The sequence below is a fragment of the Mesorhizobium sp. Cs1299R1N3 genome, from assembly GCF_037179625.1.
GTDB classification, from domain to species: domain Bacteria; phylum Pseudomonadota; class Alphaproteobacteria; order Rhizobiales; family Rhizobiaceae; genus Mesorhizobium; species Mesorhizobium salmacidum.
In genome coordinates, this window is the sequence record NZ_JAPYKQ010000015.1 from 1 (window position 1) to 57,671 (window position 57,671).

Annotated in this window: 52 protein-coding genes; 28 read left to right on the plus strand and 24 right to left on the minus strand. The window is 63.8% G+C overall.

What is annotated here, in order from left to right; translation table 11 throughout:
- Positions 1–267: 267 nt before the first annotated feature.
- The 9 genes from amaB to O7B34_RS24990 form a co-directional block, all read right to left on the minus strand.
- Positions 268–1,782, minus strand: a complete 1,515-nt coding sequence (amaB, locus tag O7B34_RS24950) for an L-piperidine-6-carboxylate dehydrogenase (RefSeq protein WP_337148543.1) — start codon at positions 1,780–1,782, stop codon at positions 268–270.
- Between the two features lie 200 nt (positions 1,783–1,982).
- Positions 1,983–3,257 (minus strand): RNA polymerase sigma factor, encoded by a 1,275-nt coding sequence (locus tag O7B34_RS24955; RefSeq protein ID WP_337148544.1) that lies wholly within the window; start codon positions 3,255–3,257, stop codon positions 1,983–1,985.
- Positions 3,254–3,628, minus strand: coding sequence for a YciI family protein (locus O7B34_RS24960; RefSeq protein ID WP_015315946.1), 375 nt, complete (start codon positions 3,626–3,628; stop codon positions 3,254–3,256). Before O7B34_RS24960 ends, O7B34_RS24955 begins: the two co-directional genes overlap by 4 nt.
- A gap of 82 nt (positions 3,629–3,710) precedes the next feature.
- Complete coding sequence (locus tag O7B34_RS24965; protein WP_337148545.1) at positions 3,711–4,826, minus strand: DNA topoisomerase IB; 1,116 nt, start codon at positions 4,824–4,826, stop codon at positions 3,711–3,713.
- A 147-nt stretch (positions 4,827–4,973) separates the two neighbouring features.
- Complete coding sequence (locus O7B34_RS24970; RefSeq protein WP_337148546.1) at positions 4,974–5,858, minus strand: transglutaminase family protein; 885 nt, start codon at positions 5,856–5,858, stop codon at positions 4,974–4,976.
- Positions 5,859–5,870: 12 nt separating this feature from the next.
- The gene (locus O7B34_RS24975; protein ID WP_337148548.1) at positions 5,871–8,282 is read right to left on the minus strand and encodes a circularly permuted type 2 ATP-grasp protein; all 2,412 of its coding nucleotides are present in this window, start codon (positions 8,280–8,282) and stop codon (positions 5,871–5,873) included.
- Between the two features lie 6 nt (positions 8,283–8,288).
- Positions 8,289–11,648, minus strand: coding sequence for a transglutaminase family protein (locus tag O7B34_RS24980; protein ID WP_337148549.1), 3,360 nt, complete (start codon positions 11,646–11,648; stop codon positions 8,289–8,291).
- Between the two features lie 176 nt (positions 11,649–11,824).
- Entirely contained in the window at positions 11,825–12,967 is a 1,143-nt protein-coding gene (locus tag O7B34_RS24985) for a hypothetical protein (RefSeq protein WP_337148550.1), read from the minus strand.
- Positions 12,968–13,062: 95 nt separating this feature from the next.
- Complete coding sequence (locus O7B34_RS24990; protein WP_337148551.1) at positions 13,063–14,259, minus strand: acyl-CoA dehydrogenase; 1,197 nt, start codon at positions 14,257–14,259, stop codon at positions 13,063–13,065.
- A 99-nt stretch (positions 14,260–14,358) separates the two neighbouring features.
- On the opposite strand from O7B34_RS24990, the gene O7B34_RS24995 reads away from it, so the two are divergent.
- Entirely contained in the window at positions 14,359–15,270 is a 912-nt protein-coding gene (locus tag O7B34_RS24995; RefSeq protein WP_140504094.1) for a LysR family transcriptional regulator, read from the plus strand.
- On the opposite strand, the gene O7B34_RS25000 is transcribed toward O7B34_RS24995, so the two are convergent.
- From O7B34_RS25000 to O7B34_RS25035, 8 genes are all read right to left on the minus strand, one after another.
- Positions 15,271–17,595: a Tex family protein gene (locus O7B34_RS25000; RefSeq protein WP_337148552.1), complete on the minus strand. Its 2,325-nt coding sequence runs from the start codon at positions 17,593–17,595 to the stop codon at positions 15,271–15,273.
- Positions 17,596–17,721: 126 nt separating this feature from the next.
- Positions 17,722–18,903 carry a serine hydrolase domain-containing protein gene (locus O7B34_RS25005; RefSeq protein WP_337148553.1) on the minus strand — a complete coding sequence of 394 codons (1,182 nt, stop codon included), beginning with the start codon at positions 18,901–18,903 and terminating at the stop codon, positions 17,722–17,724.
- A 32-nt stretch (positions 18,904–18,935) separates the two neighbouring features.
- The gene (locus tag O7B34_RS25010; protein ID WP_337148554.1) at positions 18,936–20,132 is read right to left on the minus strand and encodes a serine hydrolase domain-containing protein; all 1,197 of its coding nucleotides are present in this window, start codon (positions 20,130–20,132) and stop codon (positions 18,936–18,938) included.
- Between the two features lie 72 nt (positions 20,133–20,204).
- Positions 20,205–21,233 (minus strand): extracellular solute-binding protein, encoded by a 1,029-nt coding sequence (locus tag O7B34_RS25015; RefSeq protein WP_337148555.1) that lies wholly within the window; start codon positions 21,231–21,233, stop codon positions 20,205–20,207.
- A 40-nt stretch (positions 21,234–21,273) separates the two neighbouring features.
- Entirely contained in the window at positions 21,274–22,086 is an 813-nt protein-coding gene (locus O7B34_RS25020) for an ABC transporter permease (protein WP_337148556.1), read from the minus strand.
- Positions 22,079–23,008, minus strand: a complete 930-nt coding sequence (locus O7B34_RS25025) for an ABC transporter permease (RefSeq protein WP_337148557.1) — start codon at positions 23,006–23,008, stop codon at positions 22,079–22,081. The genes O7B34_RS25020 and O7B34_RS25025 overlap by 8 nt, the downstream gene beginning before the upstream one ends.
- A complete protein-coding gene (locus O7B34_RS25030; protein ID WP_337148625.1) occupies positions 23,008–24,102 on the minus strand; it encodes an ABC transporter ATP-binding protein in 1,095 nt (364 codons plus the stop codon). Before O7B34_RS25030 ends, O7B34_RS25025 begins: the two co-directional genes overlap by 1 nt.
- Positions 24,103–24,229: 127 nt before the next feature.
- Entirely contained in the window at positions 24,230–25,903 is a 1,674-nt protein-coding gene (locus O7B34_RS25035) for an amidohydrolase (protein WP_337148558.1), read from the minus strand.
- Between the two features lie 259 nt (positions 25,904–26,162).
- On the opposite strand from O7B34_RS25035, the gene O7B34_RS25040 reads away from it, so the two are divergent.
- Positions 26,163–26,816, plus strand: a complete 654-nt coding sequence (locus O7B34_RS25040; protein ID WP_337148559.1) for a TetR/AcrR family transcriptional regulator — start codon at positions 26,163–26,165, stop codon at positions 26,814–26,816.
- An 83-nt stretch (positions 26,817–26,899) separates the two neighbouring features.
- Complete coding sequence (locus O7B34_RS25045; protein ID WP_337138633.1) at positions 26,900–27,931, plus strand: histone deacetylase family protein; 1,032 nt, start codon at positions 26,900–26,902, stop codon at positions 27,929–27,931.
- Between the two features lie 68 nt (positions 27,932–27,999).
- Here O7B34_RS25045 and O7B34_RS25050 read toward each other — a convergent pair whose 3' ends face one another.
- The gene (locus O7B34_RS25050; protein ID WP_337148560.1) at positions 28,000–29,193 is read right to left on the minus strand and encodes a TMEM43 family protein; all 1,194 of its coding nucleotides are present in this window, start codon (positions 29,191–29,193) and stop codon (positions 28,000–28,002) included.
- Between the two features lie 505 nt (positions 29,194–29,698).
- Between O7B34_RS25050 and O7B34_RS25055 the strand changes: the two genes are divergently transcribed.
- Together O7B34_RS25055 and O7B34_RS25060 are read left to right on the plus strand one after the other, a co-directional pair.
- The gene (locus O7B34_RS25055) at positions 29,699–30,409 is read left to right on the plus strand and encodes a helix-turn-helix transcriptional regulator (RefSeq protein WP_027144736.1); all 711 of its coding nucleotides are present in this window, start codon (positions 29,699–29,701) and stop codon (positions 30,407–30,409) included.
- Complete coding sequence (locus O7B34_RS25060) at positions 30,406–31,176, plus strand: helix-turn-helix transcriptional regulator (RefSeq protein ID WP_337148561.1); 771 nt, start codon at positions 30,406–30,408, stop codon at positions 31,174–31,176. The genes O7B34_RS25055 and O7B34_RS25060 overlap by 4 nt, the downstream gene beginning before the upstream one ends.
- 24 nt (positions 31,177–31,200) lie before the next feature.
- On the opposite strand, the gene O7B34_RS25065 is transcribed toward O7B34_RS25060, so the two are convergent.
- From O7B34_RS25065 to motA, 6 genes are read right to left on the minus strand one after another with little or no spacing between them, the layout of a single operon-like run.
- Entirely contained in the window at positions 31,201–31,635 is a 435-nt protein-coding gene (locus tag O7B34_RS25065) for a hypothetical protein (protein ID WP_027144738.1), read from the minus strand.
- Positions 31,632–32,714, minus strand: a complete 1,083-nt coding sequence (flhB, locus tag O7B34_RS25070) for a flagellar biosynthesis protein FlhB (protein ID WP_337148562.1) — start codon at positions 32,712–32,714, stop codon at positions 31,632–31,634. Before flhB ends, O7B34_RS25065 begins: the two co-directional genes overlap by 4 nt.
- Positions 32,715–32,717: 3 nt before the next feature.
- Positions 32,718–33,731: a flagellar motor switch protein FliG gene (locus O7B34_RS25075; RefSeq protein ID WP_140712698.1), complete on the minus strand. Its 1,014-nt coding sequence runs from the start codon at positions 33,729–33,731 to the stop codon at positions 32,718–32,720.
- Positions 33,732–33,774: 43 nt separating this feature from the next.
- Positions 33,775–34,161, minus strand: coding sequence for a flagellar motor switch protein FliN (gene fliN, locus O7B34_RS25080; RefSeq protein WP_027144741.1), 387 nt, complete (start codon positions 34,159–34,161; stop codon positions 33,775–33,777).
- 17 nt (positions 34,162–34,178) lie between these two features.
- Positions 34,179–35,126 (minus strand): FliM/FliN family flagellar motor switch protein, encoded by a 948-nt coding sequence (locus O7B34_RS25085; RefSeq protein ID WP_337148563.1) that lies wholly within the window; start codon positions 35,124–35,126, stop codon positions 34,179–34,181.
- 32 nt (positions 35,127–35,158) lie between these two features.
- Positions 35,159–36,034: a flagellar motor stator protein MotA gene (motA, locus tag O7B34_RS25090; protein ID WP_140504127.1), complete on the minus strand. Its 876-nt coding sequence runs from the start codon at positions 36,032–36,034 to the stop codon at positions 35,159–35,161.
- A 157-nt stretch (positions 36,035–36,191) separates the two neighbouring features.
- On the opposite strand from motA, the gene O7B34_RS25095 reads away from it, so the two are divergent.
- The 23 genes from O7B34_RS25095 (at position 36,192) to O7B34_RS25205 (ending at position 57,596) form a co-directional block, all read left to right on the plus strand.
- A complete protein-coding gene (locus O7B34_RS25095) occupies positions 36,192–38,000 on the plus strand; it encodes a DUF1217 domain-containing protein (protein ID WP_337148564.1) in 1,809 nt (602 codons plus the stop codon).
- Positions 38,001–38,002: 2 nt separating this feature from the next.
- Positions 38,003–38,728: a flagellar basal-body rod protein FlgF gene (flgF, locus tag O7B34_RS25100; protein ID WP_337148565.1), complete on the plus strand. Its 726-nt coding sequence runs from the start codon at positions 38,003–38,005 to the stop codon at positions 38,726–38,728.
- 1 nt (position 38,729) lies between these two features.
- Complete coding sequence (gene fliI / locus O7B34_RS25105; RefSeq protein ID WP_337148566.1) at positions 38,730–40,145, plus strand: flagellar protein export ATPase FliI; 1,416 nt, start codon at positions 38,730–38,732, stop codon at positions 40,143–40,145.
- Positions 40,126–40,959 carry a hypothetical protein gene (locus O7B34_RS25110; protein ID WP_337148567.1) on the plus strand — a complete coding sequence of 278 codons (834 nt, stop codon included), beginning with the start codon at positions 40,126–40,128 and terminating at the stop codon, positions 40,957–40,959. Before fliI ends, O7B34_RS25110 begins: the two co-directional genes overlap by 20 nt.
- A 162-nt stretch (positions 40,960–41,121) precedes the next feature.
- Positions 41,122–41,502 carry a flagellar basal body rod protein FlgB gene (gene flgB, locus O7B34_RS25115; protein WP_027144748.1) on the plus strand — a complete coding sequence of 127 codons (381 nt, stop codon included), beginning with the start codon at positions 41,122–41,124 and terminating at the stop codon, positions 41,500–41,502.
- A gap of 2 nt (positions 41,503–41,504) precedes the next feature.
- Positions 41,505–41,921, plus strand: a complete 417-nt coding sequence (flgC, locus tag O7B34_RS25120) for a flagellar basal body rod protein FlgC (RefSeq protein ID WP_015315914.1) — start codon at positions 41,505–41,507, stop codon at positions 41,919–41,921.
- On the plus strand, positions 41,918–42,241 hold the full coding sequence (locus O7B34_RS25125) for a flagellar hook-basal body complex protein FliE (protein WP_027144750.1): 324 nt from the start codon (positions 41,918–41,920) through the stop codon (positions 42,239–42,241). Before flgC ends, O7B34_RS25125 begins: the two co-directional genes overlap by 4 nt.
- 10 nt (positions 42,242–42,251) lie before the next feature.
- Complete coding sequence (gene flgG, locus O7B34_RS25130) at positions 42,252–43,040, plus strand: flagellar basal-body rod protein FlgG (protein WP_337105995.1); 789 nt, start codon at positions 42,252–42,254, stop codon at positions 43,038–43,040.
- A gap of 6 nt (positions 43,041–43,046) precedes the next feature.
- Positions 43,047–43,583 (plus strand): flagellar basal body P-ring formation chaperone FlgA, encoded by a 537-nt coding sequence (gene flgA, locus O7B34_RS25135; protein ID WP_337148568.1) that lies wholly within the window; start codon positions 43,047–43,049, stop codon positions 43,581–43,583.
- Positions 43,580–44,821, plus strand: coding sequence for a flagellar basal body P-ring protein FlgI (locus tag O7B34_RS25140; RefSeq protein WP_337148569.1), 1,242 nt, complete (start codon positions 43,580–43,582; stop codon positions 44,819–44,821). Before flgA ends, O7B34_RS25140 begins: the two co-directional genes overlap by 4 nt.
- A gap of 3 nt (positions 44,822–44,824) precedes the next feature.
- Positions 44,825–45,406 (plus strand): MotE family protein, encoded by a 582-nt coding sequence (locus tag O7B34_RS25145; RefSeq protein WP_337148570.1) that lies wholly within the window; start codon positions 44,825–44,827, stop codon positions 45,404–45,406.
- Positions 45,403–46,107 carry a flagellar basal body L-ring protein FlgH gene (flgH, locus tag O7B34_RS25150; RefSeq protein ID WP_337148571.1) on the plus strand — a complete coding sequence of 235 codons (705 nt, stop codon included), beginning with the start codon at positions 45,403–45,405 and terminating at the stop codon, positions 46,105–46,107. Before O7B34_RS25145 ends, flgH begins: the two co-directional genes overlap by 4 nt.
- 35 nt (positions 46,108–46,142) lie before the next feature.
- Entirely contained in the window at positions 46,143–46,637 is a 495-nt protein-coding gene (locus O7B34_RS25155; RefSeq protein WP_027144756.1) for a flagellar basal body-associated FliL family protein, read from the plus strand.
- Entirely contained in the window at positions 46,634–47,365 is a 732-nt protein-coding gene (fliP, locus tag O7B34_RS25160; RefSeq protein ID WP_027144757.1) for a flagellar type III secretion system pore protein FliP, read from the plus strand. The genes O7B34_RS25155 and fliP overlap by 4 nt, the downstream gene beginning before the upstream one ends.
- Before the next feature lie 201 nt (positions 47,366–47,566).
- Positions 47,567–48,493: a flagellin N-terminal helical domain-containing protein gene (locus O7B34_RS25165; protein ID WP_337138662.1), complete on the plus strand. Its 927-nt coding sequence runs from the start codon at positions 47,567–47,569 to the stop codon at positions 48,491–48,493.
- Positions 48,494–48,710: 217 nt separating this feature from the next.
- Complete coding sequence (locus O7B34_RS25170) at positions 48,711–49,634, plus strand: flagellin N-terminal helical domain-containing protein (protein WP_337148572.1); 924 nt, start codon at positions 48,711–48,713, stop codon at positions 49,632–49,634.
- Between the two features lie 190 nt (positions 49,635–49,824).
- Entirely contained in the window at positions 49,825–51,474 is a 1,650-nt protein-coding gene (fliF, locus tag O7B34_RS25175) for a flagellar basal-body MS-ring/collar protein FliF (RefSeq protein WP_337138666.1), read from the plus strand.
- A 3-nt stretch (positions 51,475–51,477) separates the two neighbouring features.
- Complete coding sequence (locus O7B34_RS25180; RefSeq protein WP_337148573.1) at positions 51,478–52,095, plus strand: hypothetical protein; 618 nt, start codon at positions 51,478–51,480, stop codon at positions 52,093–52,095.
- Positions 52,092–53,453, plus strand: a complete 1,362-nt coding sequence (locus tag O7B34_RS25185) for a MotB family protein (protein ID WP_337148574.1) — start codon at positions 52,092–52,094, stop codon at positions 53,451–53,453. The genes O7B34_RS25180 and O7B34_RS25185 overlap by 4 nt, the downstream gene beginning before the upstream one ends.
- On the plus strand, positions 53,450–54,820 hold the full coding sequence (locus tag O7B34_RS25190; RefSeq protein WP_337148575.1) for a chemotaxis protein MotC: 1,371 nt from the start codon (positions 53,450–53,452) through the stop codon (positions 54,818–54,820). Before O7B34_RS25185 ends, O7B34_RS25190 begins: the two co-directional genes overlap by 4 nt.
- Complete coding sequence (gene fliK / locus O7B34_RS25195; protein WP_337148576.1) at positions 54,817–56,187, plus strand: flagellar hook-length control protein FliK; 1,371 nt, start codon at positions 54,817–54,819, stop codon at positions 56,185–56,187. Before O7B34_RS25190 ends, fliK begins: the two co-directional genes overlap by 4 nt.
- A complete protein-coding gene (locus O7B34_RS25200; protein ID WP_181166653.1) occupies positions 56,120–56,704 on the plus strand; it encodes a transglycosylase SLT domain-containing protein in 585 nt (194 codons plus the stop codon). The genes fliK and O7B34_RS25200 overlap by 68 nt, the downstream gene beginning before the upstream one ends.
- A 223-nt stretch (positions 56,705–56,927) precedes the next feature.
- Positions 56,928–57,596: a response regulator transcription factor gene (locus tag O7B34_RS25205; protein WP_015315897.1), complete on the plus strand. Its 669-nt coding sequence runs from the start codon at positions 56,928–56,930 to the stop codon at positions 57,594–57,596.
- The last annotated feature ends 75 nt before the right edge of the window (positions 57,597–57,671 follow it).

Genomic DNA, 57,671 nt, shown 5'->3' on the forward strand with positions numbered 1-57,671 from the left:
ACTGGATGGAGGCCAACCGATACATCAATATGGACGATCTGCGCGAGCACAAAAAACTCGCTCTACGCCAAGCCGCATGACCAGCACCATGGCCGCCCAATTTTGCAGAACTTGACGCACACAACCGGCTCGGCCAGCACCCAGTCACGAAAAGCCGACGCTGGACAGACGTCAGAGCCTGTCCAGCGTTACTGCCGTATGTACACCCTTCACCTGTGTCGATTGATGCTCGGCGAGCTTGAACGACACCGACTGCGGGCGGCGTTCTCAATCGATGTCGAACGAGACGCCTTGGGCGAGCGGCAGCGCCTTGGAATAGTTCACCGTGTTGGTGGCGCGTCGCATATAGGCCTTCCATGCATCGGAGCCGCTCTCGCGGCCGCCGCCGGTTTCTTTCTCACCGCCGAAGGCACCGCCGATCTCGGCGCCCGAGGTGCCGATATTGACATTGGCGATGCCGCAATCCGAACCATCGACACCGAGGAAGCGCTCGGATTCCTGCAGGTCGCGGGTGAAGATCGATGACGACAGGCCGGCGCCGACCGCATTGTGCTCGTCAAGCACGGTGTCGAAATCCGAATACTTCATCACATAGAGGATCGGCGCGAAGGTTTCTTCCGTTACTGGCGAAACCTGCTTTGGCATTTCGACCAGCGCCGGATGGACATAATAGGCATCCGGATGGCCATTCTCGACCCGTGTCCCGCCGGTCACCTTGCCGCCATGGGCGGTCGCTTCGCTCAGGGCCTTCTGCATGGCATCGAACGCTGCCTTGTCGATCAACGGCCCGACCAGCGACGAGGTCTGCAGCGGATTGCCGACCGAAACGCTCTGATAGGCCTTCTTCAACCGCGGCACCAAGGCGTCGTAGACGCTGTCATGGACGAACAGGCGGCGCAGCGTCGTGCAGCGCTGGCCGGCCGTGCCCATGGCCCCGAAGGCGATGGCGCGCAGCGCCATGTCGAGATCGGCCGTCGGGCACACGATGCCGGCATTGTTGCCGCCCAGTTCCAGCACCGCTCGCGCAAAACGCTTGGCCAGGCGCGGACCGACATCCCGGCCCATGCGGGTCGAGCCGGTGGCCGAAACCAGCGGCACCTTCGGATGATCGACCAGGATCTCGCCGACGGCGCGGTCGCCGATCAGCACCGGCGCCAGGCCTTGCGGTGCGTCCGCGCCGAAACGCTTGACCGCACGCTTGAAGATCGCTTCGCAGGCAAGCGCCGTCAGCGGCGTCTTCTCGGAAGGTTTCCATACCACGGCATCGCCGCAGACCAGTGCGAGCGCTGCGTTCCACGACCACACGGCGACCGGGAAGTTGAAAGCCGAGATGACACCGACGACGCCGAGCGGATGCCAGGTTTCCATCATACGGTGGCCGGGACGCTCGGTGGCGATGGTCAGACCGTACAATTGCCGGGACAGACCGACGGCGAAATCGCAGATGTCGATCATTTCCTGCACTTCACCGAGCCCTTCGGAGGGGATCTTGCCAACCTCGATCGACACCAGCCGGCCCAGCTCGGTCTTGTGCGCGCGCAGTTCTTCGCCCAGCAGCCGAACCAGTTCGCCACGCTTGGGACCCGGCACCAGTCGCCAGGACTGGAATGCCTGGTGGGCGTCATCAATGGTCTTTGCCGCGTCGGCCGGCGAGATCGTCTTCAGCGCCGCGATCTGCTCACCCGTCACCGGGCTGCGCACGATCAGGTCGCCGCCGACAAGCGCCTCCTTGGCCACGCCCAGTTTCGCCAGAAGCTCGGCCGTTTCCTTCGCTATCGTCATTTTTGTTCCTTTCAGATCCCGCCGCTCGTGTGGCGTGGGTCAACGTCTTGCGCCATGCCTTCCCGCGCCGTTGCGGCTGGAAGGGGCTATCATGGCGTGCCATTACCTGTTTCAGGCGAAAATCGCCACCCCGGCATGGTCCAAGCCCAGGCTGCACGATTGAGCCAGACGACCCTTGGAGCAGAACTGGCAGAGGGCGCTTAGTTTGCCTTTTTCGTCGGCCCGCGCACGGCGCCGTCCTTGATCAGACGGTCGATATGCATGCGGATATGGGCTGCTTCCGCCGCCGTGTTGGCAAGCGCAATGGCGCGGTCGAAGGCAATGCGTGCCTCCTCGCCCCGGTCGAGTTGCATCAAGAGCCCGCCCTTGAGGCCGAAGAAATGGAAATAGCCGGATAGTCTCTGCTCGAGCGGCTCGATCATCGCCAGCGCCGCTTCCGGTCCGCGCACCTTGGCCACCGCGACCGCACGGTTGAGTGTGATGACCGGCGACGGCTGCATCTGTTCGAGCAGGCCGTAGAGCAGGTCGATCTCCACCCAATCCGTGTCCTCGGCCTTCTCGGCCCGCGCGTGGAGCGCCGCGATCGCCGCCTGCACCTGGTAAGGGCCGGGCTTGCGGTGGCGCAGGGCCTTGTCGACCAGCGCCAGCCCTTCGTCGATCATCTTGCGGCTCCACAGGCTTCGATCCTGGTCCTCGAGCAGCACGATCTCGCCATCATCGTCGAAACGAGCCGGTGCGCGTGCGTGCTGCAGCAAAAGCAATGCCGTCAGCCCCATGATCTCCGGCTCGGCCTGGAACAATCTGAGCAGCAGCCGCGCCAGCCGGATCGCTTCCTCGCACAGAGGCGCGCGGGCCGGCGCCTCGCCGCTGTTGGTCGAATAGCCCTCGTTGAAGATCAGATAGACCATGGACGCGACCGCCGCGAGCCGCTCGGAGCGCTCGACCGCGCCTGGCGTCTCGAACGGCACGCCTGCGTCCGCGATGCGCGCCTTGGCGCGCGTGATGCGCTGCTCCATCGCGCTCTCGCCGACCAGGAAGGCGCGCGCGATCTGCTTGACGGTGAGGCCGGAGACGACGCGCAGCGCCACTGCGATCTGCTGTGTTGCGGGCAAATCAGGGTGACAGCAGATGAACAGCAGCCGCAGGATGTCGTCGCGGTAATGCGCGCCGTCCAGCCGCTCCGCGATGTCGCTCTCGGCGTCTTCCAGATCGGATATCTGGTCTTCCTCCGGCATCGGCGCTTGCTTGGCGCGCTTGCGCACCGCGTCGATGCCGCTGTTGCGGCCGACGAAGATCAGCCAGGCCGCCGGATCGCGTGGCGGCCCGTTCTGCGGCCAGTTCTTCAGCGCCTTGAGGCAAGCGTCCTGGAAAGCTTCCTCCGCCGTGTCGAGATCGCGGAAATAGCGCAGCAGTGCGCCCATCGCTTGTGGGCGGGCAGCGCTGATCGCGGAGCTTATCCAGGCAAGTTCGGTCATGCTGGAACCCTGGTTGGATGGAACACCGATACCGGCCGGATCTCATAGGAACCGCCGCTCGGGTTGACCTCGGAAAGCTCGCGGGCGAATTCGACGGCCTCGTCGAGGTCAGCGCAATCGAGCGTATAGAAGCCGAGGAACTGTTCCTTGGTTTCGGCGAACGGCCCGTCGATGACCAGCGATTCGCCTTTCACTTTCCGCAGCGTCGTTGCCGCGGTCGTCGGCAAAAGCCGCGCCACGGGCCCGAGCCGGCCGGCGTTGGCATACTTCTCCTGAACGCCGAGCAGGTCGGCCATGACCTTGTCGTCCTGTTCCTTGCTCCAGGAGCAGACGACATCTTCGGAGGCGTAGCAGAGGATGGCATAGAGCATGGAGGGTCCTTTCTGTAGCAAAGGACGAAACAGTAGGGCCGATCCCGACATGGCGTCGATAAAAAAATCGAGACGCCGCGATTCAGCGGCCGCTGATTGCCACCGATCGACTCTCCTGCGTCTTCAACCATCTCAGCACAAGCGCTTCCTCCTCATCGAGACCGTCTATGGATCGCTTGCGCTTGTTGGCTTCCGCCATTTCGGTAAGCAGCCGTCCTTCGCTCCAGGCCTCGAAGACCTGCGGGTGGATATAGCATTTGCGGCAGACCGCGCGCGTATTGCCCAGCCGTTCGGCCACTTTGTCGATGATGTTGTTCATCACCCGCTTTCGCTGTGCCTGGCTTTCAGGCAGTTCCGTCTGTGCAAACAGCGACGCGGCGTGGATGGTGCCGCCCCATGTGCGGAAATGCTTCGAGCTGAACGCGTCGCCGGCGGCGTCCCGGATGTAGCGGTTGACATCGTCGGAGCGGACCGGGCGTCTGTCGTCCCCCTCGTCGAGATACTGGAACAGTTTCTGGCCCGGCAGGTCCTGCGCGCCCCGAACGATCCCGGCGATGCGGCGGTCCACCAGCTTCAATCTCCATTCCTTGCCGGACTTTCCCTTGAAGGCGAAGCGCAGGCTCGACCCCTTGATGTCGACATGCCGATCGCGCAACGTCGTCAGGCCGAAGCTCTTGTTATCGCGTGCATAGGCCGCGTTGCCGACGCGGATCATCGTGTTGTCGAGCAGCCAGACCACCGCGGCGACGACGCGTTCGAGCGGCAGGCCGGGACGGCGCAAGTCGCTGTCGATTCTGCGCCGAAGGTCCGGCAGGCTTTCGGCGAAAGCGACGAGGCTCGAATATTTGACACCGTCGCGCTCCTCGGCCCATTGCGGGTGATAGCGATACTGCTTGCGCCCTCGCTGATCCCTCCCGGTCGCCTGGATATGCCCATTCGGATCGGGCGAAATCCAGACATCGGTCCAGGCCGGCGGAATGACGATGGCCGCGATCCGCGCCCTGTCGGCATCGGAGACCGCTCTCCGGTCCGGTCCCTTGTAGGCAAAGCCCTTGCCAGCCTTCAGCCGGCGGATGCCGGGCTCGGCATCGCTGACATAGGTGAGCGCGGTATCCCGGGCGGAAATCTGTGGTCGATTCTTGGGTACGCTATCACCGTCAGCCAATCGGCTACGCGACGATCCGGTTCTCTGCAGCATGACGGCTCCACGCAAAATGTCCGTAGATAAGTTGCGGGCAGACTGCTGGTTCCACACCCCGTCTGGAAAGCAGGATCCGGTGGCGTCGGCGAGGCAATGCGCTGCATCTGTGTCGGCGGAAAGGACAGCCGGCGGCGCGCGCCTTTTTTACGCCTTTTCGAGCACCACCGGGATGACGTCGACAGCCTGCTCCCCGACCTGTCCGCCGGTCGTCTTCAGCACGCCGACGATGGGCGCCACATCCGAATAGTCGCGCCCGTAACCGACGGTGATATGGTCGTTGGAAGCCCGCATGCCGTTGGTCGGATCGAACTCCTGCCAGCCGGCATCACGCCCGCACCAGACCTTGACCCAGGCATGCATGGCATCCGCACCTTCCAGCCGCGGCTTGCCCTTGGGCGGAATGGTGCGCAGGAAGCCGCTGACATAGCCGGCCGGAATGCCGAGTCCGCGCAGCCCGGCGATCATGATGTGCGAGAAATCCTGGCAGACGCCCCGCTTCAGCCGAAAGGCATCGCTGGCCAGGGTCCGCACCGTGGTCGCTTCGCCGTCATAGGTGAAATCATGGTGGATGCGCTTGCAGAGGCTCATCGCCGTGCCGGCGGTCGAGCCACCGATGCTGTCTTGCGCATAGGCGGTGATCGCCGCATCCATGCCGGCGTGACCGCTTGCCACCAGGAAGTGATGCGGCGACGCCGGCGCCAGCGACCGCACGGCCGCCAGCTCCTGCCTGAGTCGGCCGATATCGGGCGACACGTCGAGCCCAGGCTCGGGCCGCGACACCGAAACGCGCGCGCTCATCCTTATGTCGAGCGCTTCATGCGCGTCGCGAAACGCGATCGAGGTGACGTTGTTGCCGAAAAAATCGGTAAAGTCGGATCGTTCATTGGGTGCCGGTTCAAAGGACAGCGAAGCGGCGATGACGCGCTGCACGCCGCCAATGGTCGGCGGCAGCACCCGCACCTGATGCCGGCCGCCGCCGGCAGCGGCCGCGTAGTCGTAATGGAGCAGAAGCCGGATGTCGTACAGCATGGCCATTGCTTTCTAGCCGAAATAGGCTCTGGCGAGGCTGTTGTAGAGGCCGCCGATTTCGCTGGCGAGTTCGTTCAGCGCCTTCGTCGTCATGTCAGCCGGCTCCTTGATGGCGATGGCGGTATTGAGCTGCAGGATCTCCTTGGCCGCCGCCGACATGTGCCCCTCGCCTCCGGTCGCCGGCAGCAGCCCTATCTCGGCCTTAAGCCTTTCCAGCTGGAACAGGATGGAGCGTGGATTGAGCGGATCGAGCGCCAGGAGATCGATTACCGTGCGCCGGCCGGCTTGCACCGGATATTGCCGGCGATGGGTCATGACGCTGTCGCCGATCTCCAGCATCATGTCCAGCGCGCCATCCGGCGCCTCGCTGCCGGTCAGTCGGGCCAGCGTGCCGGCGATCTGGATGCCACGCTCCAGCCGCCGGCCGATCTCAAGGAAGCGCCAGCCGGCGAAACGGTACATGTTCTCGTGCAGCAGGCCGGAGAATCCGGCAAGCTTGCGCAGAATGACGGTCATGGCCCGCGTCGCGTCGTCGCCGGGCGCCACGGTGGTGGCGAACCGATGGATCGTCTTCGACAAATCCTTGAGCGCCAGCCAGCCATCCGGCGAGAAACGATCGCGGATCTGGCCGGCGCTGTAGACGGCGCTGTCGAGCATGCCGATCAATCCTGATGGGATCGCCGTTTCGACATCGATGCCGAACGGCTCGAGATAGTCCCTGATATCTGCCAGCAGAGGCATGTCGGGATCGGACGTTTCGGCGAGCCGCACATGATAGGCGCGCAGGATGCGCACGGTGTCTTCCGAGCGTTCGATGTAGCGACCGAGCCAGGTCAGGTTTTCCGCCGCGCGGCTGGGCAGGCTACCCGGCCTGGTGCGGTTGAAGCTGTCGCCCTCCTGCGGCAGCAGCGTCTCGCGCTCGACCGGTCTGTCGCTGACCACCCAGACGTCAGCCGCCTGGCCGCCGCGCTGCATGGCGATCGCCGTCGGGTCGAGCGACAGGCCGACGCGGGCGAAACCGCCCGGCATCACCGTCCACCCCTCGGGCGTGCGCGCCAGATAGACGCGCAAGCTCGCCGGCCGGGGTTCCAGCCAGCCGCCGACATAGACGGGTGTCGTCGAAAGCGTCACCGCTTCCTGGCCGACGAAGGCCTCGCCATCACGCTCGATGCGCGCCACCAGTTCCGCCCGTTCCCCGACCGACAGCGCCGAGCCGAGCTTTGTCTGTCCATCATCCTCGAAGGCAAGTCTTGTCGACAGCGCCGGACCGACCACCATGCGGTCGATATTGGCGAGGACATGGGCGCGCTCCGTCGCCTGCCCGCACCACCATGTCGCCACGCTGGGCAAAAGCAGCTCCTCGCCCCACAATTCGCGCGCGATCTTGGGCAGGAAGGCAAGCAGCGCACGCGTCTCCATCAGGCCCGATCCCAGCGCATTGACGGTGGACACCGTACCTTGCCGGATCGCTTCGACCAGGCCCGGCGTGCCGATCTGCGAATCCGGACGCAACTCGAGAGGATCGGCGAAGGCGGCATCGAGCCGCCGCCACAGTACGCTGATCGGCATCAGGCCCGACACGGTGCGCACCATGAGTCTGCCGCCGGAAACTGTCAGATCTTCGCCTTCGAGCAGCATGATGCCGAGGTAGCGGGCGATATAGGCGTGTTCATAGTAGGTTTCGTTGAGCGGCCCCGGCGTCAGGATGGCGACGCGGCCGTCGCTCTCCTTTGCCATTCCGATCAGCGCATCGCGGAAGCGACGAAAGAAGCCGGCGAGCCGGTGCACATGCATCTCGCCATAGATGTCGGACAAAGCGCGCGTGGTGGCGACACGATTCTCCAGCGCGAAGCCGGCGCCCGAAGGCGCCTGGGTGCGGTCGCCAAGCACCCACCAGCGGCCATCGGGCCCGCGGCCGAGCTCGAAGGCGCAGAAGTGCAGGAAATGCCCTCCGGCCGGCCTGGTGCCGACCACGGGCCGCAAATATTCAGGGCTCGCCGCGATCAGCCCTGCCGGCAGGATGCCTTTTTCGACCAGTCGGTTCTGTCCATGGATATCGGCGACTATTTCCTCGAGCAGGTCGGCGCGCTGCACCAGGCCGGCGCTGATCGCCTGCCACTCGCTGTCCTCGATGAGCACGGGAATATGCGCCAGCGGCCATTCGCGCTCGTTGGCGCCCGCCTTGTCATAGACGCGGTAGTAAACACCCGCATCGCGCAGATACTGGTCGGCGCGGGCGAAGCGCTGGCCGAGCTTTTCGGCCCCGAGTTCGTCCAGCGCTTCGACAAAATCCTTCCAGACCGGGCGGGGATTGCCCGACGCGTCGACCATCTCGTCGACGACGCCGTCAATCGGCTGGTAGTGCTCCAGCAGGCTATGGGCCTGCGGCTTGCCGCGTACCCTTTTGTGATTCCCCTTTGCCATGTCAGATCACAGTCTTGGCGGACGCCTGAGGTCAAGGGTCATCGGGAAATCTTCCCCCGGCTGTTCTTCACGCAACACATAGCCGGACGGGGTATGGCCGCGCGGTTCGAAGCGGGCGAGCCGCCGTGCCTCGGCCTCGTTGCCATTGACCGGGAAGGTGTCGTAGTTGCGCCCGCCGGGATGGGCGACATGGTAGACGCAGCCGCCGACCGCCCTGCCCGACCAGCGGTCGTAGATGTCGAACACCAGCGGCGTGTTGACCGGCAGTGCCGGATGCAGGCCCGAAGCCGGCTGCCAGGCCTTGAAGCGCACGCCCGCTACCGCGACCTCCCGGTTGTCGGTAGCCCTCATCGGCACGATGCGGCCGTTGCAGACGATCGCATGGCGCTCCGGATTGAGACCTTCGGTCTTGACCTGCAGCCGTTCGACCGAGGAATCGACGAAACGCACCGTGCCGCCGATCGCCCCCTGCTCGCCCATGACATGCCATGGCTCCAGCGCTTGCCTGAGCTCCAGCTTGATGCCCGCATGCTGGACTTCGCCGCAGAAAGGAAAGCGGAATTCGAGCTGGGCGTCGAACCATTCGGGCCGGAACTCGAAACCATTGAGCTTGAGGTCGTCGAGCACATCGAGAAAGTCCGCCCAGACATAGTGCGGCAGCATGAAGCGGTCATGCAGAGAAGTGCCCCAGCGCACGAAGCGTCCGTCGAGCGGGTTCTTCCAGGCGCGTGCGATGATGGCCCGCACCAGCAATTGCTGCGCCAGAGACATGCGCGCATTGGGTGGCATCTCGAATCCACGGAATTCGACAAGGCCAAGCCGACCGGTCGGTCCATCGGGCGAGAACAGCTTGTCGATGCAGATTTCCGAGCGATGCGTATTGCCGGTGACGTCGGTCAACAGATTGCGGAACAGGCGGTCAACCAGCCATGGCAAGGGTGCGGCCCCCTGGTCGGGATGCGGCACCTGCGCCATCGCGATCTCGAGCTCATAGAGCGAATCGTGCCGCGCCTCGTCGAAGCGCGGCGCCTGGCTGGTCGGGCCGATGAACAGGCCGGAGAACAGATAGGACAGCGAGGGACGCCGTTGCCATTGCAGCACCAGGCTCTTCAGCAGGTCGGGCCGGCGCAGGAACGGACTGTCGTTGGGTGTCGCGCCACCGACCACCACATGGTTGCCGCCGCCGGTACCGGTGTGGCGGCCATCGATCATGAACTTGTCGGCGCCAAGCCGTGTCTGCCGCGCCTCGTCATAGATCGCCGTCGTCGTCGCCACGCAATCCTGCCAATTCGAGGCGGGATGGATGTTGACCTCGATGACGCCGGGGTCGGGTGCCACGCGGATAACGTTGAGGCGCGGATCCTGCGGCGGGCCGTAGCCCTCGATGTGCACGGGAAGGCCAATCGCCTTTGCCGCGTTCTCGGCAGCCGCGACGAGTTCGAGATAATCCTCGAGCGCCTCGACCGGCGGCATGAAAACGCACAGCCTTCCGTCACGCGGTTCGACCGAAAGTGCCGTGCGCACCGCGCCGCCGATCTCGGTGATCTCCTGCTCGACCCGCTCCTGCTGGCCGGTTGCCGCGGTGAACGACGCCGCCTGCTGGCGGCGTGCCATTTCGTCGGCGCCTTCCAGTTCGGCCGGAGCCGTCGCAGGCAAGATTGCTTCCCGCACGGGCAGCGGGCCCCGCGGCAGCGACGGATCGACAGGCACGATGTAGGGGAACTGCCCCGGCGGCACATAGGGCAGCGTTCCCAGCGGCAAGCGGTAGCCGACCGGGGAATCGCCCGGCACCAGGAACAGCCGGCCGCGCCGCGTCTTCCATTTTTCCGAGCGCCAGCGCGGATCGGACGCCTGGCTGTTCCAGCGCTGCACCGGCAGCACATAGCCGGATGGCTTGGTCAGCCCGCGCTCGAAGACGCGCGCCATGCGGCTGCGTTCCTCCGGGTCTTCCAGCTTGGAGTTGGACGGGTCGACATTCTCGGGCAGCTTGCCTTCCTTGAGCAGCCATTCGGCCGGATCCTCATAGGCTTCACTGACCATGGACGTGTCGATGCCGAGCTCGCCGGCGATCGCCGTCAGCAGGCTTTCAGCCTGTTTCGGCCCGACATCAGCCGAGCTTTTTTCCGGCGCGATCAGCGACGGATCGCTCCACACCGGCTCGCCGTCGGCGCGCCAAAAGAGCGAGAAGGTCCAGCGCGGCAGGCTTTCACCGGGATACCATTTGCCCTGGCCGTAATGCAGAAAGCCGCCGGGCGCGAAGCGCTCGCGCAGGCGGCGGATCAGCGCGTCGGCCTTTTCACGCTTGCTCGGCCCGACGGCGGCGGTGTTCCACTCGGCGGCCTCGAAATCGTCGATCGACACGAAGGTCGGTTCGCCGCCCATCGTCAGCCGCACATCCCCGGCCGCGAGCGCGGCATCGACCTTGTTGCCGAGCGCGTCGAGCGCCTGCCAGCTCTCATCCGAGAACGGCTTGGTGATGCGCGGATGCTCGGCGATGCGATCGACCCGCATGTCGAAGCCGAACTCGACATTGGCAAAGCTCGCCATGCCCGAAATGGGTGCCGCATTGCGGAAATGCGGCGTGGCGGCCAGCGGAACATGGCTCTCGCCGGTGAGCAGGCCGGAAGTCGGGTCGAAACCGATCCAGCCGGCACCGGGAAGATAGACCTCGCACCAGGCATGCAGGTCGGTGAAATCGACTGATGTACCGGCCGGCCCATCCAGCGCGACAAGGTCGGGCTTGAGCTGGATGAGATAGCCCGAGACGAAACGCGCGGCGACGCCGAGATTGCGCAGGATCTGCACCAGAAGCCAGCTCGAATCCCGGCAGGAGCCCTTGGCCGCCGCCAGCGTTTCCTCCGGTGAGAAGACGCCGGTCTCCATGCGCACGATATAGGCGATCTCGCGCTGCAGACGCGCATTGAGGTCGACGAGGAAATTGACCGTGTTCGGCGCGCTGCGGTCGACGGTTTCCAGGAAAGCCGAGAGAAGCGGCCCCGCCGGCTCCGGTGCCCGGTAGATGGCCAGATCATCCCTGATTTCCTCGGGATAATCGAACGGGAATGCCTCCGCCGACGGTTCGACGAAGAAGTCGAACGGATTGTAGACCGTCATGTCGGCGACGAGGTCGACCTCGATCTTCAGCTCCGTCACCGGCTCGGGAAAGACAAAACGGGCGAGGAAGTTGCCGTAGGGATCTTGCTGCAGATTGACGAAGTGGTTCGCCGGCTCGACCTTGAGCGAATGGCTCAACACCTTGGTGCGGGAATGCGGTGCCGGCTGAAGCCTGATCACCTGGGGACCCAGAACCACCGGCCGGTCGTATTTGTAGTGGGTCAGATGGTAGACGGCTGCCAGAATTGCCATGGGGCCCCGGAATTCAGCGTTTCAAACGATTTCGCTGAACCCTGACACATCCGGCCGCCATTCTCCAAGCGGATGTTGCGGTGCACCTAAATTAAACGGCTATTGAACGGACAATGTCGCCTGGCAGGCCTTGGCTACATCGCTTCGCCCTGCCTCGAATGAGACGCCACCCGAACCTAGACGACCAGTACGTCGACGAATTGTCCAAATTTGCGCATTCTCTCAAGATTGACTGCAAGCCAGGCGTTCTTGAGATGCTCTGCCGCGCGGTCACCGATTTCCGGCGTCAGACCCGGCGGGGATTTAGGAAAAGCCGCGAAGTGGGCGCTGCAAGGGTGGAAAAGAAGGTAGTACTCAAGCTCTTGAGGCCTCCCTCCAGCATGCAACGGCATTCCGTCCAGAGGAACTGGGTTCATCCTCTCGATTCTCACAGGAAGCGATAGCCCGGCAATCCCGACGTTCATTTTGTAGATGTCCGGATCTTCACGGTTTACGCTCGGGATCTGAATCCGGACATCCGGTTCGTTATCCACGGTGACGATGTAGGCGCCGGGCCACCGTTCATGGTCATCAACCTTATAGCGCGAGAGCGGCCGGCTCGCGGTTCGCTCCGGCGTGAAGGTATTGACGAAATCCAGGATCGTATCCTGGACTGCCACCAGTTCAGGCATTGGCTGTCGCCAGTTCCAGTGCAGTTCGCCAACAACCGGCACGGCGAACTTCCGATAGTATCGTCCATCGACCTCCACCTCCTCGACACTGCGCCTCAGCAGGTCCTGCATTGGTTTCTCGATCAATGCCTGGATATTTTCGAGGTCCGAATTTGACAGCTCCTCGACCTCGGCCCGGAACGGATCGGTGTGGTTGATCCGTTGGACGGTGATATGCGAGCAATAGGCTGCGGGGGTGTCGCTGTGGAGGGGCTGCGCGGAGCTTGGAAGCAGTGCGAATTCCTTAAGCCAGCGAGCAATCGCGATATGCCAGGGATGCGCCGCACGGACCTCGCTGTGGAGGGGGCGGTTGGGGCTTGGATCCCCCAATTCCTCAAGCCAGCGGGTAATGGAGATTTTAACACCGTCCGAGCCGCCGAAAAACAGCCCGGCCTCCCATACATACATATGCCGAACGGACCCGGAGTTCAGCCGGAACGTCCAGCTATGCCCGGTGTACACGGAAAAGCGGCAGCCTTCTTCGTGGGAGCCCCAAGTGCCTCCAACGAAGCTGAATTCACGTCGGTACCGATCCATCTGCACCAGACGCTTGCCGCGAAAGCGCTTGAGCCCCTCGCGGATGCAATCGGCGCTACTGCGCAACGGCATTACCTTCTCCAACGCAATTGAAGAGGCAACACGTCTATCCAGAAATCCTGTACGATCTGTTTAGCGAAGCGGCCCGGATCCAGGATCGCCCTGCCTTAAAAGAATGCTTGTATCCCGGTCTGCGCCCGTCCCAGGATCAGCGCGTGCACGTCATGCGTGCCTTCATAGGTGTTGACGGTCTCCAAATTCTGCGCGTGGCGCATGACGTGGTAGCCGATCTGGATGCCGTTGCCGCCATGCATGTCGCGGGCCTGGCGGGCGATGTCGAGCGCCTTGCCGCAATTGTTGCGCTTGACGATCGAGATCATTTCCGGCGCCATTTTGCCTTCATCGAGCAGGCGCCCGACGCGTAACGAAGCCTGCAGCCCCAAAGCGATCTCGGTCTGCATATCGGCGAGCTTCTTCTGGTAGAGTTGCGTGCCGGCCAGCGGCTTGCCGAACTGCTTGCGGTCCAGCCCATACTGGCGAGCGCGATGCCAGCAATCTTCCGCCGCGCCCATCGAGCCCCATGAGATGCCGTAGCGGGCCCGGTTGAGGCAACCGAAGGGTCCGCCGAGCCCCTTGGCATTGGGCAGCAGTGCGTCCTCGCCGACCTCGACACCTTCCATCACTACTTCACCGGTGATCGACGCCCGCAGCGACAGCTTGCCGCCGATCTTCGGCGCCGACAGCCCCTTCATGCCTTTTTCCAGCACGAAACCGCGGATCTCGTCCTTGCCGTTCTCGCCCTTCAACTTCGCCCAGACGACGAACACGTCGGCGACCGGCGCGTTGGAAATCCACATCTTGGAGCCGGTCAGCTTGTAGCCGCTGGCGGTCTTTTCCGCGCGCGTCTTCATGCCGCCGGGGTCGGAGCCAGCATCCGGTTCGGTCAGACCGAAACAGCCGATCCATTCGCCGCTGGCGAGCTTCGGCAGGTACTTCCTGCGCTGCTCATCCGAGCCATAGGCGTAGATTGGATACATCACCAGCGATGACTGCACCGACATCATCGAGCGATAGCCGGAATCGACGCGTTCGACTTCCCGCGCCACCAGCCCGTAGGTGACATAGTTGGCGCCGAGGCCACCGAACTCCTCCGGGATGTTGATACCGAGCAGGCCAGCCTCGCCCATCTCGCGGAAGATCGCCGTATCGAAAGTCTCGTTGAGATACGCCTCCTCGATGCGCGGCGCGAGCTTGTCGGCGGCAAAGGCCGCCGCGCCGTCGCGCACCATGCGTTCGTCTTCCGAAAGCTGGTCCTCGATCAGGAACGGGTCTTCCCAGACGAATGCATTCTTGTCGGCGGCCATGGCTTGATCCTCAGAAGGGTGAAGCCCGGCTTATCGGCCCGTGGCCCGAAAAAATCAAACGAAATTGCTTCACCGATCAATGAGCGTTAGGAATGGATCATGAGTGTCCAGCGTCGCCTTTTGCCCAACATCAGCGCCCTTGCCGCCTTCGAGGCGGTGGCTCGGCTTGGCAGTTTCACCGCCGCCGCCCAGGAGCTGGATTTGACCCAGGGCGCCGTCAGCCGTCAGATCAGCTTGCTGGAAGATCAGTTCGGCCGCCGGCTGTTCGAACGCGACAGCCGAAACGTCCGCCTGTCGACGGCAGGCGAAATCTACGCCGAGGCAGTACGTTCGGCGCTTGGCCAATTGCGCGACGCAGCGCTTGGATTGATGAGCAATCGGCATAGCGGCATCCTGAACCTGGCCATATTGCCGACCTTCGGCACGCGCTGGCTGATGCCGATGATCCCCAATTTCGTCGAAAGCAATCCCGACATCACCATCAACTTCGTCACCCGCGTCGGCCGGTTCGACTTCGCCAGGGAGAGGCTGGATGCAGCCATCCACTACGGCCTGCCGGACTGGCCGGACGCCGATTCGACACTGCTGGTGCGTGAGACGGTGGCACCGGTGGTGTCGCCCGAGTTCCTCGCCGGCCGCGCCATCGCCACGCCGGCCGACATCGGTCGTTTGCCGCTGCTGCACATGACGACGCGCCCCGGCGCCTGGACGGAATGGTTCGAGCATCAGGGGCTGAGCGCGCCGACCGGGCCGGGCATGCAGTTCGAGCAGTTCGGCACCGCCGCCCAGGCTTGCATGGCGGGGCTCGGCGTGGCGCTCTTGCCGCTGCTCCTCATCGCTGGCGAATTACAGCGCGGCCAGCTTGTGCCAGCACCCGGCCAGCCGATGCAAAGCCGCAGCGCCTATTACCTCGTCATTCCCCACGACAAGCGCGGCTATCCACCGGTTGCCAGCTTTCGAGACTGGCTGCTGGGCCAGCTTGAGAAGGAGCCGGCTGTTCTGGCGTGGTAGCTATTTCCGCTTCAGTGCGTCCGCCAGCGCGGCGCCGAACGCACCTTGCTGTGCCGGCCGCTCGGGCTGGCGCTGCGGCGCCGGCGAGCGTGGCGCCGGCCTGCCGCCGCCATTGTCGCGCGGCCCGCTCCTCGGCGCGCCGCCCTCGCCGCCATCCTTGCGCATGGAGAGCGCGATGCGCTTGCGCTTGATGTCGACATCGACGACGCGCACCTTCACCACGTCGCCGGCCTTGACCACCTCGTGCGCGTCCTTGATGAAACGGTCAGCCAGTTGCGAGACATGCACCAGCCCGTCCTGGTGGACGCCGATATCGACGAAGGCGCCAAACGCCGCCACATTGGTGACGGTGCCTTCCAGCAGCATGCCGGGCTTCAAATCCTTGATGTCGTCGATGCCATCGGCGAAGGTAGCCGTCTTGAAGCCGGGGCGCGGGTCGCGGCCGGGCTTTTCCAGCTCCGCCAGGATATCGCGCACCGTCGGCAGGCCGAAACGCTGGTCGACGAAGACGCGCGGGTCGAGCGCCTTCAGCGCGGCGCTGTCGCCCATCAGCGAACGCACATCGCGGCCGCAGGCGGCGACGATCTTCTTGGCCACCCCATAGGCTTCCGGATGCACCGACGAGGCATCGAGCGGCTCACTGCCATTGGCAATGCGCAGGAAGCCGGCGGACTGTTCGAACGCGCGCGGCCCAAGCCGCGCCACCTTCAGCAGGTCCTTGCGGCTGGCGAACGGGCCGGTCGCATCGCGATGCGCGACGATCGCCTCGGCAAGCGACGCCCCGAGGCCCGAAACGCGGGCCAGCAACGGTGCCGAGGCGGTATTCAGGTCGACGCCGACCGCGTTGACGGCGTCCTCGACGACAGCTTCCAGCGAGCGGCCGAGCCGGTACTGGTCGACATCGTGCTGATACTGGCCGACACCGATGGATTTCGGCTCGATCTTGACCAATTCGGCCAGCGGATCCTGCAGGCGCCGCGCGATCGACACCGCGCCGCGCAGCGACACGTCGAGGCCGGGAAATTCGGCCGCCGCCGTCGCCGAGGCCGAATAGACCGAGGCACCCGCCTCGCTGACGATAACCTTGAGCGGCTTCGGGCCTGAACCCGCTGGCATGTCCGACAGCATGTCCGCAACCAGCTTCTCCGTTTCGCGGCTACCGGTGCCGTTGCCGATTGAGATCAGCTCGACCTTGTGCTGGCGGATCAGCGCGGCAAGCTCGGCCTGCGTGCCGCGCACATCGTTCCGCGGCGGGAACGGATAGACCGTCGTCGTCGCCAGCAGCTTGCCAGTGCCGTCGACCACCGCAACCTTGACGCCGGTGCGGATGCCGGGATCGAGCCCCATCGTCGGCCGCGAGCCGGCGGGAGCCGCCAGCAGCAAATCCTTCAGGTTGCGGGCAAAGACATGGATCGCCTCTTCCTCGGCCCGCTCGCGCAGGTCGCGCATCAGATCGAGCGTCAGGTGCAACGACAGTTTTATCCGCCAGGTCCAGCCGGCGACCTCCATAAGCCAGCGGTCGCCCGGCAGGCTGGCGCCGATGGCGTAGGCATTGGCGATCATCCGCTCGACCGGCTTCACCGGTGAGGCATCGTCGGCATCGACCTCGATATCGAGCGACAGCACCTCTTCATTGCGGCCGCGCAGCATGGCCAGCGCGCGGTGGCTTGGCGCCGTGGACCAACGCTCGACATGGTCGAAATAGTCCGAGAATTTTGCGCCGGCCTCCTGCTTGCCGTCGACCACCCTGGCGCGCAGGAAGGCGCGCTCCTTCATGTAGCCGCGCAGCTTGCCGACCAGATCGGCATTTTCGGAGAACTGCTCCGACAGGATGTCGCGCGCGCCATCGAGCGCGGCCTTGGCATCGGCCACCTCTTCGGTGACATAGGCGAGCGCGACTTCCGCGGGCACCAATGAGCGGTCGTTGAGAATGGCTTCGGCAAGCGGCCCCAGCCCGCGCTCCCTGGCGATCTCGGCCTTGGTGCGGCGCTTCGGCTTGTAGGGTAGGTAGATGTCCTCGAGCTCCGCCTTGGTGGCCACCGCCCCGATCTTCGCTTCGAGGTCTGGCGTAAGCTTGCCCTGCTCGCGGATCGAACCCAGGATGGTGTCGCGGCGGGCGTCGAGTTCGCGCAGATAGACGAGACGCTCGGCAAGGTCGCGCAGCTGCGTGTCGTCCAGCCCGCCGGTCACCTCCTTGCGGTAGCGTGCCACGAACGGCACCGTCGCCCCCTCATCGAGCAGTCCGATCGCCGCGGCCGCCTGTTCGGGCCGCGCCTTGATTTCGGCTGCGATGATGGCTGCGATGCGCTTGATGTCGGATGCCATGTCGTTCCCACTCTCGTCGAAAAGAGCGGCGACCATAGGCGCAGAGATCAGGTCCGCCAACCACCGCGTTTTCAACGGCGGCGGAGGTCCACAGGAAAGCGCGGACGATTGGATTGTCCGGGCTGGTCAGACCATGCGGCTCAGCACTTCGAAAAAGGCAACGATTTCGAGGTCCAGTGCATCGTCGACCGGCTCCGGCTGCGACGACATCTTGGCGATGACCACTTCGGTCCTGGGGTCGACGTAAAGCCACTGGCCATGGATGCCGATGCCGCAATAGGCGCCATTTTCCAAACCGGTCTGATACCATTTGTTGCGGTAACGGCCTTTCGGGAACAGCGGCAGCATGGCACCGCGCTGCCACGCTTCCGAGCTGCCGCCGGTGCTGGTGGTGTCGCGCACCCAGGCCTCGGGCACGATGCGGCGGCCATTGGCCGTGCCGCCTTGCCGCATCATCTCGCCGATGCGCGCCAGGTCACGCGGCGTCACCGAAATGCCGCCTGCGGTGCGTGCCGTGCCTTCCATGTCGACACCGACAGAGGCCTCGCTGATGGCGCCAAGCGGCAGCCACAGTTTCTCACGCATCAAGTCGCAGAAGCGCTGCCCTGAAGCGCGTTCCAGGAGAAGGCCGAGCAGGTCGGAATTGGGCGAACGGTAGCGGAAGGTCTGGCCATGCGGCTCGGCAAGCCGCTCGAGGGTCAGGATGAATTCGCGCAGGCTTTCGGTGCCGCCGCCGGGGTTCCACAGCGTCGCGCGGCGATAGCGGGCAAAGGCGCTTTCCGGATCGAGATAGGCCTCCTCGAAATCGAGGCTGACGCTCATGTCGAGCACATGCCGAACGCTTGCATCGCCATATGCCGAGCCCACAGCTTCCGGAATGTAATGCGTCACCGGCGCCTTGGGGTCGAACACCCCCTCGCCTTCCAGTATGCCGGCGATAATCGCGGTCACCGACTTGCTGACCGAGAAGATGATGTGGCGCGCGCCGAACTCCATATGCGGCGCGAACCAGTCGCCTATGATCTTGCCGCCTTTCATCACCGTCAATGCGTCGGTGCTGGAGCGAACGAGAAACTCGGCCACCGTCTCCGGCGCGCTCGCGACCGTGACCTTTTCCCCGAGCAAGCCGCCCAAGTCCCGCACAGGAGCCTCGATGACGCCCGGCGCCGCTGCCACGCGTGCCGTCGGCACCAGTTCGCCGAGGTTCTGGAATGACCACCGGTTGAACGGGGCTACGCGCCAGTTGGCGAGCAGCACCTCGTTACGGCCGAATCCGTATCGTGTCTTGAACGCGGTCTTGCCGGCCATCGCGTTTCCTACCAGTCCATTGTTCTTGAAGCTCAGCTAAGCGCCGCTGCGATGGCGTGCACGGCCTTCAGCGTTGCCACGGAATAGGCCATGTTGCTGAAATCCGGGTAGGTCGACAGCTTCACCACCACCATTCCTGTGTTCCAGTCGATATGGATCAACTGTCCAAACACGCCCCGGCACATCAGTGCGCGCGAGCTGGGATCCTCGATCCAGAACTGGTTGCGGTAGCTGCCCTCGGGCAGGCTGGCCGAGAAATCCGGACCATGCTTGCCAGTGCGCGTCGCCTCGATCCAGTCGGCCGGCACGATGCCGCCGCCATTGTCGAGGATCAGCTGGCCAAAGCGGGCGTAGTCGCGCAGCGTCGCGTTGAAGCCGCCATCGGCCAGCGCATAGCCGGCGCTGTCGACGGTGAAGCAGGCGCTTTCGTCGGCACCGAGCTTTTGCCAGAGTTCCTCGGAAACCAGCTGCGCCAGCCGCTTGCCCGTCACCCGTTCCATGATGAAGGCGAGCACGTCCGTCTCGATCGAGCGATATTCGAACGCAGCCCCATGCGGACGGACCGTGTCCTTCAAACCCAGGATCAGCTCGAACATGTGCGAGGGCCAGCGGAAATCCGGATTGCTGCCCGGCGGCAGCGGCTTCCAGCCAGTGGCGACATCGACCTGGCCGATGTCGGAATAGCGGTCGGTGTATTCCTCTGAGAACCGCACGCCGGTGGTCATATCAAGCACATGCTGGACGCTGGCGCCGGCCCAGCCGGTCGCGTTGAGTTCCGGCAGGTAGTCCGTCACCGGCTTCGCCGGATCGATCAGACCCCGCCCGGCCAATATGCCGAACACCGAGCCGGTGACGGACTTGGCCATCGACTGCGACAAATGCAGCGTGCGTTCGTCCATACCGTTGAAATAGCGCTCATAGGCTATCCTGCCGTCCTTGAGCACCAGGAAGCCGTCCGTATAGGTCTCGTCGAGCAAGCCGGCGAGTGTCGAAGGCCTGCCTTCGCTGTCCTCGACAGCCAGTCCATCGAGATCGACCTCGGCGCGTTCGAGACGGTGGCGGTGACCAGTGCCGCGCCATACTTCGGCGGTCGGCAGAATTTCCCTGATGTGCTGGAAAGCCCAGCGGTTCCAGGGCGGCCGGTCCCAGTCGAGCTTGGGCAGCGTCATCGCCGGCGGCGAGCCTTGCATGATCGGCGGCCGCGGCTCGGAATTGCGATAGGAAGTCATCGATTCTCCCAGTGTACTCAATGCGCAAGAAAGGGAGGCCGAAGCCTCCCTTTCGCGGTATTTTCGAACGCCCTATTTGCGCAGGTTGGTCCAGATCTTGTTGTAGATCTCCACCACTTCCGGCGGGCATGGCGGTACGAATTCCGCGGCCGGCGCGCCTGCCGGCGGGTTGATCTCCGGCGAGTTGGCAAAGTCTGGCGACAGGAACTTGTGGCTGCCGGCAATGCCATTGTCATAGCCGGCGAACTCGGAGATCAGCGCCGCGTTTTCCGGAGCCATGATGAAATCCTGGAACAGCTTGGCGTTTTCGAGGTTTTTCGCGCCCTTCAGCACCGCCACATTGTCCATCCAGCCCTCGATGCCTTCCTTCGGATAGGCATATTTGATGGCCGGGATCTTCTGGCGCGAGCGATACGTCGCACCGTTCCACTGTTCGGTCACGATCACGTCGCCCGAGGTGATCTTGGTGATCGTGTCATAGCTGAAGGTCTTCCAGGATGGCTTCGCCGCCGTCAGGATGTCGTTGATCTTTTTCAGATTGGCCTTGTCGGCACCGCAGCGTGGCACGCCGGCATAGCGCTCGGCTGCGTGCATGACAGTGTTGACGTCGTCGAGCATGTTGATCTGGCCCTTCAACTCGGCGGGCGGGTCGAAGAGGATCGCCAGCGTGTTGATGTCGCCCTTGAACTTGTCCATGTTGACCGAGAATGTCGTGGTGCCGAACTGCCACGGCGCGGTGTAGTGGCGGCCCTTGTCCCAGTAGATGTCGACGAAGCGCGGGTCGATGTTCTTGCCGTTCGGCATTGCGTTGGGCTCGGTCTTTTCGAGCAGGCCCTCGTCGACCATGATCTTAACGGTGTAGTCCGACGGCACCACGATGTCGTAGCCGGAATTGCCGGCGCGCACCTTGGACAGCATGGTCTCGTTGGAATCATAGTCGTCCAGCGTCACCTTGACGTTGTACTGCTTCTCGAATTTTTCGATGAGTTTGGGGTTGGTGTAGTCGCCCCAATTGTAGATGTGCAGTTCGCCGTCGGCGAGCGCGGGCACTGCCCACAAAAGCACGGCCGTCGAAACGGCCGCCATCAGTTTTCTAGACATTTTATGTTCTCCTTGCCTTCCCATTGTTGTCGTGGAGCTCTCATTTGGCGCGTCGGCGCGCGATCAGGAACGATATCGAGACGAACAGGATCGACACCAGCAACAGGATGGTGGAGATGGCGTTGATCTCCGGTGTCATCGGTCGCCTGATCTGGTTCCAGATATACAGGGGCAGCGTCGTCTGGCCGGGGCCCGCGACAAGCTGCGTGATGGTGAAATCGTCGAACGAGACGATGAAGGCGAGCGCCCCGCCCGACATGATGCCCGGAACGAGCAAGGGCAGCGTCACGCGTTTGAAGGCGTTCCAGGGCGTCGCGTAAAGATCGGCGGCGGCGTATTCCAGCGTCAGGTCCATGTCTTCCAGCCGAGCCCTGATCGGCATGTAGGCAAAGGGGATGCAGAAGACGGTGTGGGCGAGGATCAGGTTGCCAATACCGAAATTCAGCCCGAAGGTGCCGGCGATGAGGGCGAAGAACGACAGCGTCGCCACCGCCGTTATGATCTCGGGGACCATCAGCGGCAGGTTGATGACCATGAAGGCGGCCGCCAGCCCTCGCCATGGCTTCACCCGCGTCATGCCGATCGCCGCCAGCGTGGCGCAGACGGTGGAGATTACCGTGGCGCTCACCGAGATGATCAGCGTGTTCCTCGCGGCGTTGTGGAATTCCTCATTGAGCAGCGCACTGCCGTACCAGCCGAGGGTGAGACCTTCCCAATGGGTGACGAGCGAGCCGCTGTTGAGCGAGAAGATCATCAGGATCAGGACCGGCACGTAGAGTACCAGCAGGCAGAGAATGGCGACCGAGCGGAAGCCCGGCTGATCCTTGATGTCGATGCTGCGGGGATCAGCCATGCTGCATCCTCCCCGACGTGTTGCGGACGTAAAAGTAGAGCGCCACCAGCACCGCGGCCATCAGGATCAGCGCCTGCGCGCAGCCGAGCGGCCAGTTCCTTCCGGAGCCGAACTGCTGCGCGATAAGGTCGCCGATCATCAGGTGGATGCCGCCGCCGAGGATCAGCGGCGTGACATAGGCGCCAAGGGCCGGGATGAAAACGAGCAGGCAGCCGGCTATGATGCCCGGCCGTGACAGCGGAATGATGACGCGCCACAGCACCTGACGGCGCGTTGCGTAGAGGTCGTAAGCCGCCTCGACGAGCCGGAAATCCAGTTTCTCCAAGCTGGAATAGAGCGGCAGCACCATGAACGGCAGAAAGGCATAGAGCAGGCCGAGCTGGATGGCGAAGTTGGTATAGAGCATGGTGATCGGCTTATCGATGATGCCCAATGCCAAAAGCGCGTTGTTGATCAGGCCCTCGTCGCGGATGATGAACATGATGGCGAGCGTGCGCACCAGCAGATTGGACCAGAACGGAATGGTGATCAGCAGCACCCACCAGTTCCGCTGCGCCGGCGGCCGCGTCGCCATGAAATAGGCGGTGGGAAAACCGAGCAGCAGGCAGATTATCGTCGTCACCACGGCGAACAGGAATGAGCGCAGATAGATGATCAGGAAATCCGGTGTGAACTGCAGCGTGTCGTCGAAAATATCGCGTTGGAACAGGAAGTTCAGATAGGCGTCGGTCGAGAACTGCCACTGGACGCCGCCATAGGGTGCGGCGACGAGGAACGAATAGACGCAGATGATGACCAGCGGCAGCACGCCGAAGATACCGATGATGATCAGCGCCGGTAACGAAAGCAGCCGGTTGCGACGTGCCGTGGCTTTTGCCGCCCCGGCCTCGAACAATGCGGCTTTGGGGAGCATCGCTGTCATCAGTCCCTCAGCACTTGCGCGGCGTCGTTGCCGATGGAAATGCCGACCTTGTCGCCCTGCTCGAATCCGCAGCCGGCGCTGCGGCTGTTCTGCTGGCGCACGGTGAAGGCTTCGCCGCTGTCGAGGCGGACCTGGATGTGCGTGTCGGTGCCGAAATACACAATGTTTTCGACCGAACCGGAAAGGTCGCCCTTGGCCGTGGTCAGCTTGGCATGTTCGGGCCGCACCACCACTGTCGCCTTGTCCTTCGGCTGGAAGCCTTCGGCGACCGTGGCGTCGATCGTCGCCCCCGATTTGAGCGTTGCGCGGGCCTTGCCGTTGCTGACGCCGGCAATGGCCGCAGTCAGGAAATTGGTCTCGCCGATGAAGTCGGCGACGAAGCGCTCCGCCGGCTTGTCGTAGATGTCCCAGGGCGTGCCGACCTGCAGGATCTTGCCCGACGACATCACCGCGATGCGGTCCGACATGGTCAGCGCTTCTTCCTGGTCGTGGGTGACGAAGATGAAGGTGATGCCGGTTTCGTGCTGCAGCCGCTTCAGCTCGATCTGCATCTCCTTGCGCAGCTTGTAGTCGAGCGCCGACAAGGGTTCGTCGAGCAGCAGCACCTTGGGCTGCGGTGCCAGTGCCCTGGCCAGCGCCACGCGCTGCTGCTGGCCGCCGGAGATCTGGCTGGTGCGGCGGCCGCTGAGCGCCTCCATCTTGACCAGCTTCAGCATCTGCGCGACGCGTGCCTTGATCTCGGCCTTCGGCTTGCCCAGCATTTCCAGGCCAAAGCCGATATTGTCGGCGACCGTCATGTGGGGGAACAGCGCATAGGACTGGAAAACGGTGTTGACCGGCCGCTTGAACGGCGGCAGCGGCGCGATGTCCTGGCCATGGAGCAGGATTTCGCCGGCGCTTGGGAAATCGAAGCCGGCTATCAGCCGTAAAAGCGTCGTCTTGCCGCAGCCGGAAGGCCCCAGCAGCGTGAAAAACTCATTTTCGCGGATTGAGACGGACACAGTGTCCAGCGCGGCGACTTGCGCCTCCCCCGTGCCGAAAACCTTGCGCACACGACGGACTTCGATCGCATTCTTACCCGGTTGTTCCGGCACGATTACCCCATTGAGAAAGCCTGCTCTTGGCGGCAGGTTTCGTTCCTGTTCGATTGTCATCACATGGCGGCCAGCTTGGCAACTGCGTAACTGAACCTGGATTCAGAAGGCAATTCCCATGCCACCGTCAGGCTTGGTATGTCACCTTGCCGCCGCAGATCGTCGTCACCGGCCGAACCGTATGCAGCGCTTCAGGCGCCGTCTTCTCGATATCGGCCGAGAGCACCACCAGATCGGCCAGATAGCCCGGCTTCAGGCGACCTTTGCGATTCTCGGCGAATTCGGCATAGGCACCCTCCACCGTATAGGCCGCAAGCGACTCCTGCAGCGAGAAACTCTGGTCGGGATCGCCTTCTGCCCATGGTTTGCGCAGCACTGCCGCTTGAATGCCCAGGATCGGATCGACGGGCGACACCGGCCAGTCCGAAGCGAACACGACGCGCGCGCCGGCCGTCTTCAGCGTCCGCCAGGCGTAGCTCAGCGGCCATTTCTTGCGCCCGATGCGTGACAGCGTCGGTTCGAGCGGAAAGTTCAGGGCGCCTGGCGGATGCGGCGGCTGCATCGATGCGATGACGTCGAGTTCGGCAAAGCGCGGCACGTCGGCCTCGGTGGTCACTTCGATGTGCTCGATGCGATGCCGGCTGTCGCGCTTGCCATTTGCCATCCGCGCCGCCTCGTAGCCGTCGAGCACGGCGCGCACGGCGCCGTCGCCGATCGAATGCACCGCGATTTGAAGGCCGCGACGATCAGCCTCCACCGCCACTTGCGCGAAATGCTCGGGCGAAAACAGCGGCTCGCCGACCCAGTCCGGACGATCCGCATAGGGCTCGACCATCACCGCCGTCCATGAATCGAGCACGCCGTCGTAGAACACCTTGACCATGCCCGACGACAGCCACTCCGATTTATAGGTCGAAGCCATCATCGATGCTTTTTCAAGCACGTCGAGACCCATGAAGTTCTTGAAGTGGAAAGGAATTTGCGTACGGCACAAGAGCCGCCCTTCCTGTTCGAGGCCGGCAAGCAGTTCAAGCTGGTAAAGGTTGCCGTCCATGTTCTGGATCGAGGTGATGCCATGGCGGGCGCACCATTCCAGCCCGCGATGCATCAGGTCGCGGTCGGCCACGAGTTCGTCGGCGGACGGATAAGGGTGCGGTTCCTCGCCCGCCAGCCCGAGCCGCGTCCGGTTCTGACCGTAGAACTCCAGGATGGGACCGAACGCCTCGCCTTCGCGCAATTCGCCCGACGCCAGTCCATCGGCGCCCATGACGATCTCGTTGCCCGGCCCCACTTGCTTGCCGTGCAGCAGGCCGGCCTCTTCCAGCGCCTTGGTGTTCGCCCACATGGTGTGATGGTCGGAGGCCGACATGGCGAAGGGACGGTCGGCAATGATGCGGTCGAGATGGTGGCGCGTAACCGGCTCGGGCAGGATCGCATAGCCGACGCCGGCGCCCACCAGCAATTTGGCATTCGGCCGTTTGGCGGCGTAGGCCTGGATCGAATCGCGCAAGGCATCGAAGCCATGCACCCCCGCCAGGTGCAGATTGTCGAGTTCCGCCGCGCCGCCGAAAAGATGCATATGCGCTTCGATGAAGCCCGGGATCACCGAACCGCCCTTGGCGTCGATGACCTTGGTACCCGATCCCTTGAACTCTTCGATGGCGGTGCTGCTGCCAATGGCGATGATGGCGCCGTCCTTGACGGCAACGGCCTCGGCGGCGGGATTGTCACCGTCCATGGTCAGCACACGGCCGTTGACGACAATCAGATCCGCACTATCACCCGCACCCGTGACCGACATCGCGACTCCGCGTTTTATGACGACTGACTGAGACCGGCAAAGCTCGCGTCCAACGACCTGCACACCACGGCGTGGCGCTATCGGACAACGAATGATGCCAGTGCGCTGTCTTCGAAATTCCCCTTGTTATCCCAAGAGACAGCGTGGATAAAGAATGCGACTGATTATTCGCGTTTGTCAACATGCCGGATTTAGAATGTATTGTGGACAGAAGCGCTTCGCTTGTGTTGGGACCAGGCGGGAACGAGGGCATCAAGCAGTGAAGCGCAGTCTCGACCGCAAAACCAGGATAGCGCTCGAGCCGCGCAAGCAGCCGCGGCAACAGCGGTCCAGCAAGGTCGTCGACAGGATTCTCGACGCGGCGCTGATCCTGACGCGGGAGCAAGGAACCAAGACGCCGACGACGCTCGCCATCGCGCAGCGCGCGGGGCTGTCGGTCGGTTCGATCTACCAGTACTTTCCCAACAAGGAAGCCATTCTTCTGGATCTCGCCCGGCGCTGGCTGTCATCCTTTCCCGAGGTGATCGCTAGGCGCATCAAGATCGCCCCGCCCACCAACCGCGAAGAGTTCCGGCGGGAAGTGCGCAAGCTCTTCATCGACACATCGAAGCTCTATCTCGAAAACGCCACCCTGATGCCGGTGATCGAGGCCATTTCAGGCAATGCGGACCTGCGGCCGATCCAGAACGAATATGACGACCAGATCATCGCCCTCTATGCCGCATGGCTGCAGCATGTGAACCCGGCACTCGAAGGCAAGATCGCCAGCCGGCTCGGGGTGGTGATGATGGAGGTCGGGCATGCCTGCCGGCTCGTGGGGCTGAAGAAGGACCGCAGGACATTCGACCTCATCGAGGACGATGTCGAAACCATGTGGCTTGCTCTGCTGAGCCCCTATCTCAATCTTGGCTGACCGGTTTCAACGCAATTCCGGAGGGAAAACCGCTTCACACCGTTCCTGGAATTGCCTTAGTTGCGCACTTTGAGAGGAATTTCATGAAGACTGTCTATTCGCCGCTTCACGCCGGTCATGCCGGCCAAATGGAACTGGTTACCTCAGCCATCGTGCCTGGCTTTGAAAAGCCCTCGCGCGCGGAGTTCATCAAGGCGCGGGTCGAAAGCGAGAAGCTCGGTCCGATCATAGCGCCGGTCGAGCACGACCTTGCCGCCGCCAAGCGCGTCCACAGGGCCGACTACATCGACTTCCTGCCGACCGTCTGGCCGCAATGGGTGGAATCCGGCTTCACGGGCTCGGCCATGCCCTTCACCTGGCCGACGCGCGGCCTGCGCGGCGACGTGCCGCCCAAGCGCATCGATGCCCTGCTCGGCTACTATTCCTTCGACGGCGGCGCCACCTTCGTCGAGGGCACCTGGACCGCGATCAAATCGTCCTTTGACGTGGCGCTGACCGCAGCCGGCCTGGTCAAGGACGGCGAGAGATCGGCCTTCGCGCTCTGCCGTCCGCCCGGCCACCATGCCGGCGCCGGCTTCATGGGCGGCTATTGCTACATCAACAACGCCGCGGTCGCCGCGCAATGGTTTCGTGACCAGGGTGCCAAACGGGTCTCGATCCTCGACGTCGATTATCACCACGGCAATGGCACGCAGGAGATATTCTATGATCGCGCCGACGTGCAGGTTCTCAACCTGCACGGTGATCCGATGGTCGAGTACCCCTTCTTCCTCGGCCATTCCGATGAGCGCGGCGCGGGCGCGGGCGAAGGTTTCAACATCAACTACCCCATGCCCTTCGGCACCGGTTGGGATGCCTGGAATGCCTCACTCGAGGATGCCTGCGCCAGGCTCGCCGCATACGCGCCTGACATCGTCGTCGTCTCGCTCGGCGTCGACACCTTCGAGAAGGACCCGATCAGCCAGTTCAAGCTGAAAAGCCCCGACTATCCGAAGATCGGCCGGCGCATCGCCAAACTCGGCCTGCCGACGCTGTTCGTCCAGGAAGGCGGCTATGCCGTCGAGGAGATCGGCATCAACGCCGTCGGCGTGCTGACCGGCTTCGAGGATCGGTAAGCCTGCCAGCAAATCCAGGCGAGCAAAGACAGACAGTAAAAGGGCGGCGTGGCCGCCCTTTTTGCAAGCTACGTTGCGATGCCGGTGCTCGGCGCGGCCATTGGCGCGGCTGCCCTGCGTGATCGTCCGAGATAATAGACCGCCGCCGCCGCGACGACGCCGACCGCCAGGATGGCCGCTGCCAGAACCGGCCGATACCAGAACCAGGCAATCGCGATTGTCGTGGCGCCGACCAGGATCGCCAGGAAGAAGGCGATGATGCCGGTTCCCATCCGCGCCATGCCGCCAAGGAACGGGATCACGTCGAGGATCACGCTGATCGGGCTGAGGAACAGCGCAAAACCGATGGTCAGCAATAAAAGGCCGGCAATGCGCAGCAGCCAGGTAATCAGCGTGTTGGCGCTGACCGCCTCGGCGAACATCTTGTCGGCCGGCACCGAGCCGGTGTCGACCATCAGCAGCGCATCGCCCGCCTGCGTCTGGTAGGGCTCGAATCGGCTGCCGGCCTGGCGCGCCACGATGCTGACCACGCCGAGCGGCGCCAACTCGTAGCCGATACGGTAGTCGCCTAGCGCGGGCGTCGTGTTGTCGCTGCCGAGATAGATCTTGCCATCGACGATGCTGAGCGGCCTCGTTCCGGTGTAGGCGGCCTTGATCGCGGCTGACTGGCTGGCCGACAACGAAAGACCCTTGTCGCCATCGATGCGATCCAGCACCGGCGTATCGAGATCGAAAGCGCCAAGCTTGCCCTGTGGAATCTGAAAGGCACGACTGTGGATCGCCATCGGCGGATTCTGATGGCCGTCGGGCTTCTTGAAGTCCGACGAGTCGATCTGGCTGTCGTCCCACACCTTCGAATAGCTGTAGGTCGTCTCCGTCTCCTCGCCGCCGCCAAGCTTCTTGGTGGTTTCCGATTTGGACTCTTCTTTCCACTGATACATCTCGACGCCGCGCGACAGGCGCAGCCCTTGCGCCGTGATGCCGAAATCCGGATCCGCCAAGCTGCTGTCCGCCGTCACTGGCCCGCTGACATGCACCAGTTTGCCTTCATTGGCGGCATCGGAACTATCAGCCTCCACCGAGACCACGGCACCAGAGCCCTCGGCCAGCGAGCGCGCCGTCTGCACCGCACGGCCTTCGTTCCAGAACAGCCCTATCACCATCAGCACGATCAACAGCAGGCCGAAGATAACCCCGCCGACCGCGCGCTTGATCCGCCCGAACCACGAGATTGAAGTAACTTCCCGAAATGAATCGCTCATTGTTTCCCCCGAAACCAACCTTGCCAAGACCCGAGTAGCGCCGCAGCGGACAACCGCATTCCGCGCTGCCGACCTTGCGCTCGACTGCCGGGGGTGCCCACCCCTTCGGCACGAGCGAAACTACCGCAACGGGCCGGACGCTGATATGGCCTACGCGCACAGTCCCGGTATTTTCGCCCCTTAATGGCTCCGAAAGCTCCCCTGAGTCGCAAGCGGAGTCCCCCAGATTCGATTTTGTCAAATCGCGTTTGATGTCGGATTCATCTGCGGGTAGATTAGACCCGAATCAGCCGGTCCTCGGGGGGCGCGGCGACCACCCAAAGTCTCACGTTCCGGGCTTCTCCGGCGCCAGACGCGGATGTCTTCGCGTTCCCTGAATGGATTCCGTCTGGTTGGGCGCGGCCCCGCGCCTCGTGTGTGTCTCGTAAAAGTAATGCGTTTTCGGGTTCGGCGGCTGGCTCTCCAGCAACCGGACATCAGCATCGATTCCGGCCAAAAGCAGCAGATGAGCAGTCCCGCCGCGCCTCTTCAATCCGACACATTGGGCTCGCGCCTGACGTCGCGCGGTGATCTCACCAGCTTCTTCATGGAGCTGACCGCCGAGATCGGCGCCGACAGCTACATGCTGGTCGCCATCGTCCATGACCAGGACCGCAACGATGCGCGTATCGTCTCCTCGAACTGGATCTTCGACGCCATCGAGCTGATCGGCAAGCGGCTGATCGCCGGTCTTGCCCAGGGACCCCTCACCGCCGCACCCGGTATCCGTCCGACACCGCTGGTGGCGGCCCAGGCGCCGGATGCCGACGGGCTGGTCTCGGGTGAAGAGGCCCGGCTGCTCGACGTTCTCGGCCATGCCGAGATCTATTCACTGCGGCTGAATGTCGGCCGTCAGCGCCTGTTCGCCTTGTTCTCGGCGGCGGCCGCCGGCCGGATCGACCAGCCGGCGCTGATGAAGGCGCAACTGAAATGCTGCTACGCGCTCTCGCACATTCCGCAGTTGATCGCCGCCGCGGCCATGCAGGATCCGCTGTCGGACCGTGAGCGCGAATGCCTGTTCTGGGTCTCGGAAGGCAAGACCACCGACGAGGTTGCCGTCATCCTCGGCGTCTCCTCAAACACCGTCAACAGCTACATCACCCACGCCATCCAGAAATTCGCTGCCAGCAACCGTGCGATGGCCATCGCCACGGCGATCAGGAGTGGCATCATTTGAAACACACCGAGATCAAGGACGCCGCGGAAGCCCTTTTCAACGAGCAGCGCAGCCCTTTCGGCGCCTTCTCGCTGGGATCCGAAACACATCACGCCGTCACCATTCCCGATGCGGTGCGCCGCTGCCGCTGGATATCAGTCGACATCAACGCCTCGGCCTTCGGCCTGTTCTTCGTCAGCCCGTCGCCGGAGCGCGCCCGGCTGGTCCCGTGCTTTGATTCCGATTATCCCAGCGTCGCGGTGGCGTCGAAATTCATTTCAGGCGCCAATGGCGAGGAGATCGTTCGCCATAGCCGGATTTCGACCGAGCCGCGCTGGTGGACGGATGATGGCGTGTCGGCGATGGCCGACATGTTCGGCAATCTGGCCTGGACCGGACAGATGGCGCCGCTGACACCCGGATCGAGTGGCATTGCCTTTCCCGTCCATGCCGATCGCGGCCAATGCGGCCTTGTCGTCTTCCTGGGATCGGAGATCGCGCTGCCGCAGGATGCGCTCTACGAAATCCACGCTCGCTGCTTTTCGCTGTTCGCCGCCGTCGCGCGGATGCGTCCGGGCGATGTCGGCAGAATGCGGTCGATCTCCAAGCGCGAGCTCGAATGCCTGAAGCTGACCGCCAACGGCAACACCAGCGAGGAGATCGCGCGGCTCCTGAAACTATCGGTGCACACCGCCAACCAGTACCTCACCCAGTCGACCCAGAAGCTCAACGCCGTCAACCGCAACCAGGCGGTCGCCAAGGCGCTGCGGCTGGGACTTATCGAGTAGCCGCTATCGGCTGACCGAAGCGCTTTAAAACGCCAGCGGTTCGACCTTGCGGATACGGGCCTGTTCGATCACCGCCTCCAGCAGCGCCGTGTTGTGCTGGGGGTCTTCGCCCGGTTTTTCAAACGACACGTAATTGACCACGACCGTGTTGCCGGTTTCGCTCAGCGTCAGCTGGAAATAGACGGTCACGCCGGGTGGCCTGAGCTCCAGGTCGAGCACGATGCGCGGGCTGCCGCTCCAGTCGACATGCGCCTCGCCGCCATGGCCGAGCCGCAGCGTACCCGGCATGAAGAACAGCTCCGCCGCTGAATCGACCAGATCCGACAGGCAGGCGAAATGCTCCAGCCGGATGAAGGCGATATAGTCGGCGACGTCGATCAGCCTGAGTTCCACCACCACCTGCTCGATGGCGCTGGCGACGATGATCTCGCGGGATTTTGCGTGCGGTTGGCGGTTCATGAAATCTGTCTGCGCTCAGCCTTTTTCGAGTAGACGATCCGCACCAGTTCGGCGACGGCCTGGTAGAATTGCGACGGGATCACATTATCGACCGAAACTTGCTTGTACATGGAGCGGGCGAGCGCCACGTCCTCGAAGATCGGGATGTTATGCTCCTTGGCGATCTCGCGGATTTTCAGCGCCACGAGATCCTGCCCCTTCGCCACCACGAGCGGCGCCGAGTCCTCGTCGCGCACATATTTCAGCGCGATCGAGAAGTGGGTCGGGTTGGCGATTACAAGCGTCGCGCGCGGCACCGCCGTCATCATCCGCTTGCGCGCCCGGTCTCGCGCCAGCGAACGCAGCCGCGACTTGACGATCGGATCGCCCTCGGACTGCTTGAACTCGTCCTTGACCTCCTGCTTGCTCATGCGCAGGTCCTGCTTCCAGTGGAAGCGCGACCAGACGATGTCGATCGCCGCGATCAGTCCCATGACGAAGACGATCGCCACCAGTATGTCGACGGCGATGCCGCGGATGACGAGGCCGAAAGCGACCGGATTGGTGATCATCCCCGCAAGCAGCTTGCGGTGATCCTCCGACAGCGTGAAGGTGAGCACGGCGATGGCAAAGCCGACTTTTGCGAGGGACTTCAGGAACTCGACCCAGCCCTGGGCGCCGAACATCCGGTTCCAGCCCTTGACGATCGAGATGCGTGACATCTGCGGCCGGATCCGCTCGCCGACGAATTGCGGCATGTTCTGCAGCACCGAGGCGCCGATGCCGGCAACGGTGAGCAGCACCAGCAGGCTGAGTACGGCGCGGCCCACTTCCAGCATGACGAGCTTGTAGAGCGCGATGACATCTGTCTCGGTGTCCATCGGCCAGGCTTCGGGCTTCTCGAGGAACATCGACAGGAACATGCCGAGCTCGACGATGGCGTCCTTGGCGTAAAAGACCGTGAACACCAGTATGGCGACAAAGGAGGACAGGATCGCGGTCTCCCTCGAATGGGGCAATTTGCCCTGTTCGATGGTGTCGCGGACCTTCTTTTCAGTCGCCTCTTCGGTTTTCGAGTCCTTGTCGACGGCGTCGGACATGCCTTAGGCGGCGTTCTGCGTCGAGGGAAGTTCGAAGGCGCCTTCGCGCGACAGCCGGATCGTCGTCGTCACGATCGTCTTGCGTGCCGCCATGATGTCGGCGGCGGGCACACCCTCCGACCCTTGCCCGAGTTCGGCCTCTATCATGCGCCGGGAGCGGGCGCCGATCGCCGACAGGACCGCTTCGGCCAGTGCCGCCGACGTGCCGCGCAGCGCCAGCGTGACAAGCTCGGTCGACAGCCCGTCGAACAAAAGCACGCGCGCCTTCTGGGTGAGCAGCGGCAAATCGTCGAAAGCGAACAGCCGGGCCCGAACACCGTCGAGGTCGGGCGTGCCGGCGGCTTCGAGATCCTGCATGACCTCATCGAGCAGGGGCTTTTCCAGCTCGTTGAGCACGCTGGCGACGCGCGCCTGCCCGGCCGAAGTATCCTTGGTCGTGGTGTCCGACAGCACGCTGGCGCGCAGCCGGTTCTCGACGATCCTGGTGGCGGCGGCCGGAACATTGGCCATCGTCACCATGCGCTTGATGATTTCGCCGCGCATCGGCTTCGTCAGCGTCAAAAGCACGCTCGCCGCCGCCTGTGGCGCCAGTTTCGACAGCACCATGGCCGCCGTCTGCGGATGTTCGCCCGCGAGGAACGCGCCCAGCCGCGAGGGCTCGAGCTTTTCGAGATCGGGCCAGATCGGCGGTGGCCCTTCGGGTGCCGCCTCGGGCTTCTTGTTGCCCATGATGGCGTTCATCTCTTCGGGCGAGAGAGACTCGTTGAGGATGGTGTCCATCCTGTCGGCGGAATCGAGCAGGCCCGCGCCCTCGGTGAATTCGGCCTCGAATTCGGCGACGATGCGCTCGAGATCGCTCTGCGGAATGGTCCTGAGCAGCCGGGCGCCCTCGATCAGCGCCTTCAGCTCTTCCTGCTTGAAGAATTTCAACAGGCGGCTGGCGGACGGTTTGCCCATCGCCACGAGTATGGCTGCCGCCTTCTGTGCGCGCGTCAGGGTCGTCAGCGGCGTTGTCATGCCTTTCGCCTCCGCTGCCATCGGCAAGCCCCGCCAGCCATGTCTAGGCGCCCTTCGTGCCGGCGATGATTTCGGTCAGCCTGATGCCGAAGCGCGAAGGGTCGCTTTCGAGCACGGTGATCTCGCCGCGCGCTATTTTGCGGCCGTTCACCACCACATCGACCGGTTCGCCGATGCGCCGGTTGAGCGCGACCGTCGACCCCTTCTGCAGCGCCATCAGATCGGCAACCGCCATCTCGGTGCTGCCGAGAATGATCTGGACATCGACTGGGATGTTCATGATGACGCTCGAATTGGCTGCCGCGGCGGCCCTGAACGCCGCATCAGGGCGTTGCTCTTCTTCGTGCAGGACCCCGCGCAATTCCTCGATGGCGCGATCGAGCTGCTCGTCCGGCTGGTCGAGCTCTGGTTCTACCTTGGTCTTGGCCATGCGTCGTCTCCAAAAGCTCAGGCGCGCCCGGCACCAGCCGGCATGAGCCCGTCGATAAAGTCCTGCCCGGCATCGAAAGGATGCCTGATTCGGACGGTGTAATTCTGCCCCAGTTTGCCGAACTCGCATACGAACAGCGTCTGGCCGCGCGCGCCGAGGCGGGCGCGCGATTGCGCCGTTTCTTCGAAGTCGATGACCTGGCCTACTTCGAGATTGGCGAGGTCTCCGAGCGTCAGCCGTGCCAGCGGCATGGTGGCTTCGAGCGCCACGGTCGAGCGCATCACCTCTTCCGAAAAGCGTGCCCGCCAGCTGGTGCTGTGATCGTCGTCGCTGACGCTTGCCGTCCCGTCGCGGCCGGCCAGCACGATACGCTGCGGCATCGTCACCGTGATCGAGCCGCTGTCGACCGGCGTCGAGATGCCGAGGACGATGCGGATCGCTGCGCCGTCGCGCAACACGTGTCGCCTGGCCTCGATGCCCGACATGGCCCGCGGCACCGGCAGCCGCAGTTCGAGCGAGCGACGTCCCGATCCGTTCAGGGCCTGCGCAACCTCCTGGAACACCATGGTCGAGACATCGGCCTCGATCGACGACAGGTCGCGCTCGATCGGCGACACCGGCATGTCCGGGTCGCCGCCGAACAGCGTCGAGACCATGATCGCGATCGCGGGAGCATCCATGACGAGGGTCATCGCGTCCGAGGACGCCGGCGAGCCGACGACGGTCATGGCGAAATTGTCGCCGGCGCGCGAGCGCGCCTCCGGAACGCGGCTGACCTCGACGGCCTTGAGGTCGACGATTACGGGAATGCCGAGTTCGCCCGAGAGCGCCTTCTGCAGCAGCGGCACGGCGCGTTCGGCCATGGCGCGTCCGGCGTCGATGACCTGATCGGCCTCGCCGCTGTCGCCGACCAGACGCTCGATGATCAACGAGCGCGCTTGCGAGGGGCTGCCCGGACTCGTCATGACAGTTTTGGCACCGGTCTGTCGCGCATCGCTCAGGCGGCCTTCTTCTCGGCGCTGCCGGTGTTCATCGTGCTCTGTTCGACGGCGTCGATGCTCGGCCGTTCATAGGAGGAGATGGTCTTGCGGCCGAACTCGATCGCCACCTGCGGCAGCGCGCCGTTCATGTAGGCGAGCAGCGTCTGCTTGACGATGATGTAGAGGCGGTTCTTCTTCTCGCGCACCGTCTTGATCTTGGTGGCGACAGGTCCGACCACCGCGTAGGACAGGAAGATGCCGAGGAAAGTGCCGACCAGCGCCGCGCCGATCAGGCCGCCGAGGATTTCCGGCGACTGGTCGAGGGCGCCCATCGCCTTGACCACGCCGAGCACGGCGGCGACGATGCCGAGCGCCGGCAGTCCGTCGCCAACCGCGACCAGCGCGTGATAGGCCTTCATCTTGTCGGACTTGATGGTCTGGATTTCCTCGTCCATCAGCGCCTCGATTTCATGCGAGCGGGCGTTGCCGATGATGATGATGCGGCAGTAGTCGCAGATGAAATTCATCAAGTCGTGGTTCTTGAGCACGGTCGGAAAGGCCTGGAAGATTGCCGATTCCTCCGGATTGTCGATATGCGCCTCGACCTCGCTGCGCGACTTGGAGCGTAACTCGCGCATCAGGCTGTGCAGCACGCCAAGGGTTTCCAGATAGTCCTGCTCCTTCGGCACAGCCTGTTTGAAGGCCTCCAGTATGCCTTTGCCGGTATCCTTGACCGTCTTCATCGGATTGGCGACCAGGAAAGTGCCGAGCGCGGCACCGCAGATGACCACGGCCTCCCATGGCTGCACCAGCACGTGCAGATGCCCGCCCATGGCCATGAAGCCGCCAAGGACGCAGCCAAGCGTCACCACAAGTCCAATCAGAATGCCCACGAGCGGTCCTTCCGCATTTCACGTCGGAGAAGGGATAGTCCCCGTGCCTTGTGTGAGGCTTGAATCGGAGCCGCCATGGAATCGAAAGTTGGCGATTCAGTTTCGCGCAAGGAAGTGAGCTTATTGTGCTGACATAGCTTCGGCCGGAGGCGCGTCCTTGCTCAGTACCTATACCAGCTACCAGTTGATCATCAAAGACATCAACAAGTCGATCGACCGTATCGAGCAGCAGCCGACGGTCGATCGCGATACCCAATATTACCTCGCCAACATCACCAAGGTGAAATCGATCGACGATTTCGTCAAGAACGATCGCTTGTTCAAATATGCCATGAAGGCCTATGGGCTGGAGAACATGGACTACGCCAAGGCGTTCATGGTCAAGGCGCTCAAGGAAGGCGTCACCAATCCCGACAGTTTTGCGAACAAGCTGACCGACAAGCGCTACGCCGCGTTCGTCAGGGCCTTCAATTTCGCTGCCAACGGCGCCGATGCGACGATCTACAACAAGGCCCAGCAACTGGTGACGAAGAACTATCCGCTGCAAGTCCAGATCGGCGCTACGCAGTCGGGGTTTTCTTATTACCAGAGCGAAACCGCCTACTACGTCACCAATATCTCCAAGGTGAAGTCGGTCGACGACCTGATGGGCGACTCCCGCCTGCTGGCATACGCGATGGCAGCATTCGGGCTCGACTCCGAAACCGAACCGGCCGCAACCGTCAGGGCAATGCTCGAAGGTGGCGTCAGCGACGCCAACAGTCCCGCCAACAAACTGACCGACAAGAGCTACGCCAATTTCGTTTCGGCCTTCAATTTCGTCCAGTACGGCGATCAGACGACCGCGCGCGACGACGTCCAGGCGGTTCCGAAAGGATTCATGGCCGGAGCCGGACTGACTTTGGTCAAGCCGAGCGCGCAGTACATCAAGGGCGAGGCCGACTATTATGCGGCAAACATCTCCAAAGTGAAGTCGATCGGCGACCTCATGGCGGACAAGCGCCTGCTTACCTTCGCTATGGCTTCCTACGGATTGGATGCATCGACCGAAACGCCGCTGCAGATAAGCACGATGCTCGCGGGCGGCGTCAGCGATCCCAACAGCCCCGCGAACAAACTGACCGATAAACGCTACGCCAACTTCGTCACGGCCTTCGATTTTGCCCAGTACGGCGACCAGACGACATCGCGTGATGCGGTGCAGAAAGACACGCTGAATGTCTACACGACGGAATCGGCGCTAGGCCTGATCACGCCGAATGCGGACTACATCAAGTCGGAGACCGCATACTATCTGCCCAACATCACGAACGTGAAATCCATCGACGATCTGATGGCCGACAGCCGGCTGTACAACTATGCGCTCTCGTCCTTTGGGCTCGATCCGGCGAAGGAAAGCAAGGACCTCATCCGCAGCGTACTGACCGGTGGTATCCGCGACCCCGACAGCGTCGCCAACAAGATGACCAACAAGGCCTACGCCGGACTCGCCTCCGCTTTCAACTTCGAGCAGTACGGCGAAGCAGCGACCACCATCAATCCGGCGCAGCAACCGACCGTCGACAGCTACATGCGCCAGACCCTCGAGGAGGACGCCGGCAAGACCAATGAGGGCGTGCGCCTGGCACTCTATTTCAACCGCAAGGCGTCAACCATCACCAGCTGGTACGACGTGCTGGCCGACACCGCGCTGGCCAGCGTGGTGCGCACCGCGCTGGGGCTGCCTGATTCCTTCGCCACCGCCGACATCGACAAGCAGGCGCAACTGTTCGAGCAGAAGCTCGACATCTCGGATCTCACGGATCCCGTGAAACTCAACAAGTTCCTGACCCGCTTCACCAGCATGTACGAGATCAACAATCCGACCTCGACGGCCGTGACATCGATCAGCGTGCTTTTCGCCAAACCGGTCACATCGGGCATCTCCACCGACCTGATGATGGCCATGCAGAAACTGAAGTTCTGATCATGCGAGACAGTCTCTACGTCGCCCTCTCCGCCCAGATGGCCCTCGAGCGCCGGCTCGATACGATCGCCGACAATGTCGCCAACGCCAGCACCGTCGGTTTTCGCGCCACCGGCGTGAAGTTCGAGGACGTGGTGTCGGGTGCAGGGCAGAAGTCGGTATCGTTCGCTTCCTCCGGCAAGACCTATCTGTCGGGGGCTCACGGTGCCATGACAGAAACCGGCAACCCGTTCGATTTCGCCATCCAGGGCGACGCCTGGTTCGCCATCGACACGCCGGCAGGCACCGTCATGACCCGCGACGGCCGCTTTTCGATGAACGAGAATGGCGAGCTGATGTCGGTCGAGGGCCACCCGGTGCTCGACGCCGGCGGCGCGCCGATCCAGCTCGATCCCCGCAACGGCCCGCCCAAGGCCGGCGCCGACGGCTCGCTGCGCCAGAACGAACAGCTCGTCGGCTCGATCGGCCTCTACAATTTCGATCCGGGCCAGAATTTCGTTCGCTACGGCAATTCCGGCATTGTGCCCGCAAGCACGCCCGAACCAGTCACCGACCGTTCCGATGTCGGCATAGCGCAAGGTTTCGTCGAGGAATCCAACGTCAATCCGGTGCTGGAAATGACCCGGCTGATCATGGTTCAGCGAGCCTTCGAGAACACCGCCGCGCTGATGCGGCAGACCGATTCTTCCACCGACGAGGCGATAAAGACGCTCGGCTCGAAGTCGTAGCATGTCGTCAGGGCAACCATCCATCCGCGCACCCGAAAGACAGCTCCAGCCGGCGCCGCAGGATAGGCTTGCCGGGTTGGAGCGGATTATCAGGCGCTTCGGCGACGGCGACGGGCTGGTCAAGCGCGGCGGCCTCGTCACCGAAGTCACACCCACGCACTACAAGGTGCGCGGCCTCTCCGATTTCACCAGGTTGGGTGACATCGTCGAGCAGCGCGGCCACGCCGGCGCGCGCCGCGGCGAGATTGTCAAGATCAGCCGTGACGAGGTTGTGATCGCCCCCTTCGAACGCAGCGCCGACGCCGGCATCGGCGATGCGGTGTTCCGCAGGGGTCCGCTCGCGGTGGCGCCGCATGCCTCGTGGCGCGGCCGCGCCGTCGACGCGCTCACCCGGGCGATCGATGGTGGTCCGCCTCTGATCAGGGGCGACGACATGTCGGCGGCCGCCGCGACGCCCGGCGCCATGGCGCGGCAGCGCGTCGGCACCGCCTTCATGACCGGCGTCAAGGTCATCGACATCTTCACGCCGCTCTGCTTCGGCCAGCGCATGGGTGTCTTCGCCGGCTCCGGCGTCGGCAAGTCGACGCTGCTTGCCATGCTCGCCGGCGCCGACGCGTTCGACACGGTCGTCGTGGCGCTGATCGGTGAACGCGGCCGCGAGGTCCGTGAATTCCTCGAGGACACGATCGGCGACAGCATGGCCAAGACCGTCGCCGTCGTCGCCACAAGCGACGAGAGCGCCATGATGCGCCGGCGCGCGCCCGACACCGCCATGCGCGTGGCGGAGCATTTCCGCGATCAGGGCCACCGCGTGCTTTTGGTGCTGGATTCGATCACCCGCTTCGCCCACGCGCTGCGCGAGGTGGCGACGGGAACCGGCGAGCCGCCGGTCGCCCGCGGCTATCCCGCCTCGGTCTTCACCGAATTGCCCAAGCTGCTCGAGCGCGCCGGGCCTGGAGCCGAAGGTCCAGGATTGGCAGGCAAAGGATCGATCACGGCAATAATTTCCGTGCTGGTCGACGGCGATGATCACAACGATCCGGTCGCCGATTCGGTGCGCGGCATCCTCGACGGCCATGTCGTGCTCGACCGCGCGATCGCCGAACAGGGCCGCTATCCGCCCGTCAATCCGCTGTCGTCCATATCACGGCTGGCGGGCAAGGCCTGGAGCGTCGAGCAGCGAGCCCTTGTGACGCGGCTGAAGTCGATGGTCTCCCGCTTCGAGGACACGCGCGACATCCGCCTGCTCGGCGCCTATCAGGGCGGCGTCGACGCCGAACTCGACATGGCTGTGCGCCAGGTGCCCCTGATCTATGAGGCGCTGACGCAATCACCCAGGGACCGTCCGTCCGCCGATCCGTTCTCCGACCTTGCCCGTTATCTCAAGGGAAAACAGAATGCCGAACCAGGAGACTGAACGCCAGTACACCGAGCGCCTCCTGAACGAGATGATCGCCGAGGCGAACGCCGCGGAGCAGGCTCGAGCGGAGGAGGCCAGGGTCGCCAAGGCAAACACCGCCGGCGCCATGGCCGCCCGGACCGCGGCTGTTCTGGCCAGGGCCGTCAAACCGGCTCTCCCCAGGTCCGAACCTGTTCTGGGTCGGACCGCCCTTTCCTCAACGCATGTGGTTCCCGGCGTCGATGCTCCCGAGATGACGCAGGCCAGCCGCGAATCGCTGATCGATGGCCTGTTCGCCGCCACCGAATGGCCGCAACCGCCAAAGGCGCAATTTCCAAAATTGAGAAAGAAGGCTGACCGTCGCAGCGACGTCGTCATCGCCGCGCTCGGCATCACGCTCGGCCTGACCTGCGCCCTGTTTCCCTGGTACATTTTCTTCAACCAGGACCAGTTCGGCGTGCAGGCGATCAAGTTCGGCGGCACCGGCACCAATTCGGGACGCGCGGGCGGCGGTGTGGTCGCCGCACGCAGCGCGCCGCTGACCGCCAAGGACGTTCCCAACACCAGCGTCGACCTGCTTGCCACCGGCACGGTGCAGGACGATTCCAAAGCGGACCCACCCGGCGACCAACCCTTTCCCGCCGATATCGCGAAGTTCCGCATGGTCCACGTCGCCAACGGCCGCGCCATGATCGAGGACGACACCGGCCTGTGGATGGTCCAGCGGGGTTCGACGCTGCCGGATTCCAGCAAGGTATCGGCGATCGAACAGCGCAACGGCAAATGGGTCATGCTCACCAGCGCCAACCAGGTGATCGAGCTTTCCCGGTAAGGCCGTCTCCGCTTTGGCCAGAGCTGGATCCAATTCAAAGAGACGGAGCAAGATGCCGTCCGAAAGCCGCTTCATATTTTTCGCCGTCATACTCTAGCGACCGTCCGCAAGGTCCGCGCAAGACTGGCGGCCTAGTCTTTGGGCACATGCCCGGAGATTCCCATGGAGCCTGTTTCCCTTTTCGATCTCGCCGCCAAGCAAGCGCAGTGGCTGTCCGTGCGTCAGTCGGCGGTCGCCGGCAACATCGCCAATGCCAACACGCCGGGCTACACGGCAAATGATGTCGAGCCGTTCGAGAAGGTGCTCGACCGCACCGCGGTGTCGCTCCAGATCACCGAGCCCGGCCATCTCGGCAGTGCTGCCACCAATGCCGGCTTCACCATCAAGCCGCAGGAAGACGACGGCGTGATCATGCCGTCCAAGAACACGGTCGTGCTTGAAGACCAGCTTCTCAAGGCCGGCGAGGTACGCCGCTCCTTCGAACTCAACACGGCCATCGTCAAGGCATTCCACTCAATGATGATGATGGCGGTGAAGAGCTGATCATGGACGCACTGACCGCAGCCCTCAAAGTCGCAGCATCAGGCCTCGGCGCCCAGTCCGAGCGCCTGCGCGTGGTCTCGGAAAACCTCGCCAATGCCCAGTCGACAGGCACCACGCCGGGCGCCGACCCGTATCGCCGCAAGACCATCAGCTTCGTCTCCGAACTCGACCGGGCTTCCGGCAGCTCGACGGTTGAAGTGAATTCGATCGACCGCGACCCGAGCAACTTTCCCGTCGAATTTCAGCCCGGCAACGAGGCTGCCGACGACAAGGGCTACGTCAAGATGCCCAATGTGAACGTGCTGATCGAAATGGCCGACATGACCGAGGCCAACCGCTCCTACGAGGCCAACCTGCAAGTTGTGAAGCAGGCGCGCGACCTCATTTCAATGACCATCGACCTGATGAGGAACCAATGATCGTCAACGGCATCGGCGCGCTTAACCTGAAGCCTGGACTGGGCGACACAGCCACCGACCTGCTTCAGGGCGGTGTCGCGCCCGCGACAGCTGGCAACCTTGGCACCTCCTTCGCCGAAGCGGTGAGCCAGGCTGCCTCCAAGACCGTCAGCACCATGCAGAATGCCGAGCAGGTGTCGCTCCAGGCACTCAAGGGCGACGCCGACACCCGTCAGGTGGTCGATGCCGTGATGAGCGCCCAGCAGGCGCTGCAGACCGCCGTCGCCATCCGCGACAAGGTCGTCTCGGCCTATCTCGAAGTCAGTCGCATGGGCATCTGAGGAGCACGCCATGAAAGCACTCGCCATCGCCGCCACCGGCATGAATGCCCAGCAGACCAATCTGGAAGTCATCGCCAACAACATCGCCAACATCAACACCACCGGCTACAAGCGCGCCCGCGCCGAATTCTCCGACCTGCTCTACCAGGTCGACCGCACGCAAGGTGTGCCGAACCGTTCCAACGCCTCGCTGGTACCGGAAGGCGTTTCGATCGGTCTCGGCGTCAAGACGACCGCCGTGCGTAACGTCCACACACAGGGCGAGCTGACCAGCACCGGCAACAGTTTCGACATGGCGCTCACCGGCAGGGGCTGGTTCCAGATCGAGGGTGCCGATGGCGGCACGCTCTATACGCGCGCCGGCGCCTTCAACACCAACGCCACCGGCCAGCTGGTGACGGTTGACGGCGCCAGCGTCATTCCGGCCATCACCGTGCCGGTCAACGCCGTCGAGGTCATCGTCAACAAGACCGGCCAAGTCTTTGCCCGCATCGACGGTCAGACCGACCTGCAGAACCTAGGCCAGCTGCAGATCGTCAACTTCGCCAACGAGGCTGGCCTTGCGCCGCTCGGCGACAATCTCTTCCAGGAAACGACGGCCTCCGGTCCCGCCAATGTCGGCGTGCCGGGCGACCCGGGCTTCGCCACCATCCAGCAAGGCTATCTCGAGGCTTCCAATGTCGACCCGGTCAAGGAAATCACCGAGCTGATCTCGGCGCAGCGCGCCTATGAGATGAACTCCAAGGTCATCCAGGCCGCCGACGACATGGCCTCCGTCGTCTCAAAGAACATCAGGTAACGGATGATGGCCATGCCGATCTCCTGCTCCGCATTCCGCCGCGCCGCGCTGACCCTTGCGCTGGTGGCCGGCGGCATGCCGGCTTTCGCCCAGGAATCGGCCAGCCAATCGACGGGCCAGTCAGCCACCCAGATCGCCAGCAACCAGCCTGCCGGCGAGGTCGTGCTGATCCCCAACCGCGTCATCTATCCCGGCGAGACGATCGAACTCGGCGCCCTGAAGCAGGTGACCCTCATCCCGGGCAAGCACAAGCCGGATGCGGTGACGACCCGTTCCGAGGAACTCCAGGGCAAGATCGCCAAGCGCACGCTGCTGCCGGGCCGCTACATTCCTTCCACCGCCATCCGCGAGGCCTGGCTGGTCGAACAGGGTGCCGCCGTGCAGGTCTTCTTCGTCGCCGGCGGGCTGACGATAACGGCGACCGCCGTGACCTTGCAGCCGGGCTCGGCCGGCGACTTCATCAAGGTTCGCAACAGCGACAGCGGCAAGATCCTCTCCGGCACGGTGATGGCCGACGGCACAATCCAGGTCGGCGCTTCATGATGCGCCCATTTGCCCTTCTGCTCGCGGCGGCACTTGGCCTGCAGCCGGCGCTGGCCGATGGCCTGACGCCCAAGGCCAAACGCGAGCTCGCCGCCAGGAATGGCGGTGTCTACGACGATCCGCAATATGATCCGGCCACCACCACGCGTATGTTCCGCGTTTCGCCCGGGCCAAGTTCGCTGCCACCAGGCCAGGTCGCTTCGCGCATCAAGGACATTGCGCAGCTGCAGAGCTCGCGCGACAACCAGCTCGTCGGCTACGGCCTCGTCATCGGGCTGGCCGGATCTGGCGACAGCCTGCGCAATTCGCCGTTCACCGAACAGTCAATCCGCGCCATGCTCGAAAATCTCGGCATCGCCACCGAAGGCGGCAGCGCGCGCGCCAAGAATGTCGCCGCCGTCATCGTCACCGCCAACATGCCGCCCTATGTGCAGTCGGGCGCCCGCATCGACATAGACGTCTCCTCGATGGGCGACGCCACCTCGCTTGCCGGCGGCACGCTGATCATGACGCCGCTGAAGGCGGCGGACGGCGAGATATACGCCGTCGGCCAGGGCGCGGTCATCGTTTCCGGTTTCACCGCCCAGGGTCAGGCCCAGCAATTGACGCAAGGCGTGCCGACCGCCGGCCGCGTGCCGAACGGGGCCATAGTCGAGCGGCAGGTGAAGGCCGAGTTCGACGACCAGTCGACGCTGACGCTGCAATTGCGCAATCCCGATTTTTCGACCGCTATCCGCATCGCCGACGCGATCAACGACTACACCGCCCAGCGCTTCGGCATGCGCGTGGCGGCAGAGCGCGATTCCCGAACCGTGCAGATCAGGCGGCCGAAGAGCGTTTCGGCGGCCCGCTTCTATGCCGAGATCGAGAACCTGGTGGTCGAGTCCGACACGCCGGCCCGCGTCGTTATCGACGAGCGCACCGGTACCATCGTCATCGGCAACGACGTCAAGATCTCGCGTGTCGCCATCAGCCATGGCACGCTGACGGTGCGCATCACGGAAGCGCCGCGCGTCGTGCAGCCCGAACCCTTCTCCAAGGGCGAGACCGCCATCGAGCCGTTCACCGCCATCGATGCCAGCCGGCCCGATGCCCGCGTCGCCGTGCTCGACGGGCCCGACCTGCAAACCCTTGTTTCCGGCCTTAACCGTCTCGGCGTCAAGCCGGACGGCATCATTGCCATCCTGCAAGGCATCAAGTCGGCCGGCGCCCTGCAGGCCGATCTGGTTCTCCAATAGGCGATGCCGATGATCTCCTCCCTCTCGTCCCGTGAAAGACGCCGCTCCGGCACCTTCCTGTTTGCGGCCACCCTCGCGGTCATGCCTGTTTTTGGCGGCGCACACGCGGACGATACCGTGCGCCAGGTTCTGCCTGGTGCGCAGCCCGTGGTCGCGCCGCAGCAATTGACGCGGCAGAAAGCGCCGGACCAAAGCGAGATCGAGCGCTTCTGCTCCAACATCGCCGACGCCGCTCGCGACCGCCGCTATGCCTTGCAGGCCGAGGAGTTGAAACAGCTCCAGGCCGGCATCGACGAGCGCATGAAAGCTCTGGACGCAAAGAAAGCCGAATACGAGACCTGGCTGAAGCGGCGCGAAGTGTTCCTGGCCCGGGCCGAGGACGGTGTCGTGAAGATCTATGCCGGCATGAAGCCCGATGCGGCGGCCGAACGCCTGGCGATCGTCAACGCAGACCTGGCCGCGGCCATCCTGATGAAGCTCGATTCACGCAAGGCGGGCGTCATCCTCAACGAAATGGACCAGAAGGCGGCGGCGACGCTCACCGGCATCATGGCCAGCGCAGCCCGAAGGGTAGATCCGTCATGATCCGCAGAATGCTCATCCTGTGCGCGGCGGCAGCCTTGTCCGGCTGTGGAACCAACTTCAAGGAGATCGGCAGGGAACCGGCGCTGTCGCCGGTCGGATCGGGCATCGGCAGCGACGGGGCAGCGCCCTACAGCTATCCTCAGCCGCCCGCCACGCCGGTCAAGAAGTTCTCTCTGTGGGACGACCGCCAAAGCCGGCTGTTCACCGATCCCAGGGCGCTGCGCGAAGGCGACATCCTGACCGTCAGGATCAAGCTCAACGACAAGGCCAACTTCAAGAACCAGAACGACAGGAGCCGCACTGCCGCGCGCAAGCTGGGCTATGACGTCACGCTCGGATGGGACGGCCACAGCACCAGCGGCAAGGGCGACGCCGGCCTGAATTCCAGCACCGAAACCAACGCCGACGGCGAAATCAAGCGCTCGGAGAACCTCGAGCTCAACGTCGCCGCCGTCGTCACCGAGGTCCTTCCCAACGGCAATTTGATGATCAGGGGTTCACAGGAAGTGCGCGTCAACTACGAGCTCAGGGTGCTCACCATCGCCGGCATGGTGCGTCCGTCGGACATCGGCGCGGAGAACACCATCTCCTATGAACGCATCGCCGAGGCGCGGATCTCCTATGGCGGCCGCGGTCGCGTCAGCGAGATCCAGCAGCCGGCCTACGGCCAGCAGGTCCTCGACCAGGTTCTTCCGTTCTAGTTGTTGGCATTCTGGGGATTGGAGAGCAAAGCGCCGTGGCCAATGTCGAACAGGTTCAGCCTCGCAAGGGTCCTTCCCTTGCCATCCAGGGCGCCATGCTGCTCGTGGTGACGGCGGCCGCCATCGGCATGGGCTGGATGTCAGGCGGCTACCTCAAAGGCGTCGATGCACCACCATCGGTGCCGGTTGCGCCTGAAAATGAAGGCAAGGTCGCCCAGCCCGCCGCCGCACAACAGCCTGGTACGGGCCCGACGCTTGTCGCACTGGCGCCGATCACCACCAACATCGCCTCGCCCGCGGATACCTGGATCAGGATGGAAGTATCCGTGGTCTATGACGCGCCGCAGCCGCCGGCCATGGCGGAGGACATTCAACAGGATCTTCTGGCTTTCGTACGCACCCTGAAGACGCACCAGATCGAAGGCGCCAGCGGCTACCAGCATCTGAAGGCCGATCTCGACGAACGCGCCTCGATCCGCAGCCAGGGGCACGTCAAACAGGTTCTTATCAGGACATTGCTGCTCGAATGAGAAAATTCCTTCTTGCCGCGGTACTGATCGGTGCCGCCACCTCCGTCGCGGCGGCCCAGCAACTGGACCTTGGCGGCATCGGCAAGGCCGATGGCACCACCGTCGGCTACATCATCCAGATGTTCGGCCTGCTTACAGTCTTGTCGGTGGCGCCGGGGCTGCTGATCATGGTGACGAGCTTCACCCGCTTCGTCATCGCCTTCTCGATCCTGCGTGCCGGCATCGGCCTGCAATCGACGCCGGCGAACCTCATCCTCATTTCGCTGTCGCTGTTCATGACCTTCTATGTCATGGCGCCGACCTTCGATCAGGCCTGGAACACCGGCGTCAAGCCGCTGATGGACAACCAGATCAGCCAGACCGAGGCCTTCGAGAAGATTTCCGATCCGTTCCGCACCTTCATGCTGCACAATGTGCGCGACAAGGACTTCGATCTTTTCGCCGATCTCGCCCGCGAGCGCGGCCAGGTCGTTGCCAAGGAGACCGTCGACCTGCGCATCCTGGTGCCCGCCTTCATGATCTCCGAAATCCGGCGCGGCTTCGAGATCGGCTTCCTGATCGTGCTGCCATTCCTGGTCATCGATCTGATCGTCGCCACCATCACCATGGCGATGGGCATGATGATGCTGCCGCCCACGGTCGTGTCGCTGCCGTTCAAGATCCTGTTCTTCGTCCTGATCGACGGTTGGAACCTGCTCGTCGGCAGCCTGGTGCGCTCTTTCACCTGAGCGCCAGCGCCCACACAAGTCGGGATCCGCGATATATTTTCGATTAACCGTCCAGTTTAGCCCTTTGGTAGGAACTTGCCCGCATATTGCCTCGCATGGCGGGTGATCGGGTCTCAGCGATCATTGGCATGATGCCGCACCGTCATACCGGACAAGCCGGTATGTCAAAAAAACACCTGTAAAATCAAGGTACGAGTAGCCATGTCCAGTATCATGACCAATTCTGCTGCGTTGACCGCCCTGCAGAGCCTCAACACCACCAGCAAATCCCTCGAACAGACCCAGGCCCGCATTTCGACCGGCTACCGGGTCGCCACCGCCTCCGACAACGCCGCCTACTGGTCGATCGCGACCACCATGCGTTCCGACAACAAGGCGAACTCGGTCGTGCAGGATGCGCTCGGCCTCGGCGCCGGCAAGGTCGACACCGCCTACACCGCGATGAACAAGGCGATCGACGTCGTCGATCAGATCAAGCAGAAGGTGCTGCTGGCCAAATCCGCAAGCCCGGCAGATCGGGCCAAGATCCAGAGCGAGATCGCGTCATACCAGGCACAGCTCACGGACAACGTCGGCGGCGCCAACTACGCCGGCTCCAACCTGCTCCAGACCGACTCGGCTGCAACCACGACCAAGTTGTCCGTGATCTCGTCCTACAACCGCAGCTCGGCCGGCGCCGTCACCACCGGCACGATCGATGTCACACTGGCCAACGTCCGGCTCATCGACTTGAACGCCACGCCTGCCGGCATTCTCGACACGAAGACGGCCGGCACGACCGGTGCGATCAAGCCTAGCGTTTCAGTCCTGACGCTCGATGTCACGACGGCGGGCTTGGACGACAAGGACTTCAACGACCTCCTCACCAATGTTGAAACCGCTCTCGGCAAGATGTCGACAGGCGCAGCCGGACTCGGTGCTGCCAAGTCGCGCATCGACATGCAGACCAGCTTCATCTCGAGCCTCAGCGATTCGATCGACAAGGGTGTCGGTACGCTCGTCGATGCCGACATGAACAAGGAGTCGACCCGTCTTCAGGCCCTCCAGGTCCAGCAGCAGCTCGGCATCCAGGCGCTGTCGATCGCCAACGGCTCCTCGCAGCAGATCCTGTCGCTGTTCCGCGGCTGATAATACCTCCGGCGGCTTCGGCCGCCCACCGATCATGGCGGGCCGTGCTTCCGATGGAAGCACGGCCCGTTTTGCATCTGAAGTACTGTCCTTCTCGGGCAAATCACTTTAAGCCGATGTTAACCATGTTGTCGTAACTATGGTTAACCGATGGTTTCTGCCGGTCCAGCCTTGGCGTTGGCGTGGAAGGCAGGTGGTTTCAGGAAGGGGTAGACCAGTGGCAAGTATCATGACCAATGCAGCTGCGCTGACGGCATTGCAAAGCCTCAGCGCGACGAACAAGGCTCTCCAAGAGACGCAGGGCCGTATCTCCACCGGCTACCGGGTCGCCGAAGCCAGCGACAACGCCGCCTACTGGTCCATCGCCACGACAATGCGCTCCGACAACAAGGCGAACTCTGTCGTGCAGGATGCGCTCGGCCTCGGCGCCGGCAAGGTCGACACCGCCTACACCGCGATGAACAAGGCGATCGACGTCGTCGATCAGATCAAGCAGAAGGTGCTGCTCGCCAAGACCTCAAGCCCGGAGGATCGGGCCAAGATCCAAAGCGAGATCGCGACGTACCAGGCCCAGCTTATCGATAGTATCGGCGGCACCAACTATGCCGGCTCCAATCTCCTGCAGACGGACTCCACCTCGACGACGACCAAATTGACCATAATCTCGTCGTACAATCGCGATTCCACCGGCAAGGTCACGACTGGCTCGATCGACATCGCGTTTGCCAACATACGGCTGATCGACACGAACGCCACTCCGGCCGGCATACTGGACAAGAGCGGCACGGCGTCCACCAGATCCATCCTGAAAATAGACGTCACAAATCTTGTCGGCGTGCCCGGTACGACCGAATCCCTGCAGTTCGACAACCTGCTTACGGACGTCGAAAAGGCGTTGGGCTCGATGGCGAATGCCGCCGCGGAGCTGGGCGCTGCCAAATCACGCATCGACACCCAGAAGAGCTTCCTGTCGAACCTTTCCGACTCGATCGACAAGGGCGTCGGCCAGCTCGTAGACGCCGACATGAACAAGGAATCGACCCGCCTCCAGGCGCTGCAGGTCCAGCAGCAGCTCGGCATCCAGTCGCTCTCCATTGCCAATTCCAACTCGCAAAGCATCCTGGCGCTGTTCAAGAACTAAGCTGGTCGGGCTGAACTCCTTCCTGTCTCTCTGAAAAGGCCGCGCTTCAAGCGCGGCCTTTTCGGTTCCTTGCTCGCAACAGACGCGATCAGGTTTGGTCGTCCCCCTGGGCAATGGCGCGGCGGCCCATTTTCGCACAAGCTTCGAGGATTAGTGTTCCGGCGGACAGTCATGCTGGAGTCGCTCAATCGTGCCGGAACAGATCCAGAGCATCATCTCGAATCTCCGCGGCTTTGGCGTCAGGCGCCTCGCCATGCTGGCGGGCATCGCTGTCCTGGTGATGGGCGTCATCGGCATTGCCTCGGTCTACCTCAACCGCCCGGCCTACGACACGCTCTATGTCGGGCTCGACCGCTCCGACGTGAACCAGATCGGCCTGGTGTTGGGCGAAGCCGGCATCGGCTTCGACGTCGGCGCGGACGGAACCTCCGTGCTGGTGCCGGCCGGCACCACGGCGCAGGCGCGCATGCTGCTTGCCGAGAAGGGCCTGCCGACCAGCGCCAATGCCGGCTATGAGCTGTTCGACAATGTCGGCGCGATGGGCCTCACCTCCTTCATGCAGCAGATCACCCGCGTGCGTGCGCTCGAAGGCGAGATCGCCCGCACCATCCAGTCCATCGCCGGCATCAAGGCGGCGCGCGTCCACATCGTCATGTCCGAGCGCGCCAATTTCCGCCGCGACGAACAGCAGCCCTCCGCCTCGGTCGTCATCCGCTACGCCGGCATCGACGCGGAGAAGAGCGCCATGTCGATCCGCCACCTCGTCGCCGCTGCCGTGCCTGGCCTGTCGGCCGACAAGGTGACGGTGCTCGATTCCAACGGCAATCTGCTGGCCGCGGGTGATGATCCCTCCAACACCAGTGCCGCCCGCACGCTCGGCGTCGAGCAGACCGTGGAGGCGCAGATCGGTGACAACATCCGCCGCGCCCTGACACCCTATCTCGGCCCGGACAATTTCCGCGCCAGCGTCAAGGCCGAGGTCAACACTGACACCCGTCAGACGGAAGAGACAATCTTCGACCCGAATTCCCGCGTCGAGCGCTCGGTGCAATCGGTGCGCGCCAATGAGAACAGCAACCAGAAGCAGGCTTCAACTCCCGCCAGCGTCGAGCAGAACCTGCCCGAGACCCAGGCGACCAGCACCGAGGGTCCGCAGACCTCCTCGGCCAACGACCGCAAGGAGGAGATCACCAATTACGAGATCAATTCCAAGAAGATCGCCACCGTCTCCAACGGCTATTCAGTGACCAAGATGTCGATTGCCGTCGTCGTCAACCAGGATCGGCTGAAGACGATCCTGGGCAAGGATGCAACACCGGAGCAGATCGCCAAGCGCGTCGCCGAAATCCAGAAGATGGTGAGCTCTGCCACCGGCTTCGACGACAAGCGCGGCGACGTCATCGACGTCTCGGCTGTCGAGTTCATCGACGGGCTGGACGGCGAGGCGGTGCCCCAGGCGGGAATGCTCGATTCCATCGGCCAGCATGCCGGCACGCTGATCAATGCCGGCGCCTTCATCGTCGTGGTGTTCCTGGTCGCCTTCTTCGGCCTGCGGCCGATGGCGGCCGCGTTGACGGCCAGGGCGACGCCCGCCATAGCAGGCCCCAATTTCGATGAAGTCCAGCGCTCTCTGCCGACGCCGGAGGCAGCCGCTTCCGCCGATGCGGGTGCCGCCATTGGCGCCCTGCCCGGCACGCGTGCCGGCGCCACCCCGCTCGATGATCTGCGCCAGAAGATCAGGCCGGCCCCGCAGGAGCGGCTTGCCCGCATGGTCGACATCAACGAGGAACGCACCGCGCAGATCCTGCGCAAATGGGCGGCCCAGGAAGTCGCGGCGTAGACCATGCCCTCCGCAGCCCTCTTCGATCTTCTCCCTGATTTCGGCACGCGCGCGCAACGCGCCAGCCAGCCCCAGGCCGCCGCCGAGCACAAACCCGAGGCGGCACCGCCGGCCGATATCGGCACGCTGATCGCCGAAGCGGTTGCCCAGGCGGAGGCAGCGCTCGGCGAACGGCTTGCCGCGACGCATGAAGCAGCGCTGGAAGCGGAACGCCAGGCCAATGCCGAGGAAGCAAAGGCCTTTCTCGACAGCTTCGGTGGCGATGTCGGCAAGGCGGTCTCGTCGCGGCTCGACGCCATGGAGGCGCGCGTGACGGATCTTGTCGGCGCCACGGTCGCCCGCATCATCGGCGGCGTGGTCAGCGATGATCTGCGGAAGCGCTCGCTTGAAGCGCTCGCCGGCGCGGTCCGCGAAGCCGTCGGCGATGGTGAAGCCGTGCGCATCACGGTCCGCGGGCCGCTTTCGCTGTTCGAAACGCTGAAGGCATCGCTTGGGCCGCGTGCCGAAAATCTCGACTTCATCGAGGCGTCCGGCTTCGACCTGACGGTCACCATCGACGAGGCCGTGTTCGAGACGCGCATGGCCGAATGGTCGGCAACACTTTCCGAGGTGTTGTCATGAGCGTCGCCGATGCAGATCATGGCAGGCACGAGATCATCATCGTGCGGCGCGGGCATGACGACCACGACGAAGGTCACCATGGCGGCGTCTGGAAGATCGCCTTCGCCGACTTCATGACCGCGATGATGTGCTTCTTCCTGGTCATGTGGCTGATCAATGCCGCCAACGAACAGACCAAGGCGGCCGTCGCCAGCTACTTCAATCCCGTCAAGCTGGTCGACCGTGAGTCGAGCCGCAAGGGCCTCCAGGATCTCGGCAATGGGCCGCGCTCGGTCGGGCTGATGGCCGACGACCCGCAAGAAGCGACAACCAAGGCCGGGCAGGACGGCAGCGGCGCCGCGGGCTCATCCAACCGCAAGCAGGAAAAACAGGAGCCGCAGCAGTCGCCACAGTCCGACGAGCATCTTTTCGCCGACCCCTATGCGGTGCTCTCGGAGATCGCCACGGATACCGGCGTCATGCAGAATGTCAGCCAGAAGGGCGATGGCGGCGCGCAGAATTCCGGCCCGGCGACGGGTGCCTCGGGCGGCGCGTCCTACCGCGATCCCTTCGAGCCGGACTTCTGGTCGCAGCAGGTCGCCGCGCCCGGCGCCGAGGCGAGCGCCCAGCGTCCCAAGATCGAGGGCGACCCGCTCAAGTCCGGCGACAAGGCGGCCGAGACTCAGGTCGCCAAGGTCAAGGCCGTGCCGCCCGCACCGCCGGTCAAGGACGCACCACTCGAGCCCCTGGCCGGAGATGGCAAGAATACCGCCGCGACAATGGTCAAGACTGGCGATGCCAAGGCCGGCGATGCCAAGGCGGGCAACGCCAACGCTGGAGACAACAAGGCCGCTGATGCGGTCGCAAAGCAGGAGGCCGTAAAAACCGAGGCGGCGGACAAGGCTCCGACCGCCGCCGCGCTGAAGGCGGCTGCCGACGTCAAGCAGCAGCTCGCCGATGCCTTCAAGCCCGGTGACAAGCTGCATGACGGTGTCTCGGTCGAAGCCACCGACAAGGGTGTCGTCATCTCCATCACCGACCAGCTCGACTTCGGCATGTTCGAGGTCGGGTCGGCGGTGCCGAGCCGCGAGCTGGTGCTGGCGATGGAAAAGATCGGCCACATCGTCAACAGCCAGAAGGGCACCATCAGCATCAACGGCCACACCGATGCGCGCCCTTTCCGCAGCGCCAGCTACGACAATTGGCGGCTATCGACGGCGCGGGCGCACTCCGCCTATTACATGCTCGTGCGTGGCGGCGTCGATGAACGCCGCATCACCGAGGTTGCCGGCTTCGCGGATCGCCAGCCCAAGGATCCGGCAGACCCAATGTCGGCGGCCAACCGCCGCATCGAGATCCTGATGGCGACCGGCGGATGAAGCGGACGGCGCTGACCAGCCGCCTGATGGGCCTGTTGCTGCTGGCCACGGCGTATCCGTCGGCGGGCTTCGCCCAGGATACGCTGCAGCCCTATCAGTTGGTGCGCTCGTTGCAGCTCGTCCAGGACCGTATCGCGGCCGGCGATCACGCCGCGATGCCGATGCAGGCCAAGCTGCTCGAGATGACCGATGCACGGTTGCGCGCGGCCGATGCCGAGGATTTCAAGGATCCCAGGAATTTTCGCGCGCTCCTGGTCTACGGCATGAGCGGCGGCAATCCGGTGACCGTCGAGGCGGCCGTCTCGCGCGCCGCCTCCGATCCGCGCAACCTTGCCATGGCCAAAGGTGTGATCGACTACCTGAACGGCCGGCCGGGCGAGGCGATCGAAGCCCTGAGGCCGATCGATCCGATGGCCCTGCCAGGCGATCTCGGCGCGTTCCTCGCTTTGGTCAAAGGCTCGCTGCTTGCCACGGACCAGCCGGCGACCGCACTCACGCTGTTCGATGAGGCCAAGCTGCTCAGCCCCGGCACTCTGGTCGAGGAAGCGGCGTTGCGGCGCTCGGTCGGCATTGCCGTGACGCAAGGCGACGCGGCACGGTTCGCGCTTGCCTCCACCCAGTATGTCGAGCGCTATCTCTATTCGCCCTACGCCAGCCAGTTCGCCGACTCCTTCGTCTCCGGCGTCATCGCACTGCACATGTCGATCAGCCAGGACAAGCTTGCCGACATCACCTCGATGATGGATCCCGAGCGCGAGAAGGTGATCTATCTGCGCATCGCCCGCCGCGCCGCGATTGACGGCATGAGCGACTTGTCGGCCTTCGCCTCGGCACGGGCCGAGCAGGGTCGCGACGGCAACACCAATCAGGGCGATCCGCGCGCCCTGCTCTATTCCAGCCTGTCCACGGTGACCTCCGATACCATCGAGGACGTGCGCGCCAAACTGGGCAAGATCGACCGCAGCAGGTTGTCGGACGGCGACCGCGCCTTGCTCGACGCGGCCCAGACCATCGCCGGTGAAGTGGTGGCGCCACCTGCCTCCCCTCCGGCGGCAAATCCGGCGCCCGCCCCGGTTGTGCCATCGCCCGAACCCGAGGTTGCGGCCGCGCCGACCACCGATGCCGCCGGATTGCCACCTGTCGAGGGCGCCGTCCCTGAACAGACCGCCGTAGCGCCATCCCTGGACACAGCAGCGGCTGCGCCGAACGCATCCACGCCCGCAACCGATGGGGCGACCGTCCTGCCGGCATCGGCACCGGCGGCCTCGGCCAGCGCCGGCACGACAGACCCGGCCGACGCCGCCATGACGAAAACCCGTCGACAGCTAGACCTGATCGACCAGATGCTTGGAGCCGCCCCGAAATGACCCCCAGCCTCGGCCCGGCCCTGCCAGGATTTACCGCCGCGCGCACGGCCGAGCAACCGGCCGCGTCCGGAAGAAAGGACGACACCGGTTTCGGAGAGATGGTGCACGGCGGCGCGAGCCCTGCCCATTCGGAGAAGCAGCCCCCGGCCGAGGCAGGCTCCCGCGATCCGCGGTGGAGCAGGCTTGCCGCGGAGCTTGCGGCAAAGGCAGGCGAGGACAAGCCGATGCCCGCCGGCAAGGCAAGGGCCACGCCGAGCGGATCGTCTGCCGCGAAATCCATGAAGGACGGCAAGGACGCTGGGACGGACAAGGATGCCGATGCCGATGCGCCGGCCGCCGATCCGGGCGCAGCGCCGCTCGACGGGCATCTGCCGCTGCTGATGGCGTTTCATGACCTGCGCCATTTCTCGACATCGACCAAGTCGGCCGCCTCGAGCGCGAGCGAAACAGGACAGGGCTCTGCTATCGATGGACAGCTTCCGTCGAAGGCCTATCGGCAGAAATCTGCAACGGGGCGTGACGATCTCGAACCCATGTCCGAGCCTGAGCGGGTGTCGCTCGTCGACGGGCCGTTGACGAAACTCGACGGCAAGCTCGTCCGCGATGCCGCCGGCGCGCCGAAACACGACAATGCCATCGTGGCCGGCCCGCTGCCCGAGGCGCCCGCGGAGGTGCCAGGCGTGGAACAGGCGCCGCCGCAGCTGAAATCCATCGCCGACCTTCAGTCCTCATTGCGGTCCGAGCCGGGAAAACAGCAGTCGGCAGCGGCGCGCATCGACGTGGTTTCCGAACGCAGCTTTCCCGCACCGCCGCAGGCACCGATGAGCCAGGCAGCCCTCAACGTGATCGGCGCCATTTCAGCCGATGGGGGCCCGAACCAGACGCTTTCCACGGCTTCCGCGACCGCTCGACTGACGGGCTCTGTTGCCGTTCCGACACATGTGTTGAAGATCGAACTTCACCCGGCCGAACTGGGCATGGTCACGGCCCATCTTCGGCTCTCCGGAGAACAACTGTCGATTGAATTGAAGCCCGAAACACACGATGCCTATCGCCGGCTTTCCAGCGACAGCGAGGCGATCGTCAAGTCGCTGCGCGGACTGGGCTTCGAGGTTGATAAGGTCACGATCCTGCAACCTTCGGTCGCAATTGCCCCTACAACCCGGACGGATGCAACCGCCTCAGTGAGCGCTGCACCCGGCCGCGATCCATCATCCTTCCAGCCCGGAAATTCCGGCGGCGGCAATAATGGAGCCGGCGGCCAGCAGTCGGGTCAGCAATCCGCAAGGGGTAACCATGATGAAGCGCAAGCACACGGCCGCGCCGCTTCGCCTTCTCGCGAGCGCGCTGGCGATATATTTATCTAGCCTCGCGAGCAGCGCCGGCGCCGCCACCAATCCTTGCGAACCCGAGATCCTGCGTGCCGCCGACCGCTATGGCGTACCCGCCGGCATCCTCTATGCCGTCGGATTGACGGAAACCGGCAACAAGGGCAGTCTTCAGCCTAATGCCTTGAACATAGAGGGAAAAGCAGTCTTCCCGAGAAGCCGGGCCGAAGCGCTTGCCGCCTTCGCCAACGCCCAGCGCGAGGGCAAGACACTGATCGATCTGGGCTGCATGCAGATCAACCATCACTACCATGCCTCGCATTTCCGCAGCGTCGAGGACATGCTCGACCCACGCCAGAACGTCGACTACGCGGCAAGCTTCCTGGCCAGCCTCCATGCCCGCCATGTGACCTGGTCGATGGCCGTCGCCCGCTATCATGCCGGTCCCGACAACGATCCGGCGCAGAAGGTCTATGTCTGCAGGGTGATCGCCAACATGGTGGCCACCGGCTTCGGCAAATGGACCACGAACGCTCGCGCCTTCTGCAACCCATAAGCGCATTTTCTGCTTCTAATACATCAACTCCCTGGATGCGAAGCGGTCCATTCGACTTGGTCAAGACTTGGACTCACAAACATATCTGGCTGCACGCTAATGCAACCGCTCCGATTCCAGACTCCCAAGAAACTAGTTACAAGAAATGACGGTTGTTCAGGATTCTCGCCAGCGGATACGCCTTTCCCCACGGGGCAAATGTGCTGATTCGGAGGCGGGGCCGATGATCGTTATCGTTGACGAGCGAGAGCTCGTGACAGAGGGCTATAATTCACTTTTCGATCGCGAGGGGATCGCCTGCGCCGGTTTCGCGCCGGGCGAATTCGGCGAGTGGGTCAACTCGGCCGCCGACACCGATCTGCGATCGGTCCGGGCCTTCCTGATCGGCGACTGTCGCGACGGCGCGATCTCGCCGCGCCAGATCCGCGACCGCACCGGAGCTCCGGTCATTGCGCTCAGCGAGCAGCATTCGCTGGAAAACACGCTGCGGTTGTTCGAGAGCGGCGTCGACGACGTCATCCGCAAGCCGGTGCACATCCGCGAAATCCTGGCCCGCATCACCGCCATCCGCCGACGCGCCAGCGAGGACGTCGCCTATACCGAGATCGGCGCGATGCGCATCTTCATGGACGGCCGCGATCCCGAGATCGACGGCCAGCCGCTGCCCTTGCCGCGCCGCGAGCGCCGCATCCTGGAATATCTGGCGAGCAATCGCGGCCGCCGCGTCACCAAGACCCAGGTGTTCAACGCCATCTATGGCATCTTCGACGAAGAGGTCGAGGAGAACGTGGTGGAAAGCCACATCAGCAAACTGCGCAAGAAACTGCGCGAGAAGCTGGGCACCGACCCGATCGATTCCAAGCGCTTCCTCGGCTACCGGCTGGTGTTCTGATGCGGCACCGCGCCAGCCTCGCGCAAGACAGGAGGCGTAGCCTCCAAGCCAGTGGCAAGGATATTGCGGAGACAT

Bases quoted from the DNA above. Each gene is read 5' to 3' on its own strand.
- amaB (WP_337148543.1), bottom strand. From the start codon at position 1,782: ATGACGATAGCGAAGGAAACGGCCGAGCTTCTGGCGAAACTGGGCGTG.
- flgA (WP_337148568.1), top strand. From the start codon at position 43,047: ATGGCCATGCCGATCTCCTGCTCCGCATTCCGCCGCGCCGCGCTGACC.
- O7B34_RS25035 (WP_337148558.1), bottom strand. From the start codon at position 25,903: ATGTCGGTCACGGGTGCGGGTGATAGTGCGGATCTGATTGTCGTCAAC.
- O7B34_RS24970 (WP_337148546.1), bottom strand. From the start codon at position 5,858: ATGCTGTACGACATCCGGCTTCTGCTCCATTACGACTACGCGGCCGCT.
- O7B34_RS25125 (WP_027144750.1), top strand. From the start codon at position 41,918: ATGATCGTCAACGGCATCGGCGCGCTTAACCTGAAGCCTGGACTGGGC.
- O7B34_RS25055 (WP_027144736.1), top strand. From the start codon at position 29,699: ATGAGCAGTCCCGCCGCGCCTCTTCAATCCGACACATTGGGCTCGCGC.
- flgH (WP_337148571.1), top strand. From the start codon at position 45,403: ATGATCCGCAGAATGCTCATCCTGTGCGCGGCGGCAGCCTTGTCCGGC.
- O7B34_RS24960 (WP_015315946.1), bottom strand. From the start codon at position 3,628: ATGCTCTATGCCATCCTCTGCTACGCCTCCGAAGATGTCGTCTGCTCC.
- O7B34_RS25180 (WP_337148573.1), top strand. From the start codon at position 51,478: ATGCCCTCCGCAGCCCTCTTCGATCTTCTCCCTGATTTCGGCACGCGC.
- O7B34_RS25065 (WP_027144738.1), bottom strand. From the start codon at position 31,635: ATGAACCGCCAACCGCACGCAAAATCCCGCGAGATCATCGTCGCCAGC.
- O7B34_RS24965 (WP_337148545.1), bottom strand. From the start codon at position 4,826: ATGCTGCAGAGAACCGGATCGTCGCGTAGCCGATTGGCTGACGGTGAT.
- O7B34_RS25010 (WP_337148554.1), bottom strand. From the start codon at position 20,132: ATGACTTCCTATCGCAATTCCGAGCCGCGGCCGCCGATCATGCAAGGC.
- O7B34_RS25205 (WP_015315897.1), top strand. From the start codon at position 56,928: ATGATCGTTATCGTTGACGAGCGAGAGCTCGTGACAGAGGGCTATAAT.
- O7B34_RS24990 (WP_337148551.1), bottom strand. From the start codon at position 14,259: ATGGCCGCCGACAAGAATGCATTCGTCTGGGAAGACCCGTTCCTGATC.
- flgB (WP_027144748.1), top strand. From the start codon at position 41,122: ATGGAGCCTGTTTCCCTTTTCGATCTCGCCGCCAAGCAAGCGCAGTGG.
- fliN (WP_027144741.1), bottom strand. From the start codon at position 34,161: ATGGCCAAGACCAAGGTAGAACCAGAGCTCGACCAGCCGGACGAGCAG.
- O7B34_RS25000 (WP_337148552.1), bottom strand. From the start codon at position 17,595: ATGGCATCCGACATCAAGCGCATCGCAGCCATCATCGCAGCCGAAATC.
- O7B34_RS25165 (WP_337138662.1), top strand. From the start codon at position 47,567: ATGTCCAGTATCATGACCAATTCTGCTGCGTTGACCGCCCTGCAGAGC.
- O7B34_RS24955 (WP_337148544.1), bottom strand. From the start codon at position 3,257: ATGACCGAACTTGCCTGGATAAGCTCCGCGATCAGCGCTGCCCGCCCA.
- O7B34_RS25185 (WP_337148574.1), top strand. From the start codon at position 52,092: ATGAGCGTCGCCGATGCAGATCATGGCAGGCACGAGATCATCATCGTG.
- flhB (WP_337148562.1), bottom strand. From the start codon at position 32,714: ATGTCCGACGCCGTCGACAAGGACTCGAAAACCGAAGAGGCGACTGAA.
- O7B34_RS24985 (WP_337148550.1), bottom strand. From the start codon at position 12,967: ATGCCGTTGCGCAGTAGCGCCGATTGCATCCGCGAGGGGCTCAAGCGC.
- O7B34_RS25075 (WP_140712698.1), bottom strand. From the start codon at position 33,731: ATGACAACGCCGCTGACGACCCTGACGCGCGCACAGAAGGCGGCAGCC.
- fliP (WP_027144757.1), top strand. From the start codon at position 46,634: ATGAGAAAATTCCTTCTTGCCGCGGTACTGATCGGTGCCGCCACCTCC.
- flgC (WP_015315914.1), top strand. From the start codon at position 41,505: ATGGACGCACTGACCGCAGCCCTCAAAGTCGCAGCATCAGGCCTCGGC.
- O7B34_RS25025 (WP_337148557.1), bottom strand. From the start codon at position 23,008: ATGACAGCGATGCTCCCCAAAGCCGCATTGTTCGAGGCCGGGGCGGCA.
- flgF (WP_337148565.1), top strand. From the start codon at position 38,003: ATGCGAGACAGTCTCTACGTCGCCCTCTCCGCCCAGATGGCCCTCGAG.
- O7B34_RS24995 (WP_140504094.1), top strand. From the start codon at position 14,359: ATGAGTGTCCAGCGTCGCCTTTTGCCCAACATCAGCGCCCTTGCCGCC.
- O7B34_RS25015 (WP_337148555.1), bottom strand. From the start codon at position 21,233: ATGTCTAGAAAACTGATGGCGGCCGTTTCGACGGCCGTGCTTTTGTGG.
- O7B34_RS25045 (WP_337138633.1), top strand. From the start codon at position 26,900: ATGAAGACTGTCTATTCGCCGCTTCACGCCGGTCATGCCGGCCAAATG.
- O7B34_RS24980 (WP_337148549.1), bottom strand. From the start codon at position 11,648: ATGGCAATTCTGGCAGCCGTCTACCATCTGACCCACTACAAATACGAC.
- O7B34_RS25005 (WP_337148553.1), bottom strand. From the start codon at position 18,903: ATGGCCGGCAAGACCGCGTTCAAGACACGATACGGATTCGGCCGTAAC.
- flgG (WP_337105995.1), top strand. From the start codon at position 42,252: ATGAAAGCACTCGCCATCGCCGCCACCGGCATGAATGCCCAGCAGACC.
- O7B34_RS25200 (WP_181166653.1), top strand. From the start codon at position 56,120: ATGAAGCGCAAGCACACGGCCGCGCCGCTTCGCCTTCTCGCGAGCGCG.
- O7B34_RS25140 (WP_337148569.1), top strand. From the start codon at position 43,580: ATGATGCGCCCATTTGCCCTTCTGCTCGCGGCGGCACTTGGCCTGCAG.
- O7B34_RS25020 (WP_337148556.1), bottom strand. From the start codon at position 22,086: ATGGCTGATCCCCGCAGCATCGACATCAAGGATCAGCCGGGCTTCCGC.
- fliK (WP_337148576.1), top strand. From the start codon at position 54,817: ATGACCCCCAGCCTCGGCCCGGCCCTGCCAGGATTTACCGCCGCGCGC.
- O7B34_RS25050 (WP_337148560.1), bottom strand. From the start codon at position 29,193: ATGAGCGATTCATTTCGGGAAGTTACTTCAATCTCGTGGTTCGGGCGG.
- fliI (WP_337148566.1), top strand. From the start codon at position 38,730: ATGTCGTCAGGGCAACCATCCATCCGCGCACCCGAAAGACAGCTCCAG.
- O7B34_RS25085 (WP_337148563.1), bottom strand. From the start codon at position 35,126: ATGACGAGTCCGGGCAGCCCCTCGCAAGCGCGCTCGTTGATCATCGAG.
- O7B34_RS25145 (WP_337148570.1), top strand. From the start codon at position 44,825: ATGCCGATGATCTCCTCCCTCTCGTCCCGTGAAAGACGCCGCTCCGGC.
- O7B34_RS24975 (WP_337148548.1), bottom strand. From the start codon at position 8,282: ATGGCAAAGGGGAATCACAAAAGGGTACGCGGCAAGCCGCAGGCCCAT.
- O7B34_RS25110 (WP_337148567.1), top strand. From the start codon at position 40,126: ATGCCGAACCAGGAGACTGAACGCCAGTACACCGAGCGCCTCCTGAAC.
- O7B34_RS25190 (WP_337148575.1), top strand. From the start codon at position 53,450: ATGAAGCGGACGGCGCTGACCAGCCGCCTGATGGGCCTGTTGCTGCTG.